We start from the raw sequence: 54,262 nt of genomic DNA on the forward strand, positions 1-54,262 counted from the left end.
GCCGCATTCTTCGCGCGGACGTATCCCTCCCGAAGTGGAGGGCGCCCTGGCGCCCGTGAACGCGTCCGCGCGAAGAATGCGGCAGGGCGCGGCCCAGTTCACCGTCCTCTTCGTCGGCACCCTCAAGCCCTGGCACGGGCTCGACGTGCTGATCGACGCGTTCGCCGGTGTCCGGAGCAGAGTCCCCGAGGCGAGGCTGCTGCTCGTCGGCGACGGCCCCGAGCGCGAGGCGGTGCTCGCCCGGGCGGACGCGCTCGGGATCGCGGATGCCGTGGAGCACGCGGGCGCCGTCGCGCCGTCGGAGGTCCCCGCGCTGCTGCACCGGGCCGACGTCGCCGTAGCGCCGTACCCGCCGCTCGACGGCTTCTACTTCTCGCCGCTCAAGGTCTACGAGTACCTGGCCGCCGGGCTGCCGGTCGTGGCCAGCGCGGTGGGCGAGCTGCCCGGCGTGCTGGAGCACGGCCGTGTCGGCGTGCTCGTGCCCCCCGGCGACGCCGCCGCGCTCGCGGACACGCTCGTCGCCCTCGCGCGCGACGACGACCGCCGCGCCGCGCTCGGCGCACGCGCGCGGGAGGTCGCCGTGGAGCGGCACGACTGGTCCGTCGTCGTGCGGCGCGCCCTCGGGTTCGCCGGGGTGCGCCTGCCCGAGCACGCGGGGGCCCGCCGTGGCTGACACCACCGCCGGCGTCGGCGCCACGCACCGGTACACGCCGCGCTCGATGCGGGAGGCTGGCCGCTCGTTCCGTCGCTTCTGGCCGCACCTGCGCCACCACGTGCGCCCGGAGCGCCGGCTGTTCGTGCTGGGCGGCCTGGCGATGCTCGCCGAGGTGGGGATGCGGCTGCTGGAGCCGTGGCCGCTGAAGTACGTGGTGGACGGCATCGTCGCGGCCACGGGCTCGACGGCGGCGGGGCCGGAGCCGGCGAACCTCCCCGCGCTGATCCTGCTCGCGGCGGGGTCGCTGCTCGTGATCGTGCTGCTGCGCGCCGGCGCGGCGTACGCGTCGACCGTCTGCTTCTCCCTGGCGGGCAACCGCGTGCTCACGGGGGTGCGCGCCGACGTGTTCGCGCACCTGCAGCGGCTGTCCCTGCGGTTCCACGACGGGTCGACGACGGGCGACCTCGTCACGCGCCTGACCAGCGACGTCACCCGCCTCAAAGAGGTGTCGGTGACGGCGATGCTGCCGATGGTCGGCAACGTCGTGACGCTCGTCGGCATGGTCGTGGTGGTCGCGGTGCTCGACCCGCTGCTGGCGCTCGTGATGGTGGTGGTGCTGCCCGTCTTCCTGCTCACCAGCTCGCGCCTGTCCCGCACCATCCGGAAGGTCTCGCGCGACCAGCGCAAGGCGGAGGGCCAGCTCGCGTCGCTCGCCACGGAGACGCTGGGCGCGGTCAAGGTCGTGCAGGCGTACGCGCTCGAGGACCGGATGGGCGGGCGATTCGCCCGCTCCAACTCCTCGTCGCTGCGCGAGGGGGTGCGCGCCAAGCGGCTGTCGGCCGGGCTGGAGCGCTCCACCGACGTCCTCGTGGGCGTCGCGACCGCCGTCGTGCTGTTCGTCGGCGCGCAGCGGGTGCTCGACGGCGCGCTGACGCCGGGCGAGCTGACCGTGTTCCTCACCTACCTCAAGGCGGCGTTCAAGCCGATGCGCGACATCGCGAAGTACACCGGCCGCATCGCGCAGGCCGGGGCGTCGGGGGAGCGCGTCGTCGAGGTGCTCGAGAGCCGGCCCGAGGTGGCCGACGCGAGCTGGGCGCGGCCGATCGGGCGGGCGCTGGGCGACGTGCGGTTCGAGGGCGTGTGGTTCTCCTACGTGCCCGGCCACCCGGTGCTGCGGGGGCTGGACCTGGCCGTGCGGCCGGGGGAGCGGGTCGCGGTCGTGGGCGCGTCGGGGGCCGGGAAGTCGAGCCTGGTCTCGCTGATCTCCCGCCTGCGCGACCCCGACGCGGGCGTGGTACGGATCGACGGCCACGACCTGCGCAACCTCACGCTCGACAGCGTGCGGCGCTCGGTCGCCGTCGTGCTCCAGGAGAGCGTCCTGTTCCACGGCACCGTCCGCGAGAACATCACCGCGGCCGTGCCCGACGCCACCGACGAGCAGGTGGAGCGCGCCGCGCGCGTGGCGGGCGCGCACGACTTCGTCCTCGCGCTGCCGGACGGCTACGAGACGGTCGTGGGGGAGCGGGGCGGCACGCTGTCCGGCGGGCAGCGCCAGCGCCTCGCCATCGCCCGCGCGGCGATGCTCGACGCCCCGGTCGTGGTGCTCGACGAGGCCCTCACCGGGCTGGACGAGCAGACCGAGCACGAGGTCGTCGACGCGCTCGGCCGCCTGACGCGGGGCCGCACCACGTTCGTCATCACGCACGACCTGGACGCCGCGCGCGACTGCGAGCGCGTGGTGCGGCTCGACGGCGGCCGCGTCGTGGCGTCCGGCCCGCCCGCCGACGTCCTCGGCGACGGCCCGGACCTGCCGGCGGCGCCCGCGCCGCGCACCCCGGAGGAGGTGGCGTCCCGTGGCGCCTGACCTGACGCTCGACCGCGCCCGCCCCGCGACCGTGCGAGAGGTCGCCGCCGCCGACCCCGCGATCCCCGCGCTCGGCGACGTCCTCGACCTCGACCGCCTGACGGCGCGCCTCACCGCCGTCTCGGGAGCGCCGGGGACGGTCTCGCGGCCGTACCTGCGGTACAAGCCGGGCACCAGCGTCGTGCTGGCGTGCCGGTGGACGGGCGCCGAGGGCTCGCGCGACGTCCTGGTGCGTGCGTACGCCGGCGGGTCGCGCGGCAAGCTCGACAAGGGTCTCGACCCGCGCCGGCCGGACGAGGTGCTGCTGCTCGACCGGACCGCCGGGCTGGTCGTCACCGACTGGTCGGCGGACCGGCAGCTCCCCGCGGCGCGCGACGTCGCGGCGGTCGCGGCCGACGCTGTCGGGCGGCCCGCGGACATGAGCCTGCTGCGGCACAACCCCGAGCGCCGGGCGGTGGTGCACGCCGACGGCCCGCGCGGCGAGGCGCTGGTCCGGCTGGTGCGGCCCGCCGCCGTCGTCCCCGCGGCCCAGGGGTACGGGCTGCTGGCCGCGGCGGCGGGCTCTGCCGGCGCGCCGCGGGCGCCGCGGCTCCGCTCCGTCGACACGGACCGGGGCGTCGTCGTCACCGACTGGGTGCCGGGCCGGTCGCTCGACCGGCTCGACGCGACCGGCACGCTGGGCGACGGCGCGCTCCGCGACGTCGGCGCGCTCGCCGCGGCGCTGCACGGCTCGCGGCCCGGCGGAGCCGGCCTGCCCCCGCGCCCGGACGGTGCCGTCCCGCTGCACGGCGACCTGTCCCTCGACCAGCTGGTGCGCTCGCCGGCCGGCGAGCTGTGGTTGGTCGACGCCGACGCCGCCCGCTGGGGGCGGCCGGCCGAGGACCTCGGATCCCTCGCCGCCGCGCTCGTGCGGGCGCACGGCGACGCCGACGCCGCGGCGGCGCGGCTCGTCGCGGTCCTCGACGGCTACGTCGCGGCGGGCGCGGGCCCGGTCGGGGAGCCGGAGCTGCGCGCCGCCGTCGCCGAGCACCTGCGACGTCGCGCCACCGAGCCGTTCCGGCGACTGGAGGACCGCTGGGCGGCGACGTCCGCCGCGCTCCGGGCGCTCGCCGACGACCTCGAGGACGGCCGCGGCGGCGCGCTGGGCGCCGCGATCACGACCGGGCGGTCGCGGGGATCGTCCGCCCGGCCGGACACCCCGGCCGCCGACGCCGTGCGGATCCGCACGGCGCCCGTCGCCGCGGCGCTGGCCGGCGCGCTCGCGGCGCAGGGGCACGCCCTGCGGGCGGTGCTCCCGCGCTCGGCGGAGCGGCTGCTCGTCGTCGGCACCGACCGCGACGGCGCCGTCCTGGCCGGGCGCTGGGACGCCGGGCCGGCCACCGCGCCCGGCCGCGGGGCGGGGGCACGCACCGACGGGGACCCCGCGGCAGCGCGCGGACCCGTGCCGGTCGCGGGCGGTGCCCTCGCGCTCCAGCCCGACGGCGCGGACCCGCGCCTGCCCGGCCTGGCCGCCCGCGTCCGCGGCGGGGCGACGCTCGTCGCGCACCGCTCCGGCCGACGCGGCGTGGTCCGCGACCCGTCCGGCACGTACACGAAGGTCACGCGCCCCGGCCGCGAGCCCGCCGACGTCTCCGTGCCCCCGGCGGCGTTCGCCACCCCGGAGGTCCTGGACCGCGGCGACGGGTTCGTCACCGCCGCCGCGCTGCCCGGGCGCACGCTCCACGAGCTGCTGCGCGACCCGGGCACGCCGGGCGGCGTGCTCGACGGGGCGGGGCGCGCCGTCGGGTGCGGGCTGCGACGGTTCCAGGACGCGCCGCCGCACGGCCTCGCGGGGCACGGCGCCGACGCCGAGCTCGCGGTCGTCGCCCGCTGGTGGGGGCTGGCCGCCGCCCACGGCGCGACGACGCCGGCGGACGCGGACGCCGTCGTCCGCCGGGTGCGGGCGGTGCTCGACGCCGCCCCCGCGGCTCGGCCCGTGCTCACGCACCGCGACCTGCACGACAAGCAGCTGCTCGTGCACGTCGACGACGACGCCGGGCCGGGCAAGGGCGTGCGCGTGGGCCTGCTCGACCTGGACCTCGCCGTCGTCGCGCACCCGATGCTCGACCTGGCCAACCTGCTCGTGCACCTCGAGCTGCGGGCCCACCAGGGCGTGTGCTCGCCCGCGCGCGCCGCCCGCACCGCCCGCGCCGTCCTGGACGGCTACGGCGCCACCCCCGACCCGGGTGCGCTGCGCGCGTGGGCCGTCTCCGCCCGCGCGCGCCTCGCCGCGGTCTACGCGTTCCGCCCGGCGCCCGGGGACGTGCCCGGCGCGCTCCTGACCGACCTCGAGCGGCCCCTGCCGTCCGAGCCCGCCCTGCTCACCCTGGAGGACCGATGACGCACGCCACCACGACCACCGGGCACGACGCGCCGGAGCCCACCCGTGTCACCGTGATCGGCACGGGCTACCTGGGCGCCACGCACGCCGCGTGCCTGGCCGAGCTGGGCTACGACGTGCTCGGACTGGACGCCGACCCGGCGAAGGTCGCCGACCTGGCCGCCGGGCGGCTGCCGTTCTACGAGCCAGGGCTGGCGGAGCTCGTCGAGCGGCACACCGCCACCGGGCGGCTGCGGTTCACGACCGACCCGGCGGAGGCGGCCGCGTTCGCCGACCTGCACTTCGTGTGCGTCGGGACGCCGCAGCGCCGGGACTCGATGGCCGCCGACACGAGCCACGTCGAGGCTGCCGTGTCCGCGCTGGTGCCGCACCTGCGCGGCGACGCGCTGCTCGTCGGCAAGTCCACCGTCCCCGTGGGCACGGCCGCCGGGCTGCAGGCCCTCGCCGACGGTCTCGCGCCCGCGGGCGTCGAGGTGGGCGTGGCGTGGAACCCGGAGTTCCTGCGCGAGGGCCGCGCCGTCGAGGACACGCTGCGCCCCGACCGGATCGTCGTCGGCGTCACCGACCCGCGGCACGAGAAGGCCCTGCGCGAGCTGTACGCGCCGGTGGTCGACACGGGTGTGCCGTTCCTCGTCACCGACCTCGCCACGTCCGAGCTGGTCAAGGTGGCCGCGAACGCGTTCCTCGCCACGAAGATCTCGTTCGCCAACGCGATCGCCGAGCTGTGCGACGCGGCCGGGGGCGACGTCGTCGCGCTCACCGACGCGATCGGGCACGACGCCCGGATCGGGCACCAGTTCCTGTCGGCGGGGCTCGGGTTCGGTGGCGGCTGCCTGCCCAAGGACATCCGTGCGCTCATGGCGCGGGCCGGCGAGCTCGGCGTCGACCAGGCGCTGACGTTCCTGCGCGAGGTCGACGCCATCAACATGCGCCGCCGGTCGCGCACGGTCGCGCTGGCGGTCGCGGAGTGCGGCGGCAGCGTGCTCGGGCGGCGCGTCGCCGTCCTGGGGGCGGCGTTCAAGCCCGGCACCGACGACGTGCGCGACTCGCCCGCGCTCAACGTCGCCGCCCAGCTGCAGCTGCAGGGCGCGCACGTGCGCGTGCACGACCCGCGCGCCAACGCCACCGCGGCCCGCACGTTCCCCACCCTCGGCTACGCGGACACCGTCGAGGACGCCGTCACCGGCGCCGACCTCGTGCTGCACCTCACCGAGTGGCAGGAGTTCCGCGACCTCGACCCGGCCTCCCTCGAGCCCGCCCGCCGGGTCGTCGTGGACGGTCGCAACGCGCTCGACGCCGACCGCTGGGCCGCCGCCGGGTGGCGGGTGCGCGCCCTCGGCCGCCCCGCCGTCGGCCCGGCGCCGGTCAGCCCGTGAACGCCTCCAGCTCGGCGCGGGGGACCTGCCGGCGGGAGCGGATCAGCTCCTCGACGTCGTCCATGCGGTCCCACACGTTGACGGCCATGCCCGCCTGCACCTCGCCGTCGCGCAGCCAGAACGCGACGAGCTCGCGGTCGTCGGTGGAGCCGCTGATCACCACCTCGGTGTCGCCGGCGCGCGGGTCGACGAACCCCTTGTACTCCATCCCGACGTCGTACTGGTCGCTGAAGAAGTAGGGGAGGACGTCGTAGACGGCGTCGTCGCCGAGCATCGCGCGGCCGGCGTGCGCGCCGGTGTCCTGCGCCACGGCCCAGTGCTCCACGCGCAGCGGGCGGCCGTAGTGCGGCGACGGGACGGAGGCGATGTCGCCCGCGGCGTAGACGTCGGGGGCGGAGGTGCGCAGGGTGCCGTCCACGACGATCCCGCCGCCGAGGTCGCGCGAGCGCAGCTCGATCCCTGCGGCCGACGCGATGCCCACGTTGGGGGTCACGCCCACGCCCATCACCACGAGGTCGGCCTCCAGGTGGGTGCCGTCGGCGAGCTCGACGCCCTTCACCCGGCCGGACTCCCCGGTGAACGCGACCACGTCGCCGCGGTGCCGCTGCACGCCGCGCTCGTCGTGCAGCTTCCCGTACAGGGCGCCGAGCTCGGGGCCGAGCGGCGCCTCCAGCGGGTGCTCCAGCTGCCCGACGAGGCACACGTCCAGGCCGAGCATCCGCGCGGACGCGGCGACCTCGGTGCCGATCCAGCCGTCCCCGACGACGACGACCTTGCCCTCGCCCTCGAGCGACGCGGGCAGCAGGAGCCCGGCGAGCAGGTCCGCGTCGTCGACGGTCCGCAGGGTGTGCACGCCGATGAAGCTCCGGCCCGGCACCTGGAGCGCGCGCGGCGTCGAGCCGGTCGCGAGCAGCAGCTTCGAGTAGCCGAGCGTGGAGCCGTCGGCGAACGTCACCTCGTGGTCGGCCGGGGCGAGGTCGACGACGGTCGTGAGCGTGCGCAGGTCGATGGCGTGGTCGTCCCACCAGCCCGCCTTGAGCGGGTAGATGACGTCGGGCTCCGCCTGCCCCCGCAGGTAGTCCTTCGACAGCGGCGGGCGCTCGTAGGGGCGGTGCCCCTCGGAGGTGACGACGACGAGGTGGACGTCGGGGTCCTGCTCACGGACGGCCTCCACGGCCCGGGCGGCGGCGAGGCCACCTCCGACGACGACGACGGGTGCGGTGGACGGCGCGGGCATGGTGGACTCCTGACCAGCGGGGAAGAGGGCTGCCGAGGCCGACGGTGCCACAGTTCCGCGATGCTGGCGACCCTCCGCCCGCTCCGTCAGCGGCGCCCGACGGCGTCGTCGATCGCGGGCCCCATGTCGGGCCAGACGAAGTCGAAGCCGGCCGCGCTCAGCGTCTCCGGCAGCACCCAGCGGCTCTTGAGCACCAGCTCGGACTCGTTGCGCAGCGCCCACAGCGCGGGCTCGAGCAGCCAGCGCGGCGTGGGGATCCCCACCGGCGTGCCGACGGCGCGGCGCAGCTCGGCCATGAGGGTGCGGTTGTCGCTCGGGTGCGGCGCGGACAGGTTGACCGGCCCGGTGAGCTCGTCGTGGGCGTCGAGGAACCGGATCGCGGCGAGCACGTCGTCGACGTGGATCCAGGAGAACCGCTGCCGGCCGCCCGAACGGTGGATCGGCACCGGGCCGCCCGTCGGCTCGTCGCCGATGCCGCGGTAGCGGCGGTGCTGGAACCACCAGCCGTCGTGCTGCGGACCGCCCACGCCGAGCCGGGCGATCCGGGCCAGCAGGTCGGACGCCGGCCCGCCGAGCACGATCGCCATGCGCAGCGCGACCCGCCGGGTGCCGGGCAGGTCGCCGGCGAACAGCTCGCGCTCCCAGCTGCGGGCGACGTCCACCGAGAAGCCCGTGCCCAGCTCGCCGTCGGACTCGGTCTGCGGGCGGTCCGTCGCGTACCGGTAGATGGTGGCGGTGCTGGCGTTGAGCCACAGCCGTGGCGGTGTCGCGGCCGCCTCGATCGACGCGCGCAGCGCGCGCGTGGTGGCGACGCGCGAGCGCAGGATCTCGTCGCGGTTCGCCTCGGTGTACCGGCAGCCGACGCTCTTGCCCGCCAGGTTCACCACCAGGTCGGCGTCGTCGACGGCGCGGGCCAGCGCGGAGGGGTCGTCCCAGCGCGCGTCGGGGCCCGTGCGACCGACGCGCACGACGTCGTACCCGCGCTCCGACAGGTCGGCCACCAGCCGGTGCCCGATGAACCCGTTCCAGCCCGCGACCACAGCGCGTCGACGCATCGTCATCCCTTCCGTGCCTGCCTGAGGAGAGCCCTGGCGGCCGCCGGCCAGACCCGCGACCTCTGGTCGCGGGCGGCCAGGAGGAGCAGCGCGACCTGGTCGAGCACGCCGTCGACGTCGGGCTCGCCGTAGTGGGCCTGCATGGCGACGCCGTCGCCGATGGAGATCAGCACCTCGGCCATCGCGCGCGGCCGGACCCAGGCCTGGATGTAGCCGTCGTCCTGCATCTGTGCCATGAGCGTGGCGAGGTAGTCGACGAGCTCCGCGTGCAGGTCGCGCAGCGCGCCGGCCAGGGTCGGGTTGGACGACGACGCCGCGACCGCGCTCGCGTAGGCGGCCAGGTCGTCGCGGGCCACGGCGAACGTCCCGCCGATGGTGCGGAGCGCGGCGAACAGCCGCTCCGCCGGGTCGCCGTCGGTGTCGAGGGCCGCGCGCACGGGCGCGATCCGCTCGGTCACGAGCCCGGTCAGGGCCTGCGCGACCAGCTCGTCCTTGGACCCGAAGTGGTAGGTGATGGCCTGCAGGTTCACCCCGGCGGCGCGGGTGATCTCCCGCGAGGTCAGCCCGGCGGTCCCGTGGACGCGCAGCGCGGCGACGGTGGCGTCGAGCAGGCGCCTGCGGGTGGCCTCGGCGCGGTCCTGGGTCACGCCCGTCAGGGTAGACCAGTTGCCAGTCATACGTGTGTATGGTTCATTGGCGGTTCGTCGACGGAGCCGCGAGGGGACCATGAGCCGGACCACGTGGTGGAGCACGAAGCGGGTGTGGCAGGTCGTCGCGCTCGGGCTGGTCGTGGCGGCCGCCGTCTTCCTGCTCACCGCGCCGATCTACCAGTCCGAGTCCGTGTGTTCCGGGGGAGCGACGTACTCGTCGACGGGCGAGCTCGTCTCGGAGTGGGAGACCTGCGAGCCGGCGACGTCGATGCTTGCCACCGGGGCGTGGTCGTACGTCACGGGGGTGGTCGCCCCGGTCCTGCTCGCCGCGCTGCCGCTGGCGGCCCGCGGCCGGGCGTGGACCGTGCTGTCGATCGTGTCGGCGGTCTGCCTCGTGGTCTATGTCCTGCTCGGCGGGTTCTCCGTCGGCCTGTTCTTCGTCCCCGGCGCGCTGTGCGCGGTGGTCGGCGCGGTCCTTCGCCGCCCACGACCGGGCACGGGCTTCCAGGCAGAGCAAGAGGCCCCCTGATCAGCGTTTCCGCTGTTCAGAGGGCCTCTCGGCTGGTCGGGGTGACAGGATTTGAACCTGCGACCTCTTCGTCCCGAACGAAGCGCGCTACCAAGCTGCGCCACACCCCGAAGGACTTGCTCCCACGCCCCATGACCTACGTCCTCGTGCGGAAGCCTGCTCAGAATAGCCGACGATCCGGTCTGGACGAAAACGAGATCCGGCTACCGGGCGGTGAACGTGAGCAACGTCGCCTCCGGGCGGCACGCGAAGCGCACCGGGGCGTACGGCGAGGTGCCCGCGCCGGCCGACACGTGCAGCCACGCGGAGCCTGCGCCACCGGTCTCGTCGGGCCGCGGACCCGGCCAGCCGTGCAGCCCGCTGGCCCGCCGCCGGTCGATGTCGCAGTTGGTGACGAGCGCGCCGACGCCCGGCAGACGCAGCTGCCCGCCGTGCGTGTGGCCGGCGAGGACGACGTTCGTACCGTCGGCGTGCATCCGGTCCAGCACGCGCCGGTACGGGGCGTGCGTGACGCCGAGGTGCAGCACCGCGTCGTCGGGCCCCGCGCCGGACGGAGCCGACGACGGGGGGAAGTCGTCGCGGTCCAGGTGCGGGTCGTCCACGCCCACCAGGGACAGGAGGCGGCCGTCGGCCTCGACCGTGTCGCGCCGGTTGGTGAGATCGCGCCACCCGGCGGCGACCATCGCGCCGGCCAGCTCGTCGGACGGCAGCTCGGCCGGGCGGGTGTGCACGATGCGGGTGTCGCGCCGCAGGTACCGCGCCGGGTTCTTCGGCACCGGTGCGTAGTAGTCGTTCGACCCCATGACGAACGCACCGGGCGCGGTCGTGAGGAGCGGCGTGAGCGCCTCCAGCAGCGGCCCGAGCGCGTCGCGGTGGGCCAGGTTGTCGCCCGTGTTCACCACCAGGTGCGGCTCGTACTCCGCCAGCGACTGCACCCAGGCGATCTTGCGGCTCTGCGACGGCGTGAGGTGCAGGTCGGACACGTGCAGCACGCGCAGGTCGGGCTCGCCCGGGGGCAGCACCGGCACCGTGGCCCGACGCACCGTGAAGAGCTTGGTCTCCAGGTGGGCGTAGCCGAGGCCCGCGACGCCGGCGGCGACGAGCCCGCCCGCGACCTGCCAGCCGGGGGTCAGTTGTCGCCCCACGCGTCGCCGAGCGACTCCCAGTCACCGTTCTGGACGGCGTCCCAGGCGGCCTCCGCGTTGGCGCGTCCGTTGCCGTTGCCGTTCCCGTTGCCGCCGCGGTCGTTGCCCTCGTCGCCCTTGGGCTCCTTGCCCTTGTCGCCGCCGTCGTCGTTCGAGCCGCCGCCGTCGTCGTTCGTCGACGGGGGCGGTGCCGTGACGCCCACCATCTTCGGGTCCGGGGCGCCGAAGTCCTTGACGGGCAGGTCGGAGACGGCCTGGTCCATGTACTCCTTCCACGCCGGAGCAGCCACGGTCGAGCCGTAGAGGACACGGACCCACTTGCCGTTCACCCACATGCCGTTGGTGTGGTCCTCGTTGGGGCGGTCGGCGTTGCCGACCCACACGGACGTGGACAGGTTGGGCGTGAAGCCCGTGAACCACGTCTGCGCCGACAGCTGCGACGTACCGGTCTTGCCGGCCACCGGGCGGCCGTCCGCGAGGCCGCCGAGCTGGCGGGCCGTACCCGTGCCGGAGAAGACCTTCTCCATCGCGAACACCACGGTGTTGGCCACGTTCTCCGGGAGCGCGTCCTTCTTGCACTTCGCGTCCGGGACGTCGTAGTCCTTGCCGCCCGGGCCGGTGATGCTCGTGATGGCGATCGGGGAGCAGTAGGTGCCGCCGCTGGCCAGCGTCGCGTAGGCGGCCGCCTGGTACAGCGGCGTCGACTCCTGGGTACCGATGATCATCGGCGCCTGGATGTCGATGTCCGACTCCTTCGGGTCGGTCACGACCCGCCCGCCGTCCTGGACGGAGCGCGTGGGGCGGAAGCCGATGTCCCAGGCGGTGCTGCGCAGGTCGCAGAGGTTGAGCTGGTACCCCATGGCCGCGTAGGCGGTGTTGACCGACTCGTACGTCGCCTCGAGCGCGGAGATGTACCCGACCTCGACGCCCTCGGAGTTCGCCGGCGCCCACGGTTCGGCGGCGGCCAGGTTGCCCACGCACGGCGTCTGGAAGTTCTGCGGCCAGCGCGCCTGCTTCGTCGCGTTCACACGCTCGCTCAGGGTGTGCCCCTCCTTAAGCCACTCGGCGAGGACGAACGGCTTGAAGTTCGAGCCCACCTGGAAGCCACCGGAGGCGCCGTGCGTCGGGTCGGCCGCGTAGTTCACGCGAGTGGTCCCCTTGCCGCCCTCGGACGGCGTGTAGGGGATGTTCTGGGCCATCGCGAGGACCTTGCCCGTGCCGGGCTCGACGGACGCGATCGCCGACTGCAGACCGCTCGAGTCGCCGGCGGGGACGGCGTTCTTGACCGCCTTCGCGGCCGCCTTCTGCTTCTTCGGGTCCAGCGTGGTGTGGATCTCGAGACCGCCGCGGTACAGCAGCTGCTGACGCTCGGACTTCGTCTCGCCGAACACCGGGTTGGTGACGATCTCCTTGGTGACGTAGTCGCAGAAGAACGCGGAGTCACCGGCGGCGGCGCAGCCGATCTCCGTGGGGTTGACGTCGAGCGTCTTCTTGATCGACGCCGCCTTCGCCTCGTCGCGCTCCTCCGTGGAGATGTAGCCCAGCTTCCACATGTTCTGCAGCACCAGGTCGCGACGCTCCTTCGCCTCCTTCGGGTTCACCGTGGGGTCGAAGCGGCTCGGCGACTTCGTGATGCCGGCGATGGTCGCGGCCTCGACGACGCTCAGCTTGGAGGCGTGCTTGTCGAAGTAGTAGCGGGCCGCGGCCTCCACGCCGTAGATGCTGCGCGAACCGAACTGCGCGGCGTTGAGGTAGCCCTGCAGCACCTCGTCCTTCGACATCGTCTTCTCGAGGGAGATGGCCATCTTCGCCTCGGTGAGCTTGCGCGAGATCGAGTCCTCGCTCGCCTTGATGACGCCGAACTGGTCGCCGTCCTGCAGCGCCTGGTCGATGAGCATGTTCTTCACGTACTGCTGCGTCAGCGTGGACGCGCCCTGCGTGGCGTGGCCGGCCACGTTGTTGGCCAGCGCGCGCGTCATGCCCTGCACGTCGATGCCGCCGTGCTCGTAGAAGCGCTCGTCCTCGATGGCGATCACCGCGTGCTGCATCGGCTCGGAGATCTCGTCCAGCGGCACCACGATGCGGTTCTGCGCGTAGAACGTGGCGAGCAGCTTGCCGTCCGCGGCGTAGATGCGCGACTGCTGCGACATCGGCCGCGGCTCCAGCTCCGCCGGCACCTCGTCGTAGATCGCGACCGTGCTGTCGGCCGCGGCGTTGGCGCCCGCCACCATCGGGATGACCAGCCCGGCGGCGAGGACGCCGCCCACCCCGGCCGCGAGGACGAACGCGAGCAGCAGGGCGACGAGCTGGGTCGCCGGCATCGTGCGCGTGATGCGGCGAGGGTCGGATTTGGCCATGCCCACCAGGGTACGGGCTGTGCCCGAGGCAGCACGGCCGCGACGCCGGTGCCGCTGTGCAGATCGTGTGGACCGGTCGTGGGAGCGGCGGGACGACAGCGGTCGGAGCGGTCGCTGGTTACGATCGCGGCATGGCTACCACGTGGGAGTACGCGACCATCCCCCTGCTGATCCACAACACCAAGGCGATCCTCGACCAATGGGGGGCCGACGGGTGGGAGCTCGTCCAGGTCGTCCCCGGCCCCGACAGCACCAACCTGGTCGCCTACCTCAAGCGCCCCTCCGGCGGGCAGTGATGAGCGCCTCGCCCGAGGCCCGCCTCGCCGAGCTCGGCATCACCCTGCCCGACGTCGCCGCGCCCGTCGCGGCGTACGTCCCCGCCGTCCGCTCCGGCAGCTACGTCTACACGGCCGGCCAGCTGCCGTTCGTCGACGGCGCGCTGCCGCTGACCGGCAAGGTCGGTGCGGGGGTCTCCCCGGAGGAGGCCGCCGACCTGGCGCGCACCTGCGCCCTCAACGGGCTCGCCGCCGTCCGCTCCCTCGTGGGCACGCTCGACGGCGCGAGGATCGTCAAGGTGACGGGCTTCGTCGCCTCCGACCCGTCCTTCACCGGCCAGCCGGGCGTCATCAACGGCGCGTCGAACGTGCTCGGCGAGATCTTCGGCGACGCAGGCGTGCACGCGCGCTCCGCGGTAGGGGTGGCGGTTCTTCCGCTCGACGCTCCCGTCGAGGTCGAGCTTCTGGTGGAGCTCGCCTGAGCGGTTGGTTGCGGCCGTAGCCTCCGGTTGCGGCCACGGGTGGGGACGAGGTCCTTCGCCAGGTCGCGTTCACGGGCCCCAGGGGGCCCTCCACTTCGGGACTTCTACGACCTGGCGAAGGACCTCGTCCCCACCCGCTCCTGCACCGTCTCGCGCTCCGCTTCCTCAATCGCGCGCTCGACGACGTGGGGACGGCGCGCAGCGCGGCGTACGGTCCCTGGGTTGCCAGGGCGACGGCGACAGCTGGCGACAGGGGCAGCTCCCAGCTCGGGTTACAGCACCGGCAATTCCCCCACCACGAGCGAGCGCGCCCCTCCCGCGGCCGCGCGACGGCGCGAACCGTGAGGCGCAACGTCGGGGTGACGCTGCGGCCGTCGTCGAGCATCCAAGGCCGCAAGGTGACAGCAGAGCAGGCGGGAGGGGCGTTCTTCGCCGGGTCGTAGAAGTCCCGAAGTGGAGGGCCCCCTGGGGCCCGTGAACGCGACCCGGCGAAGAACGCCCCTCCCGCCTGCGGCAGCATGGTGGTGACGGCAGCGAGAAAGGCAACGGCCGCAACCAAGGCGGCCCAAGACTAGCGAGCCCGCCGCTCCAGACGGTCGATGTCGAGCAGCACGACCGCGCGACCCTCACGACGCACCCAACCGCGCGTCGCGAAGTCCGCCAGGGCCTTGTTGACGGTCTCGCGGGAGGCGCCGACGAGCTGGGCGAGCTCCTCCTGCGTGAGGTCGTGGGCGACCCGGATGCCGTCGTCGTTCGGCTCGCCGAAGCGGGCGGACAGGTCGAGGAGGGCCTTGGCGACGCGGCCGGGGACGTCGGAGAAGACCAGGTCGGCCAGGGTCTCGTTGGTGCGGCGCAGGCGGCGCGCCAGGGCGCCGAGCAGGGTGGTGGCGACGCTGGGGTGCGCGGCGATCCACTGCACGAGGGCCTGGTGGCGCAGCTCGTAGACGAGCGCGTCGGAGACGGACGAGGCGGTCGCCGTGCGGGGGCCCGGGTCGAACAGGGACAGCTCGCCGAACATCTCGCCGGGGCCGAGGATCGACAGCAGGTTCTCCCGGCCGTCGCTCGACCGCCGGCCGAGCTTGATCTTGCCCTGCGCGATGACGTACAGCCGGTCGCCGGGCTCGCCCTCGCGGAAGAGGACGTCCCCGCGGGTCAGCTCGACCGGGACCATGGACTCGAAGAGCGCCTTCGTCTCCTCGGATTCCATGTCCGCGAAGAGAGGGGCGGAGAGCACGACGGTGTCGTCCACAGGATTCCTCACGTGGTTCGGGGGCGGCCGTCCCGGGTCGGGTGCGGTCGTCCGGGGGTTGTCAAGAGGGTGTGTTCCGGTTCTCAGTCTGCCTCACCGCACCAAATCGCGGCACGACGAAGCGCCGGGAAGCCCGGGGAGAGCCCCGAGACGGCGTCACCGGAGCCGGCGCGGGCGGGCTGTCGGAGTGGATGGCTACGCTCGGACCGTGCCGACGAAGCCCGCCTCCTCGACCGCCCTCCCGTCCGACGCGACGCCCACGGGCGAGTCGCGGGTCGCGCTGGTGCGGCGCGCGCGCCGCATCGACCGCGAGCTGGCGGTGACGTACCCGGACGCGCGCGCGGAGCTGGACTTCACGACGCCGCTGGAGCTGCTGGTGGCGACGGTGCTGTCGGCGCAGACCACGGACGTGCGGGTCAACGCGACGACGCCGGCGATCTTCGCCCGTTATCCGGACGCCGCCGCGTACGCGGGCGCGGACCCGGCGGAGATGGAGGAGCTGTTCAAGCCGCTCGGCTTCTTCCGCGCCAAGACGCGCTCGATCATCGGGCTGGGGCAGGCGCTGGTCGAGCGGTTCGACGGCGAGGTCCCGGCCCGCCTGGACGACCTGGTGACGTTGCCGGGGGTGGGGCGCAAGACGGCGAACGTGGTGCTGGGCAACGCGTTCGGCGTCCCTGGCATCACGGTGGACACGCACTTCGGGCGCCTGGCGCGCCGCTTCGGCTGGACGGACCAGGAGGACCCGGTCAAGGTCGAGCACGAGGTCGGGGCGCTGTTCCCGAAGAAGGACTGGACGATGCTGAGCCATCACCTCGTGTGGCACGGGCGACGGCGGTGCCACGCGCGGCGGCCGGCGTGCGGGGCGTGCCCGGTGGCGCGCTGGTGCCCGTCGTTCGGGATCGGGGAGACGGACCCGGTCGCGGCGGCGAAGCTCGTCAAGCCGGGGCCTCGGGGCTGACCCGGCCCTGACGGGGTGTCAGCGGGCGGCGAGGGCGTGCTCGAGCCAGTCGACGAGCAGCTTGCCGACCTCGTCGGGGGCCTCCTCGGGCAGGAAGTGCCCGGCGCCGTCGACGGTCTCGTAGCGGAAGTCGCGGGCGAGCGCCGCGCCGTCGACGGGAGCGTTGCGGGGGTCGACGAAGCCGTCCAGCTCGCCCTGCACCTGCAGCACCGGGACGTCGACGGGCTCGCGCAGCGCGGCGAGGTAGCGGCGGCCGTCGGGGCGCGGGGTCGAGCGGACCATCCAGCGCAGCGACTCCATCACGGTGTGCGCCGCGAACGGGATCCGCATCACGGTGCGGTACAGCTCGTAGGCGTCGGTGCCGAGGGGGCGCGCGGCGCCGTCGCGCAGCACGCGTGCCACCTGGTCGCCGTCGGTGAGCCGGCGCTCGGGCAGCGTGGGCAGCTGGTAGGCGGCGAGCTGGCGGCGGGCCAGCGGGGTGAGCAGCTGGCGGCCCGAGACGTGCAGGCGGGCCGGGTGCGGCGCGGAGACGGCGGCCACGGCCGCGGTCACGGCGGGCTGCAGCCGCGCCATCGACCACGCGGTGACACCACCCGTGCCGTGCCCGACGACGACGGCCCGGTCGTGGCCGAGGGAGCGCACCACGCCCGCCACGTCCTGCGTGCCGGTGGGGACGTCGTACCCGGACGGGGGCTTGTCGGAGGCGCCCACGCCCCGCAGGTCCATCGCCGCCACCCGGTACCCGGCGTCGGCGAGCTGCTCCATCTGGTGCCGCCACGCCCACCAGAACTGCGGGAAGCCGTGCAGCAGCACGACGAGCGGGCTGCGGCCGCCGTTCGTCCGGTCGGGCCCGGCGAGCGCGACATGGAAGCGCGCGCCGTTCGCGGGCACGAGCTCGTGCCGCCAGGGTCCGTCGACCAGGGCGCTGGAGAAGTCGCTGGAGTCCGACATCGCGGTCACCGGTCGAACCTACCTGGTGCGGTGCGCCGGGGCCCGTGCGGGCGCGCGGGTTCAGCGGGTGGGGGCCGCCCGCCCGGCCGCGCCCGTGCCGTCCGACGTCGTGGCGTCGTCCGCGTCGGCGCCCTCCACCGGCCGGGGTTCCTTGGGCGGGTCGAACCGGTAGCCGACGTTGCGGACGGTGCCGATGAGCTGCTCGTGCTCGGGGCCGAGCTTGGCGCGCAGGCGCCGCACGTGCACGTCCACGGTGCGGGTGCCGCCGTAGTAGTCGTAGCCCCAGACCTCCTGCAGCAGCTGCGCCCGCGTGAACACGCGGCCCGGGTGCTGCACCAGGTACTTGAGGAGCTCGAACTCCTTGTACGTGAGGTCGATGGGGCGGCCGCGCAGCCTCGCGGTGTAGCCGCCGGCATCGATCGCGAGGTCGCCGGCGGCGATCTCCTGGGGGCCGTCGTCGACGGGGCCGCGCTCGGACCGCTCGATCACGAGGCGCAGGCGCGCCTCCACCTCGGCGGGCGAGGCGGCCTCGAGCAGCAGGTCGTCGGCACCCCACTCGTGCGTGACGACGGTGAGCCCGCCCTCCGTGAGCACGAGCACGAGCGGCACGGTGAGGCCGGTGGCGTGCAGGAGCCGGCACGTGGTGCGGGCGGCGACGAGGTCACGACGCGCGTCGAGCAGCACGACGTCGGAGTCCGGGGCGTCCACCAGGGCGGACGGCTCCATGGGCAGCACCCGGATCCGGTGGTTCAGCAGGCCCAGGGCGGGCAGCACCTCGACCGACCCGCCGGACGCGGGCGTGAGGATCAGCAGCTCGGCCACCGGCACCTCCTCCCGGTCGTCGGACGGTCCGTTCGACAGCGTCCGACAGGTGCGTCCGCCAACGTACCGCGGTGCGGCGTGGATCACACCGCACCCGTCCCGGTCGTGTGACCGGTTCCCGCAGTGTGCCCCGAACCGTGTTGCGGGCGCGTTTCCGATCGGCGACCGGACTGTGACGGACGTGGCCGCGGCGTGGCGGCGGTGGGTCGCGGACGGGTCGCGGCACGGTCGTGGCACGGCTCGTGGCCCCGGGTCGTGGACGGCGGGGACGCCGCCCGCCGTCTGCGACACTCGTCGTCGTGACCGTGACCACCCGCGCCGTCTGGACGGCCGTCCTCTCCGCCGTCGTCGCGGCGGCCGCCGCCCTCGACGACTACGGGATCCTGCCCCTGACGGCGGTGGCCGGGGGGCTCGTGCTGCTCCTCGCGGCCGGCTGGGGCCCGTTGCTGCGGCTGCCGGCCCAGGGCGGGACGACGGTCGTCGTGGCGGTCGCCGGGCTCGGCGCGGTCGCCGTGGCGTGGGCCACCCAGGGCGAGCCGGTGCTGCGCAACGTGCCTCTGGTGCTCGCGATGGCGCTGGTGCTGGCGTTCGTCGCGGAGATGCTGCGCCGCGGCGGGCGGCCCCGGCTCGTGGAGTCCGTGAGCGGCACGGTGACCGGCGCCGTGGTCGCGGTGTGCTGCTCCGGCTGGGTGGCCGCGGGTCGCTCGGAGGCGGGCGCGGCGCTCGTGGTCGTGAGCGCGCTCGGCCTCGCGGTCGCCGCGGCGGTGTCGGCGACGCCGGTCGCGCGCGGCTGGGCGGGCTCGCTCGTGGGGGTGGCGCTGGGCGCCGTCGCCGCGGGCGGGGTGGCGACGCTCCTGCCGGCGATCGACCCGGTGAGCGGCCTGGTGGCGGGCGCCGTGACCGGCCTGGTGGTCGCGGTGCTGCGCCTGCTGTTCGAGCGTCAGCCTGCGCTGACGGGGCGCCGGGCGGTGCTGGCCGCGGTCACGGCGCCGGTCGCCGTGAGCGGCATCCTGGTGTTCGTCGTGGGGCGGCTCGTCGTCGCCTGAGCAGGGTCGCCGCCTCGCGGCGGCGGGCCCGGGGCGGGCGTCACGCCGGGCGCTCGACCACGCCCGCCAGGTTGATCGCCTCGCCGGCCAGCTCGATGCGCACCTTCTTGCTCACGAGCACGCCGCCGGCCTCGAGCGGGACGTTCCACACCAGCCCGTACTTCTCGCGCTCGAAGTCGGCCGCCGCGCTGAAACCGAAGATGTCGCGGCCGTACGGGTCCCGACCGGCCCCGCCGAACTCGGCGTCGAGCGCGATGGGGTGGGCGATGCCGCGGATCGTCAGGTTGCCGTGGAGCACGAACTTCGCGGACGTCTTCAGCGTGCTGGGGGCGGTGTCGGCGCGACCCGGCGTGCGGCCCTTGAGGCGGGCCCACGAGAAGATCGGGTCGACCTCGGTGCGCCACTCGATGCCCGTGCTGCGGAACTCGATCGTCGGGAAGTTCTCCACGTCGAGGAAGTCGGGGCTGCGCAGGTGCGCGTCGCGGTCCGGCAGGTGGGTGCTGATGGTCGCGGCATCCAGCGTCGCGGTCACCGACGACTGCAACGGGTCCTCGGCCACGCGGATGGTCGCGCTCCCCGACGAGAACTCGCCGCGCACCGGGCTCACCATCATGTGCATCGCGAGGAAGCCGAGCCGTCGGTGCTCCTTGTCGAGCACGTAGTCGCCGGCGGCGGGGATGACGAGGTCGTTCCAGGTCCTGGTGGACGAGGTCATGGATGGTTCTCCGTGGTCGCGACGTCGGCCGGCGCCGTGCGGGGCGGGCCTCTGGGGCACGTGCGCCCGCCGGCCGGCTCGACGGCAGGGCGTCACTGGATGCTTCAACGTTCAATCTACGGCACGGGGGGTGCCCGGCGGGAGTGCGTCCGGGGGCCGGGTGGTGTGCCTCACACCGGGTGCGCGGCGTCAGTAGACGAGCGCCTGGGCGCCCGGGCGCAGCACCTCCTCGGCGAACACGGCGGCCCCGGCGATGCGCACGCCGGGCAGGACGTCGTCGGGCCCGAGGCCGCGGCGGGCGGCGCACTGCGTGCAGAGGGTGACCGTGCCGGCGGCGAGGACGGCGTCGAGCAGGTCGCCGGCGGGCGCGGCGTGCTCGAGCGAGAGCTCCGCGACCCGGCCGGGGACGGCGAACCGCGCCGCCTCCCCGGTGAGCCACAGGCTCACCTCCGCGCCGGCGGCGACGGCCGCGGCCGCGACGGTGAGCGCCTGGTTGGCGGCCTCCGGCCGGTCCGTCCCCGACGTGGTCTTGATCACGAGCGAGCGCGCGGGCGTCGCAGCGGTGGGGGTGCTCATGGGCGGCGACCTTACTCACGCTGACCGATGCCGGGACGGCTGGGTAGGATCGCGGCATGTCGATCCACGCTCTCGAGGCAGTGTTCACCGGTCTGCTGGTCGTCGTGTCGGTCACGATCCTCTGGTTCGCCGGCTACGTCGTCTACAAGCTGTTCCAGGGCCAGCGCTGATGCCCTTCGCCTTCCCCGAGGGCCTCGCGCCCGAGGTCTACCCGCTCGCGTGGCTCGTGGGCCGCTGGCGGGGCGAGGGCGTGATCGAGTACACCGGCATCGACGAGACGCCGTTCGTGCACGACCTCGTCTTCGACCACGACGGCGGGCCCTACCTGCGCTTCGAGTCCACGCTGCGCGTGCGCTCCGCTGCGGCGGCCGACGGCGAGGGCACGCCCGGCGACGACGAGCCCGACACGGTCTGGTCGACGGAGACCGGCTACTGGCGCGTGTCGACCGACCGCCCGGAGGGGCTGGAGGACGACCGGCACGCGCTCGAGGTGCTCGTCACCGACGCGTCGGGCCGGCTCGCCCTGTTCCTCGGCGTCGCGGGCAACGGCCGCATCGACCTCGCCACGGACTTCGTGGCCCGCACCTCGACCGCCGCGGAGGTCACCGCGGCGAAGCGCCTGTACGGCCTGGTCGAGGGGCGCCTGATGTGGGTCGAGGAGCTCGCCGCGTTCGGGCACCCGCTCGGCTCGTACGCCTCCGCCCAGCTCGACCGCGTCGAGAACGACTGAGAGGGCGTCCGATGGACTCGCCGCTCCTGGCCCGACAGGGCGCCGTGGCTGCCACGGGTGCCGACGAGGGCGTGGCCTGGCACTACGGCGACCCGGTCGCCGAGCAGCGTGCGCTCGCCCGCGGCGGGGCCGTGGTCGACCAGTCGCACCTGGGCGTCGTGCGCGTCGCCGGCCCCGACCGCCTGTCGTGGCTGCACTCGATCACGTCGCAGGACGTGCAGGGTCTCGCGCCGCGCACCTCCACCGAGCTGTTCGTGCTGTCCCCGCAGGGCCACGTCGAGCACGCCGCGGGCGTCGTCGACGACGGCGAGGCCACCTGGCTGGTCACCGAGGGCGACCACGCAGCGCCGCTCGCCGCCTGGCTCGAGCGCATGAAGTTCATGATGCGGGTCGAGATCGACGACCTCTCCGCCGAGTACGCGGCGCTGGGGGAGCCGGTCGCCGCCGAGGGCGTCGAGGGCGAGCCCGTGACCTGGTGGGACACCTGGCCGCGCGTCGCCCAGGGCGGCACCCGGTACGGCCCGCCCGAGACGGAGCACCCGGGCCTCGACCGTCCGTGGCGGCTCGTCCTCGTGCCGCGCGCCGACCTGGAGGCCGCCGTCGCCGAGCGTGAGGCCGCCGGATGGCGCCTGGCCGGCACGTGGGCCACCGAGGCGCTGCGCGTCGAGGCGTGGCGCCCGCGGCTGGCGCACGAGGTCGACCACCGCAGCGTGCCGCACGAGCTCGACTGGCTGCGCACCGCCGTCCACCTGCACAAGGGCTGCTACCGCGGTCAGGAGACGATCGCGCGCGTGCACAACCTGGGCCGCCCGCCGCGGCGGCTGGTGCTGCTGCACCTGGACGGCTCCCAGCACGTGGTGCCCGAGGCGGGCGCGGAGGTCTTCGTGGGCGGGCCGGAGGGGCGTGCCGTCGGCACCGTGACCACGGTGGCGCGGCACCACGAGCTCGGGCCGGTCGCCCTCGCCGTGATCAAGCGGTCCGCCCCCGAGGACGCCGAGCTCACCGTGGTGGGCGACGTCGGCGGGCAGGAGCTGCAGGTCGCGGCCGCGCAGGAGGTCGTGGTGCCGGGCGACGGCGTCTCGGCCGACCGACCCGAGGCGCACGGGCCGCTGACGCGCGGCCTCACCCCGCGCGGGCCCGACGCCCCGCAGAGCCTGCTGTGAGGGGCCTGCTGTGAGCGGGCGCCCGTGAGCGACGAGCCGGCGGCCCGTCCCGCGGGCGACATGTCGCGGCGTGCGGGCGCCGCCGCGCGCGCGGCCCTGCGGACCCTGCCCCGGCGCATCCGGCTGCGGCAGGGCATCTCCCGGGTGCGCGTCGCGTTCTGGCCCATCGTCCAGGCGGCGCTGGCCGCGGGCGTCGCGTACGGGATCGCGACCGTCGTGCTGGGGCACACGCAGCCGTTCTTCGCCGCCATCGCGGCGTGGGTGTGCCTCGGGTTCAGCTTCGACCGCGAGCTGCGCAAGGTGGCCGAGGTCGCGGCGGGCGTAGCGCTCGGCGTCGCGCTGGGCGACGTCATGGTCCACCTCATCGGGTCCGGCTGGTGGCAGATCGCGCTGGTGATGGGGATCTCGGCCCTCATCGCCCGGTTCGTCGACCGCGGCCCGCTGGTGACCATCCAGGCGGGCGTCCAGGCGGGCGTCGTCGTGGGCCTGCCGGCCTCGGTGGCGACCAACGGCGCGTTCGGCCGCTGGACGGACGCCCTGGTCGGGGGCGGGGTGGCGCTGCTCGTCGCGCTCCTCACACCCGGCGACCCGCGGCGGCGCATCCGCGACCTGGCGCAGAGCGCGACCCGCGAGCTGGCCCTCACGCTGGAGTCCGTGGCGCTCGGCCTGCGCGACGGCGACCCCGACGAGCTCGCCGCGGCGCTGGTGCGCGGTCGGGCCGCCGAGAAGTCGCTCGAGGAGTGGCACGACGTCGCGACCAAGTCGGACGAGATCGCCCGGGTGAGCGTCAACCGCGTGCTCCGGGCGGAGATCACGCGGCTCACCGGCCAGGCGGTGCTGGTCGACCGGGCCATGCGCAGCGTGCGCGTGCTCGCCCGGCGCGCCCCGGCGACGCTCCGCTCGCTGGGGCAGCTGGGGGACGAGGGGAGCCACCGGGTGACGGCGGCGCCGCTGGCGGGCGGGCTCCCCCCGCCGCCGGAGGTCGACCCGACCGCCGACCCGGTGGCGGACCTGGTCGTGCGCCTCGCGCACGGCGTGCGGCTGCTCGCCGCCGCCCTCGGCTCGGGCACGGGCCTGGGGCAGGCGCGCGACGCGCTGCTCGACGTCGCGCGCGACGTCGACCCGCGCACCGTGGGCGAGGGGCACTGGCAGGTGCAGTCGCTGGTGCTGCTGCTGCGCTCGCCCGTCGTGGACCTGCTCGAGGCGGCGGGCCTGCCGCCCGAGGAGGCCCGGGACGCCCTCCCGGAGATGTGACGGCCCGCGGGCGGTCGGTCAGCGGTGCTCGACGACGTCCGTGTCGTCGGCGAGGAGCTGGTGGGTGAGCTGCTCCACGAGCTGGTCGACCTCGGGCTCGTCCCCACCGGGCCACTCGGCGACGTACCGACGCAGCCGCTGCCGCTCGGCCTCGCGGATCGACTCGGCGACGACGTCGCCGTCGGGGGTGACGAGGACGGCGTCGCCGTCCACCTCGACGAGTCCGCGCGCCGCCAGCGCCTGGGCGATGCGCCGCACCGTCTCGGGCGACACCTCCGTGCGCTCGGCCATGAGCTGCACGGACCGCTTCCGCTTGAGGGAGACGCGCGTGACCATCCACGCCTCCTCGGCGGTGAGGTCGTCGTCGCGCGCGATCGTCTCGTACACCTTGAGCGGGTCCAGCTTGCCGACGCGGCGCCACAGGATGAGGCGCAGCTCGTCGAGGGACGTCCGGGCGGAGCCGAGCGCGAACGACTCGCCCGCCGCCTGCCCGGCGGTGGTGGCGGCGTCGCCGCGCGTCGCGGTGCGCAGCTCGACCTCCGGCAGCAGCCACGTGAGGGCGAAGGCGAGCACGGCGATCGGCACCGCCCACAGGAAGACGACGTGCAGGGCGCCCGCGTACGCGTCCAGGAACCAGTCCTGCACCTCGGGCTGGCACTGCGCGAGGTTCTGGGTGGACGCGGCCAGCGCCGCGGGCCCGCACGGGCCCTGCGCCGTCGCCGGGACACCGGTGACGAGCGCGTCGGTGAGCCGGTTCGCGAAGATCGTGCCGAAGACCGCGACCCCGACCGACGACCCGATGGTGCGGAAGTACGTGGCGCCGGAGGTCGCGGTGCCGAGGTCCTTGTAGCTGACCGCGTTCTGCACGGCGATCACGAGCACCTGCGTGACCATGCCCAGCCCGGCGCCGAGGACGAACATGCTCAGCCCGGCCTGGAGCGTGGTGGTGTCGCGGCCCATGAGGGAGAGCAGGAAGAGCCCGCCCGCCGTGATCGCGGTGCCGACGATCGGGTAGACCTTGTACCGCCCGGTGCGGGAGATGAGCTGTCCCGACCCGATGGACGTGAGCAGCATGCCGAGCATCATCGGCGTCATCTCGAGGCCGGACTCGGTGGGCGTGGACCCCTTGACCGTCTGCAGGTACAGCGGCAGGTAGGTGATCGCGCCGAACATGGCGAAGCCGACGACGAACCCGACCACCGCGGACACGGAGAACACCTTGCTGCGGAACAGGTGCAGGGGGAGCACGGGCTCGGGGGCGCGCTGCTCGACGACGACGAACGCGACCAGCGACGCGACGGCGAGCGCGACCATCCCGTAGACCGGCCAGGACGCCCACTCCCAGGTGGTGCCGCCCAGGCTGGTGACCAGCACGACGGACGTGGAGATCAGGCCCAGCAGGATGATGCCGGCGTAGTCGATGCGGGGCTTCTTGCCGGCCTCGATGTGCGGCAGCACGGACGCGACGACGAGCAGCGCGACGATCCCGATGGGGATGTTGATGTAGAAGACCCAGCGCCAGTCGAGGTTGTCCACGAAGAAGCCGCCGAGCAGGGGGCCGGCGACGGACGAGACGCCGAACACGGCGCCGAAGAAGCCCTGGTACTTGCCGCGCTCCCGCGGGGGGACGACGTCGCCGATGATCGCCTGCGACAGCACCATCAGCCCGCCGCCGCCCACGCCCTGCACGGCGCGCCATGCGATGAGCTGGCCCATCGTCTGGGACGTGCCGGAGAGGATCGACCCGACGAGGAAGATGACGATGCAGGCGATGAACAGGGCCTTGCGCCCGTAGAGGTCGCCGAGCTTGCCCCACAGCACCGTGGTGGCCGTGCTCGCGAGCATGTACGCCGTCACGACCCAGGACAGGTGCTCCGCGCCGCCGAGGTCGGAGACGATGGTGGGCAGCGCGGTCGCGACGATCGTCTGGTCGAGCGCCGCGAGCAGCATCGCGAGCATGAGCCCGCCGAAGACGGCCAGCACCCTGCGCTGCGGCAGGGCCTCCGGCTCGGCGGGTGGTGCGCTCGGTGCGGCGGCCATCGCGTGCCCTTCCTGTCGGGCGGACGACGGCGTCCGCGCGATGAGCAGGTGTCCCGCTTGGCAGGCTCGCACGGTCTTCGGCGGAGGGCGCGGCGAACCGTCTCGGCACGATGTCGTGCACGTGCAGCACCTGTTGTCGTCGAGTAGTTGATGAGATACAGTACTTGTCGTGATGCAGCGAGCTGAACCTTCGACGGCGGACGACGCGTTCTCCGCCGACCTGCTGCGTGGCCACACCGACACGATCGTGCTCGCGACGCTGCGTCGCGGGGACCGCTACGGCTTCGAGATCTACAAGACGATCCGCGACGCCACGGGCGGGGCGCACGAGATCAAGGAGGCCACGCTCTACGCGACGTACCGCCGTCTCACCAAGGACGGCCTGGTCGAGGCCTACTGGGGCGACGAGTCCCAGGGCGGGCGCCGCAAGTACTACCGGATCACGGACGCCGGCCGCGCCGTCTACCGGCGCAACGTCGCCGCCTGGGTCGCCACCCGCGACGTCATCGACTCCCTCCTGCGCACGGACCCGCGCGCGGACTCGAGCACAGACAAGGACTCCTCCCGATGACCACCGTCCACCGCCTCCTCGACGACGCGTTCGCGGGCGTCGAGCCGTCCCCCGAGGTCCAGGACCTCAAGGAGGAGATCCGGGCGAACCTCGAGGCCCGGGCCGCCGAGCTGCAGGCCGAGGGAGCGTCGCCCGACGACGCCGCCCGCCGTGCCTTCGACGAGCTCGGCGACGTCCGCGCGATCGTCGCCGACGCGCAGGCGGACGTCGCGGCCCAGACCGGGGGCACGCCTCGCACCCCGCTCCAGGAGGCGTTCGCCGTCGCCCGGCAGCAGCGCGTGCGCCCGAAGCCCCGGTTCGTGCTGGGCGTCGTGCTCGCGTCGCTGGTGCTCGTGGCCCTCGTCGCCCTCTGCGTGCTGGCGGCCCTCGACGTCCTCGCCCTGCCGGGCCTCGTCGTCGCCGCCCTCCTGCTCACCGCGTCCAGCGCCGCCGGCTTCGTGGTCGGGTCGTCCCTCTCGCAGGAGACGACGACGAACCACCCGGTGCCGTCGCGACGCGCCGGCGGCTACTACCTGGCCACGGGCCTCGCGGTCTTCGGCCTGCTCCTCGCCGGGCTCACCCTGCTCGGCGAGTTCGAGGCGTGGGTGTACGTCGTCGCGGCGGCGTTGCTCGTCGTGGGCGGCGTGCTGTTCACGATGCTCGGCGTCACGCAGACCAACCGGAAGAAGGCGTGGGTGCGGGACGTCGCGCGTGCCCACGCGACCGGCCACGACTTCGACCGCTTCGAGCGGGACCCGGCCGCCGCCGCGCGGTTCGGCGTCTACACGCTCGTCATCTGGCTGACGGCGTTCGCCGTGTTCGTCGTCCTCGGCCTCACCGTCGGCTGGGCCTGGTCCTGGCTGACTTTCGTCGTCGCCCTCGCGGTGATGATGCTCGTCCTCGCCCGGATGCTCTTCAGGTCGACGGGCGAGCAGCACGAGCAGTGACAAGAACGGTCCCGGGCGACTGCCATCGCCCGGGACCGGTGGCTCGGGTCCGGTGCACGACCGCACCACGAGACGCACTCCCACCCTAGGGCGTGCGCCGGACCCTCCGACCGCTGGTCCACCCAGCAAGGAGGAGACATGTCCGCACGACCGACCTCGCCCGACGTCGCCATCGACGTCGCCGGCCTGACCAAGACCTACCGCTCCGGTCGCGGCGCACGCCCTGTGCGCGCGCTCGACGGCCTCGACCTGTCCGCCGCGCCGGGCAGCGTGCTCGGCCTGCTCGGCCCCAACGGCGCCGGCAAGTCCACCACCGTGAAGATCCTCGCGACGCTGTCGCGGCCCGACGCGGGCACCGCCCGCGTCGCGGGCCACGACGTGGTGCGCGACCCGGCCGCCGTCCGGCGCGCCATCGGCTACGTGGCGCAGCGCCCCGTGACCGACCCGATGGGCACCGGGCGCGAGAACCTCGTGCTCGCCGGGCGGCTGCAGGGGCTTGGCGCCCGCGACTCCCGGGCGCGGGCGGACGAGCTGCTCGAGCGCTTCGGCGTCGCGCACGCCGCCGACCGCCTGGTGAAGACCTGGTCCGGCGGGATGGCGCGCAAGCTCGACGTCGCCGTCGGCCTGGTGCACCGGCCGCAGGTGCTGTTCCTCGACGAGCCCACCACCGGCCTCGACCCCGAGGCGCGCGCCGCGATGTGGGCCGAGATCGAGCGCATGGCGGCCGGCGACGGCATGACGATCCTGCTCACCACGCACTACCTCGACGAGGCCGACCGTCTCGCCGACCAGGTGGTCATCGTGGACGCGGGCCGGGTCGTCACCGCGGGCACCCCCGACGCGCTGAAGGACGAGCTGCGCGGCGACGGCGTCACGGTCGAGCTCGACGACGAGGCCGCCGCGGCGGCGGCCGCACCGGTGGCCGCGCGCGTGCCCGGCGTCGTCGACGTCGCCGCGGAGGGGCGCGCGCTGCGGGCGCGCGCCGACGCGGGGGCCACCGCGCTCCCGGCGCTGCTCGCGGCGCTCGACGCCGCGGGCCTGGGCGTGCGGGCGGCCGGGCTGTCCCGGCCCACGCTCGACGACGTCTATCTGCGGCACACCGGCCGCAGCCTGGAGGCGGCCCACCGCTCGACGGCGGGCGCCGGGGTCGAGGGGGTGGCGGCATGAGCGCCCTGACGCAGGCCGCGCTCCTCACCGGCCGGCAGGCCCGGCAGGGCGTGCGCATCCCCGTGTTCATGGTGATGAACCTGCTGCAGCCGATGATCTGGCTGCTGCTGTTCGGGCAGCTGTTCCGGTCCGTCATCGAGATCCCCGGCTTCGCGGGCGGCGCCGACGTGACCTACCTCGAGTACCTCACGCCCGGCGTCGTCATGATGACGGCGATGGGCGGCGCGGCCTGGGCGGGCACGACGTTCGTGCAGGACATGGACCGCGGCGTGATGGATCGCTTCCTCGCCTCCCCGACCAGCCGCGGCGCGCTGCTGGCCGCCTCGATGGCCTGGTACGCGCTGCTCGGCTGCGCGCAGGCGCTGGTGGTCGTGGGCGTCGCGTGGCTCGGCGGGGCGCGGTTCCCCGGCGGCGGGGCCGGCATCCTGGTCATGCTGGTCGCCGCGGCGCTGCTGAGCTGCCTGTTCGCCGCGCTGTCGGGCGCCGTCGCGCTGCTCACGCGGCAGCAGGAGGCGCTCATCGGCGTCTCGCAGCTGCTCACGATCCCGCTGATGTTCCTCTCGTCGGCGGTGATGGACCCGGCCCTCGCGCCGGACTGGATCGCCACGGCCGCGCGGTACAACCCGTTCGACTGGGCGGTCGTCGTGGCCCGCGACGCCCTCCAGGGCTTCGCCGACCCCGGCACGGTGTGGCTGCACCTGGGGCTGCTCTCCGCCGCCGTCGCCCTGCTGGGCGCGCTCGCGTCGTCGGCGTTCCGCGCCTACCGCCGCGCCATCTGACGCCGAGGTGGCCCCGGAAGCGCCGAGGTAGCCCGAACCCTGCCGAGGTAGTTCGTGACACTGTGTCACGAACTACCTCGGCGCTTCTCGGACCACCTCGGCAGAGCTGCTGTTCGGCACCGGGCTGCGGACGGTACGGTCGTCGGTCATGGAGGTCTCCGTCAGCGCGCTGCGCGCCGAGCTCAAGTCGTGGATCGAGAAGGCGCGGGCGGGCGAGGAGGTCGTCATCACCGAGCGGGGGGTGCCGGTCGCCCGCCTGTCGGGGGTGCAGACGGCGGACCTCGTCGCCGGGCTGGTGCGCGACGGCCTGCTCACGCCCGCCGCCACCGAGCGGCCGGTGCACGCGGTGCCCGACGACGACGCGGCGGCCGCCCGGTCCGCCCCGCGCCCCGCCGCGCGGCCGGCGTCGCGCATGTCCGACCTGGTGCGGCGCATCCGCCGCTGACGACGGTCTCGGCAGCCCGACCGGCGGAACGAAGAACGGAGCACGATGGCCCTCGTCTACTTCGACGCGAGCGCGCTGGTGAAGCTGTGCGTGCGCGAGCCCGGCTCGGCGCTCGCGAGCGCGCTGTGGAACCGCGCCGACGTCGTCGTCTCGTCGCGGATCGCCGACGCCGAGGTGCGGGCGGCGCTCGCGGCCGGGGAGCGGGCCGGGGTGCTCGACCCGCTCGCGCGCCGTCGCGGCACCGCGATCTGGGACGAGCTGAGCGCCGGGCTGCACACCCTCGAGGTGACGCCCGAGGTCTCCGAGCGCGCCGCCGAGCTGGTCGCGTCGTGCCCCGTGCCGCTGCGCGGCGCCGACGCCCTGCACGTGGCCAGCGCGCTCGCCGTCGCGCACGAGGACAGCGTCGTCGCCGCGTGGGACGAGCACGTCGCGGGCGCCGCGCGCTCCCGCAGGCTCCGCGTGCTCCCGTAGGCTCGGCGGGTGATCTCCGCCGCCTTCGGATCCTTCCAGTACATCCTGCTCGTCGTGCTCGCGGTCGTGGTGTTCGTCGTGCAGCTCGTCGCGTTCCTCGATGCCGCCCGCCGGCCCGCGAACGCCTACGTGTCCGAGGGGAAGCTGAAGAAGAACATCTGGCTGATCATCCTCGGCATCGCCGCCCTCATCGGGCTGTTCGGCCTGCCGCCGATGCTCATGACCGCCGGGTCGTTCTTCAACGTCATCGCCGTGACGCCCGCGATCATCTACTGGGTGGACGTGCGCCCGCGGATCCAGCCGTACGGCACCGGCGGGGGGCGTCGCCCGCAGGGCCCGACGGGCGGCTGGTGACGTGGGCGAGGTGACGACGACGGGCTCGCCCGCGCCCGTCGCGCCCGTGGTGCGCGGCGCGGCCCCGCTGGCCGAGGTGGTGCGCGGCGACCTCGTGGAGTCGGTGCACCTGGGGCACCTCGTGGTGCTCGGGCCCGACGGCGGGGTCCGGCTCGCCCTGGGCGACCCGACGACGACGATCTGGCCGCGCTCGTCGGTGAAGCCGCTCCAGGCCGTGGCCATGCTGCGCTCCGGCCTCGACCTGCCCGGCCGGCTCCTGGCGCTCGGGGCCGCCAGCCACAGCGGCGCCCCCGAGCACCTGGCCGGGGTCCGCGAGCTCCTCGCCGGCGCGGGGCTGGACGAGTCCGCCCTGCGCAACACGCCCGACCTGCCGCTCGGCCGCGCCGAGGCGCTCGCCTGGCAGGAGGCCGGCCACGGGCCGGAGCGGGTCGCGCAGAACTGCTCGGGCAAGCACGCCGCGATGCTCGCGACCTGCGTCGCGGCCGGCTGGGACACCGCGTCCTACCTCGACCTCGACCACCCGCTCCAGCGCGCGGTGCGCGACGCCGTCGTCGAGCTGACGGGCGACGCGGACCCTCACGTCACCGTGGACGGCTGCGGCGCGCCCCTGTTCTCCACCACCGTGCTCGGCCTGGCGCGGTCGTTTGGGCGGCTGGCGTCCGCCGGCGCCGCCGGCACCACCGACGAGGGCGGCCGCGTCGCGCGCGCGATGGCCGGCCACCCGGAGATGGTGGCGGGCCGCGGCCGCGAGGACACGCTCGTCATGACCGCGGTGCCCGGGTCGATCGCCAAGATCGGCGCCGACGGCGTGTGCGCGGCGGGCCTGCCCGACGGGTCGGCGGTGGCGTTCAAGATCCTCGACGGCGGCGACCGGCCCCGCCCGGCGATCCTCGCCGCGGCGATGCGCGCGGCGGGGGCGGCCGGCGTCGCGGGCGCGGACGCCGCCGCGCTGGACGCCGTCGGCGTCACGCCGGTGCTGGGTGGCGGGGCGCCGGTCGGCGCGGTGCGCCCGGCCTTCGCGGCGGACGTCGCATGAGGGCCGTGCTGCAGCGCGTGTCGAGCGCGTCCGTCACGGTCGACGGCGAGGTGGTGGGGGCGATCGACCGGCCCGGCCTGCTCGCGCTCGTCGGCGTGACGCACGCCGACGGCCCCGCCGAGGTGGCGACCGTCGCCCGCAAGATCGCGGAGCTGCGCATCCTGCGCGACGAGCGCTCGGTGACCGACGCGGGCGCCCCGGTGCTGGTGGTCAGCCAGTTCACGCTGTACGGGGACGCGCGCAAGGGTCGCCGGCCCACCTGGAACGCGGCCGCGCCCGGCCCGGTGGCGGAGCCGCTGGTGGACGAGGTCGTGGCAGACCTGCGGGCGCGGGGGCTCGAGGTGGCCACCGGGAGGTTCGGGGCGGACATGTCCGTCGAGCTCGTGAACGACGGCCCCGTGACGATATTGGTGGAGACCTGACAAATCGCTGACCTGCGTCTTCGCGCAATTTTCGGGCTGATGCGGCAGAGTGGTGCCGCCGAGCACCGAGGCCCGGCACGAGACGGGAGGCCGACGATGACCTCGATCCGCGACAGCGCCGCGCCCTGGCAGTCCCCGCCGGGGGTCCGTGCGCGACCGGTCGCGCCGCAGGTCGTGCGACGGGTCTCGGAGCTCGTGGGCGCCGACCCCGAGGCCCTCGCCCAGACGCTCGGGCTGCTCACCCCCCACCAGCTCGCCGGCGTCGCCGCGCTGCCCGACCCGCTCCCCGTGACGGCCGCGGTGCGGGCGGCGGCCCTGGACGGGACCGCCGGCGCGCTCGACCCCGAGGACCGGCGCGTGCTCCTGGCCGCCGGGGTGCTCGTCCTGGACCGCGTCGACGTCCTGCTCGGCGCGACCGGCGCTTCCGTCGAGCGACTGCTCGCGCCGCCCCTGGCCGGGCACCTCCAGCTCGCCGACGGCCGGTTCCGAGTCGCGGACCCGCGGCTGCGCGCCGTCGTGCACGAGGACGCCGACCTCACCGAGCGCACGGCCGTGCACGCCGCGCTGGCGACCGAGCTGGAGCGCGCGGGGGAGCCCGGGGCGGCGCGGTGGCACGCCGCGCTCGCCACGCTCGCCGGCGACCCGGCCCTGGCCGACGGTCTGGTTCGCCTCGCCCGGCAGCGGCTGGGTCAGGGGTGCGCGGTCGCGGCGCACGCGGTCGCGCGGGAGGCGGCCAGCCACGGCACCGGCGACGTGCGGGCGAGGGCGTTCCTCGTCGCGGGGCGCGCCGCGCTGCTCGGGGGGCACCTGCACGACGCCGCCGGATGGCTCGAGCGGGTCGCGAGCACCGGCGTCGCGACGGTCCAGGACGATGCCGAGCGAGCCCGTGACGCGGTGCTCGCGCTGGTCGACGCCCGGCACCTGGACCGGCCCGGGACCGGGTCGGGGGCACCGTGCCCCGGCCCAGGTGCGGCCGGGCCGCTGCCGCCCGACGACGAGGACCCGCCGGGCGTCCGGCTCGCGCGCCTCGTCGTGCCGGTCGCGCGCGCCACGGTGTCCCCGGCGGACCGCGCCGCCCTGGCCGCCGTGGTCGAGGCGCTGGCCCGCCTCGACCGCTACCCCCGGGAGGCCGACGAGGTGCTGGCCCGGGCCGTCGTCACCGCCGCGCCGTACCGGGAGACCGTCGCCTGGGTAGGGGCGGACGGGCTCTCCCCGCTGGCGGAGGCGCACCTGCGGGTGGTGCAGGCGCTCGTCCTCCTGCGCGGCGGCGACGCCGAGCAGGCCGCCCGGGTGCTCGACGACGCCGCGGCGCGCCTGCCGGTGTCGCACGTCGTCGGCGGGCTCGCGGCCGAGGTGGCGCGCCGCACCGGCGGCTCGGACACCCTCGCCGCCGGGCTGCGTGCCGTCGGCCCGGACCCGGTCCCCGCGGCCGTCGCCGTCTGTCGCGACCTCGGGTACCCGCGCCCGGCCACCGTGCCGTCGCTCGTGGTGAGCGCGGTGCGCACCTGCCGGGGCGGCCGGGACGGGCTCGCGGACGTGTGGGCGCGCTGGGCGGACGTGCTCACGGCGCGGGAGCTCGACGTCGCGCGCCTCGTCGCGGACGGCCTGGCGAACAAGCAGGTGGCCGACCGGCTGTGCGTGTCGGTGCGCACCGTCGAGGTGCACCTGGGGCGCGTCTTCCGGAAGGTCGGCGTGAGCTCGCGCGCCGAGCTCACGGTCGTCGCGCTGCGGCCCGCGTCGTGACGCCGGCCTGACCCGGCCTCACAGCCGTGTCAGTGGTCGGTGCGACGCCGACGTGCGAGGCCGACGGCGAGGCCGCCCGCAGTCACGAGCGCCGCGGCCGCGGCGACCAGCCCGGCGACGCCCGCGCCCGTCTGCGGCAGGAAGCCCGACGCGGGCGGTGCGGCCGCGGGGGGAGCCCCGTCCGCGGGCACGGCGGCGGGGACCGTCGTGCCGGGCGTCGGGTCACCGGGTTCGCCCGGCTCGTCGGGCGGCACGGTGCCGGGCGGGTTGGTCGCGCAGCTCGGGGACGACGGCGGGTAGGCGGCGGTCATGGTGAGCTCGGGGTTCACCTCGAGCTTCACGTCCACGGACGGGCGCACCCAGTCGAACTCGTCGCCCTCCACCCAGACGCCGTTCTCGAGGCGCCAGCCGGGCCAGTCGAGCGGCGCGCCCGACGAGTCCACCACGGCGCCCGGCCACAGGACCCGGCCGCTCATCGGGAGGTCGGCCTGCACGACGTCGTCGCCGCCCGGGTTGAGCCACGTGATGGTCACGGTGGTGTTCTCGGTGCCCGTGGCGGTGACGGCGTAGCGGAGGTACGGCACGTCGCCGTCGCACTCCGGCTGGAAGATCTGCGCGGTGAGCGTCGGCTCCTCGGGCGGCGGGTAGTCGGTGCTGCTCGGGCTGCTGCTCGGGCTGGGCACCGTCGCGGCGAGGGCCGGTGCGGCGGCGACCGCGATCGCGCCGCTCAGGGCCAGGCCGGCGGCGGCGCGTACGGCGGTGCGTGCGTGGGCCATCTCGACTCCTCCGGGGGCGATGCTCTCCGTGCTCCTGGGTGCTGCCTGGGGCCCTCACGCTAGCCGCGCACCTCGATCGGCGACCCCGTCTCACCCGGGTGAAACCGCAGGCAGGACGCGTCTTCACCCGCAGGTCGGCACCTCGACGTCGAGCAGCCCGCCCGCCGTCGTCGTCGGGGTCGACCAGACCTCCAGGCGGCCGGGCGGCGTGCCACCCTCCTCGCCCGCCGGCGCGCCCGGCACGGCGAACCGCAGCGTGGCGCTCTCGCCCGGGGCGAGAACCACGGTGACGGACTGGGTGGGGCGTCCGTGCGTGGTGCGGGCCTCGCCGCCGACCGCGGCCCCGTCCCGTTCGACGCGCGGCGCCTCCCCGTCGCGGGGCCCCGCCACGGTCACGCCGAGGCTCAGGGTGCCCGGCGGGTGCGTGCCGCCCGGAACGCCGGCCACGTACGACGGCAGCACCGCGGCGGCGTCGTCGGGGGCCGTCGAGGCCAGCGTCAGCTCGAGCGTGTCCACCCGGCCGGCGTCGGTGCACTCCGAGCCGACGACGTGCAGCGACGAGTCCAGGTACGCCGACATCTTCCCGGCCACGTGGTCGGTGAGGAACACGCCGACGGCGTCGGCGGCGCGCGGGGCGGCGGCGTACGACCCGGCGACCAGCGTGCCCTCCAGCCGCGCCTCCTCGGCGGGGTCGGCCGACCACACCCGCACCCGGTGCTCCCCGGCCGCGCGCTGCAGGCCGGCGAGCAGCGTCGCCGGTGGGACGTCGTCGGACATGGACCGCGCGAGCACCGCGGCGGCGGCCTCCGCGAAGAACTGGTCGGCCGCCTCGGGGTCGAGGACGTCGTAGACGCGCCGCAGCAGCACGTCGACGGCGTTCTCGGCCGTCAGCTCCACGGTGTTGCGGCCGAGCGCGGTGGCGACGGGGCCCGACACCGGCACCCGCACGGGGCCCGTCTCGGCGAGCAGCTGGGAGAGCGCGACCGGGTCGGTGGCCAGGACGCCGTCGACCTGCTCGCCCTGGGCGCGCGCCCACATCTCGGCGGCCAGTGCGGCGGACGTCGGGAAGTCGGGGGTGGCCGTGACGTCCTGCACGAACATGCCGAGCCGGGCCGTGTACGCCTCGTCGTCGTCGGCGGACAGGGGGAGCACGGGGGAGCGGAACGGACCGACGGCAGAGGCCGCGACCTGGCGCACCACCTCGACGCGCCCGTCGTCCACCCGCAGCAGGACGAGCGCGCCCGGGATGCCGCCGCCCTGCCGCAGCTCGCCGGTGCTCATGCCCAGCAGGAGGTACGTGCGCGGTCCGTCCGCGCCGAGCATCGCCGGGCCGAGCGCGGCCGCGCGGTCTCCGGTCGCGACGGCGCCGGCCAGCTCGTCGACCCGGTCGCGCAGCGTCGCCACGGGGTCGGCGAGCTGCGGCAGCAGGGCGTCGGGGTCGACGGCGTCGAGGCGCGCCCGCGACGCGTCGACCGACGCCCGCGCCATCGCCATCCCGGGTGCGGCCGCCTGCAGCGGCGCGAGGTCGAGCCCGCCGTCCGGGGTGCGATCGGTGGCGGCCACGGCGTCGGCCAGGTCGGCCAAGGGGGGCAGCACCTCGTCGGTCACGTCGTCGAGCACGACGGCGACGTCGACGGCCGCCCCCGCCGACGGGCCGACCACGGGCAGTCGGGCGGCGAGCCACCACAGCGGGCCGTCGGTCGCCTCGCGCGCGATCGTGGTCTGCGCCCGCAGCTCCGCCAGGGCGGGGGAGGAGGCGAGCGTCGCGGGGGTGTCGCCGTCCGCCTCCGACCGGGCCCCGGCGCGCAGCTCCTCCGCCACCGCGGGCACCTGCACCGCGGCGCGGGTGAGGGCGCCGCGCGCGGCGAGCGCGTCGCGGACCAGGAGCACCGCGCACACGGCGACGACCAGCAGGGCCGCGACCGTGCCGAGCAGCACCCAGCGCACGGCGCGCCGTCGGCGGGGTGTCGGCGCCGTGGGCTCCGTGCTGGCGGGCGCCGCGCCCGTGTCGACGGTCATCCCCGCACCGTAGGTCCGCGCGGCGCGGTCGGAGGGATGAATCTGCGGGTGATGTCGGCGCGCGCGGGTGCAAGACCAGGGGGTACGGCGACACAGTCGCGTCGAGGGGTGGCGCGCGCCCTCGCGCGCCCAGGACCGCAGGAGGCCCGGTGGACCCGGACGAGACGGCGCGTGTCGACGACGGCGACGACGACCGCGACGACCGCCGCGACCGCGACGACGGCGACGACACGGCGTGGTTCGACGCCCTCTTCGCCGCGCACGCGGGCGCGGTGCACCGCTACCTCGTGCGGCGCCTGCCCGCGGGCGGCGCGGACGCGGAGGACCTGGCCGCGGACGTGCTGGCCACCGCCTGGCGTCGTCGGGCGGACGTGCCGCGCGGCGCGGAGCTCCCGTGGCTCTACCGCACCGCCGGCTTCGTGCTGGCCAACCACCGCCGTAAGGCCCGGCCGACGCCCGTCGCCGTCGTGCCCGAGGTGCCCGACGACGTCGACCCGGCGGCGCTCGCCGTCGACGACGACCGCGTGCGTGCGGTCCTCGCCCGCCTCTCGCCGCGCGACCGGCAGGTGCTCCTCCTCGTCGCGTGGGACGGCGTCGGGGGCGACGGGCTGGCGCAGGTGCTCGGCGTCTCGCGCGGGGGAGCCGACGCCGCGCTGTCCCGCGCCCGGGCGCGGCTGCGCGCCGCGTGGGACGCCGAGACCCAGGACGGCGAGACCCAGGACGGCGACGGTGCGGCCGAGGGCGACGCCGCGGCGCAAGCCGGCGCGCGATGACGACACAGACGGGGTGCGAGACGCCCGCCGGACCGGCGGGCCGTGGGGCCGGGAGGACAGGATGAGCCGGGACGAGGGCCGGGACGAGACGCGCGGTGACGTACCCCAGGGGGAGTCCGCGGCTCCGGACGTGCCGCGCGACGACCGTGACGACCGTGACGACGTGGCGTTCGCGCGCCTGCGGGCGGCGGACCCGGCCGCAGGGGTCGAGCCGGCGGGTGCGGGGCTGCGGGCGAAGGTCGACACCCGGCTGGCCGCGGACGGTGACGCGACCGTGGCCGAGGGGGCGGGGGGCGCCGACGACGGGGAGCGCGACGGCGACGAGCTCGCCGCCCGCCGTGGGTGGCGCCGCACGCCGTGGCTGGCCGCCGCGGGCGTCGTGGTGCTCGCGGCCGTGGGCGTGGGCGGGTACGCCCTCGGCGGCGCTGCCGCGCCCGGCGCCTCCGAGGCCGCCGACGCCCCGGTCGTGCTGAACGGCGGCGGCCGGGGCGCCGGGTCGGCCGGCGACGACGCCGCGGCCGGCGGAGCGGCGATGGGTGCCGCGGAGGACTCGGCGGGGGACGGCGCGTCCGGCGCGGCGTCGTCGGCCGCGGCGGGTGATGCCACCCTGCCGAGCTGGTACTCGTCCGGTCGCGCGCTGTTCCACGGCGACGGCCTGTCCACCGCGGGCGGCACGGCGTCGGCCTACGCCCTCGACGCGACGGACGTCGCCACCCGTGAGGGGGCCGCCCGGCTCGCGGAGGCGCTCGGTGTCGAGGGGAAGCCACGGTGGGAGTACGGCTGGTCCGTGGGCCCCCAGGACGGCAGCGGACCGCACGTCTGGCTGTCCGCCGACGGTAGCGCGACGTTCGGCTACAACGACCCCGGCGCCGACCCGTGGCGGTGCGAGGACGCCGTCGCGCGCAGCGACGGAGGAGACGACGGGGAGGACACCGAGCCCGCGTGCGACGAGCCGGCGACGTCGTCCGTCGGGGACCGGGAGGCGCGCGACGCACTCACCGACGCCATGCGGAGCCTCGGCGTCGACCCCGACGCGTTCGAGATCGAGGTGGGCGAGAAGACCGACGGCGACCCCGGCCGGTGGGTCACCGCCTCCCAGGTGGTGGACGGCACGCGCACCGGGGCGCAGTGGAGCGCGACCGTCGGGGAGGAGGGCATCGCCTGGCTCGACGGCTTCCTCGCCACGACGGCCGACCTCGGCGAGTACCCCGTGATCAGCCCGGCCGAGGCGGTGGAGCGGCTCGGCGACCCGCGGTTCTCCGGCTCCGCCTGGCCGGTCGTGCTCGCCGACGAGGAGGCCATGTGGGCCGAGACCGAGGAGGACGGGACCGAGCCGTCCGCGCCCCCGGCTCCCCCCGCGGCCGGCGACCCGGTCGACTGGCCGGTGTCCGACGTCGAGATCACCGACGCCAGGCTCGGCCTGGCGCAGCAGACGCAGGACGACGGGTCCGTCGTCCTCGTCCCCGCGTACGAGCTGTCCGACGCCGACGGCAACGCGTGGTCCGTCGTCGCCGTCGCCGACGACGCGATGGACTTCTCGGCGCCCCGTTGAGCGCTGTCGAGCGCCGCGCCCGACGGCGCCGCCCCGGACGTGACGGCCACCACGCGGGCGGTCCCTGACGCGGAGCGCGGGTGCGGGTTACGGTCGTCGTGACCTGTCCCGGAGCACGAAGGAGAACTCCTATGTCCACCCGCACCGCACGCACCGCCTGGAACGGCGACATCCAGCAGGGCTCCGGCCGGGTCGAGCTCGCCAGCTCGGGCGTCGGGACGTTCGACGTCTCGTTCCCCCGCCGGACGGCGGACGCCGCGGAGGGTGTCACCAGCCCGGAGGAGCTCATCGCGGCCGCGCACTCGTCGTGCTACGCGATGGCGTTCTCGCTCGAGGTGGCGAACGCCGGCGGCACGCCGGGCAAGACCGACGTGACCGCCGACGTCACCCTGACCCCGGCCGCGGGCGGCGGTCTCGAGATCTCGAAGATCGCGCTGACCGTCGTCGGCTCCGCCGCCGGGATCGACGCGGACGCGTACCGCGCCGCCGCCGAGGCCGCGAAGGCCGGCTGCCCGGTCTCCAAGGCGCTGGCGGGCGTCGGCGAGATCACGCTGGACGTGACCTTCGAGGGCTGACCGCGAGGTAGTCCGCACGACGGCGAGGTAGTCCGCACGACGGCGAGGTAGTCCGTGCGCGGACTACCTCGCCGTCTGTCGTACTACCTCGCGGTGCTTCGAACTACCTCGCGGTGCTTCGAACTACCTCGCGGAGTTTCGTACTACCTCGCGTGGAGGGGAACTCCCTCGCGGGGATCGGGACTACCTCGGCGTCAGCGGGCGGCGAGGGCCTTGCCGGCCGCGACGGCGTCCTCCTCGGCCTGCTTGGCCATCACGGCGGCGAGGTCGGTGAACTGGTCGAGGGCGGGGTTGACGCCCACCAGCGTGAACTCGCGCTCGACGACGGTGAGGTCGGCCTGCCAGAGGTCGGCGAGGATGCGCCGCAGGTAGTCGGTGTTGTGGTCCCAGCCGGCGCGGGGGCTGCCCTCGCCGTAGGAACCGCCGCGGGTGGTGACGAGCACGGTGGGCTTGCCCTCGAGCACGGGCACGCCCGCGCCCGCGCCGGTCGTGACGAGGTCGATCCAGGTCTTCGCGTGCTGCGAGACGCCGTAGTTGTACAGCGGCAGGGCGAGGACGAGGGCGTCGGCGGCGCGGACCTCGTCGGCCAGGGCCGCGGCGAGGTCGAGGGCGGCACGCTGCTGCGGGGTGCGCTCGGCCTCCGCGACGAACCCGCCCGAGGTGGCCTGGGCCCAGGCGTCCGCGGGCAGCGGGTCCTGGCCCAGGTGCCGGGAGACGACGGCGGTGCCGGGGCGGGCGGCCGTGACCTCGGCGACCACGGCGTCGGCGAGGGCCGAGCTCGCGGACAGGTCGCCCTGGATGCTGGCGTCGAGGCGAAGAAGCGTCATGAGGTGGTTCCTCCGGTGCGGGGGTCGCCGGCGGGCGGGCGACGGGCGGGAGAGGGCGTCCGGGAGGACGTCGTCTTGAACGTTCAACACGAACGTACCCGCGACGGTGTTGATCGTTCAAGTCGGCCTAGGATGGAGTATGCCGTCCGCACCGACCGACGCCCCGGTGTGGCTCGACGAGGACCAGCAGCGGAGCTGGTCGTCGGTAGCCGCGCTCCTCATGACCCTGCCCGCCACGCTCGACGCGCAGCTGCGCGCCGACGCGGGGCTCAACCTCTTCGAGTACCACGTGCTCTCCGCCCTCGGGGAGGCTCCTGACCGCACCCTCGGCATGTCCGACCTCGCGGCACTGTCCCGCGGCTCGCTGTCGCGCCTGTCGCACGCCGTGGGTCGCCTCGAGCGTTCCGGCCTGGTCGAGCGCACCGCGTGCTCGGACGGGCGGCGGCGGATGGAGGCGCGGCTCACGGAGGCGGGCTGGCGCAAGCTCGAGGCGGCCGCCCCGGGGCACGTCCGGGAGGTGCGCCGCCTCGTGGTGGACGCCCTCGGCGAGGACCAGCTCGCGGCGCTCGGCGCGGCCGCCGACGTCGTCGTGCGCACGATCGACCCGGCGCTGGCGTGCGCCGAGCGCGCCCGCGGCATCGGCTGCGGGCCGCTGCCCGCGGAGTCAGCCGAGCAGGGGCGGTGAGCCGGCGCCCGTGCCGGCGATGACGCCCTCGACGGTCTCGCGCAGCACGTCGCGCGGGTCGTGGGTGGGTTCCCAGCGCAGCAGCTCGCGGGCGCGCGTCGCGTCCAGGACGACGTCGGCACGGGCCATGTCGAACCAGCCCACGTCGATGGGGGCGAGGCGCAGCCGGGAGGCGACCGACAGCCCGGTCCGCGCGACGTCGGGCGAGACCTCGACGCTGCGGCCCGCCGAGAGCGTGTCGGCGAGGTCGGCCGACGTGAGCCAGCCCTCGGGGGCGAGGTTGAACGCCCCGGGGTGGCGGCCGACGACGACGGCGCGGTACGCGTCGGCGGCGTCGTCGACGTGCATCACCTGCAGGCGCAGGCCTGCGAGCGCGGGCACCGCGGGCAGCAGCGCTCCCTCGGGGGCGCGCTTGGCGGCGAGCCGCAGCGCGCGGGTGCCGAGCGGCCCCAGGAAGTAGCGCCCGAGCTCGGCGCCCGCCTCGCGCTGCAGCATGAGCGCGGGCCGCACCCGCGTCACGACCAGCCGCGGGTGCCGCGCGGCGACGTCGTCGAGCATCCGCTCGACGGCGGCCTTCTGCACGGAGTAGGACGACGTGCGTACGCCGCGCCGCGGCCAGTCCTCGCGCACGAGGCCGCCGTCGTCCGGGCCGGGGGAGTAGACGCCGGAGGTCGAGCCGAACACGAGGTGCGGGACGCCGCCGCGCACGACGGCGTCGGCGACGGCCCGCGAGCCGTCGAGGTTGAGGCGCCGGGCCTGCCCGGAGTCGCGGGCGGACGGCGGCGCCCAGGCGAGGTGGACGACGGCGTCGGCGCCGAGGAAGGCCTGGTCGAGGCCGCGCACGACGGCGTCGGCGGTGTCGGTGAGGTCGACGCGGACCCACTCGGCGGCGGAGTGCGGGTAGGCGACCGTGCTGCTGCCGTCGGCACGGGGCACCCGCCGGGCGACGCCGACGACCGAGGTCACGGCGGGTTCGCGGGCCAGGGCGCCCAGCACGGCGGTCCCGACGTTCCCGCTTGCTCCCACGACGACGACGCGCACGGTCCGACCGTAGCCGCGGCGGCGTCGCGGCGCGCGTGCAGCGCTCGCGTGTACCGCCCACACGGGGTGTATGGCCAACACCGTGTGTATGCCGTACGCTCGTGTACGTCATACACAGACCGACCGGAGAGGAACGGCCATGAACGACCCGATGATCGCGGTGCGGGGGCTGCGCAAGTCCTACGGACGCACCGCCGTCCTGCGCGGCGTCGACCTCACCGTCCGACGCGGCGAGATCTTCGCGCTGCTCGGACCGAACGGCGCGGGCAAGACGACCACCGTCAACATCCTCACCACGCTGGTGCAGCCGGACGGGGGCACGGCGACCATCGCGGGCGCCGACGTCGTGAAGCAGCCCGCCGCGGTGCGGCGCAGCATCGCGCTGACCGGCCAGTACGCGAGCGTCGACGAGTTCCAGACGGGCGAGGAGAACCTCGTCATGATGGCCGACCTCGCGCACCTGCCGAAGCGCGTCGTGCGGCGTCGCGCCCACGAGCTCCTGGAGCGCTTCGACCTGACCGCAGCGGCCCGTCGCCGGGTCGGCACCTACTCGGGCGGCATGCGCCGTCGGCTCGACCTGGCGATCAGCCTCGTCGCCGACCCGGCGGTGCTCGTGCTCGACGAGCCCACCACCGGCCTCGACCCGGCGTCGCGCTCCCAGCTGTGGGAGGTCGTGCGCGGGCTCGCGGACGACGGCACCACCATCCTCCTCACCACCCAGTACCTCGAGGAGGCCGACCGGCTGGCCGACACGATCGCCGTCCTCGCCGAGGGCACCATCGCCGCGCGCGGCACGGCCGAGGAGCTCAAGGCCCTCGTCGCGGGGGACCACGTGCGCGTGACGTTCGACGACGCCGCGAGCCTCGCCACCGCGCGCGAGCTCGGCGTCGCCGGCCTCGACGCCGCGGAGGAGGACCTCAGGGCGCTCGCGCTCACGTTCCCGAGCGCCGAGCCCGTCCGGGCCATCCGCGACGTCCTCGACCGGGCCGAGTCCCGAGGCCTCGCCGTCGCGGGCGTGAGCGTGGTCAAGCCCACCCTCGACGACGTCTTCCTGGCGCTCACCGGCAGCGCCGCCACCGACCGCACGACCCGCACCACCGACCAGACCGCCCCCGAGGAGGCCCTGCGATGACCACCACCCTGGCCCCGCCCGCGCGCACCGCGCACGGCGCGGTCCGTCCGGCGTCCGTGCACGCGCCCCTGCGCGACGTCGCCACCATGACCCGGCGCGAGGCGCGCCGCTCCCTGCGCTCGGTCGACGGGCTCATCACCGCGTTCGCGCTGCCCGTGCTCATCATGTCGGCGTTCGTGATCGTCTTCGGCGGCGCCATCTCCGGCGGCACCGGGGGCGAGTACATCGACTACGTCGTGCCCGGCGTGCTCGTCATGTGCCTGGGCATGAACTCGGCCACGGCCGCCACGGGCGTCGCCCAGGACATGACCACGGGCACGATCGACCGCTTCAAGACGCTGCCCATCTTTTCCTCGTCGGCGCTGTGGGGGCACGTCATCGCGAGCGTCGTGCGCAACCTCGCGTCCGTGGTCGTGGTGCTGCTGGTGTCGCTCGCGTACGGGTTCCGGCCCGACGCCGACCTCGGCCAGTGGCTCGGCTTCGTGGGGTTCACGGTGCTCGCCGTCGTCACGTTCACCTGGCTCTGCGTCGTGTTCGGGCTGGTCCTGAGCGTCGAGGCGTCCATGTCCGTGAGCATGATCTTCCTCTTCGTGCCGTACCTCAGCTCGGGCTTCGTGCCGGTCGACACCATGCCGGACTGGCTGCACGGCTTCGCCGAGCACCAGCCGTTCACCCCGATCATCGAGTCGGTGCGCGGCCTCCTCGCCGGGGCGCCCGACGCCGGCACGATCGTCACGGCGTGCGTGTGGCTGGTGGGCTTCCTGGTCGCGAGCGTCGTCGTCGGCGGCGTCCTGTACCGCCGTCGGACCGCCCGCTGACCAGCGGTCGTCGTCGGTCGAGCCTGTCGAGGCCCCGGTGCGGTCCCGACAGGCTCGGTCGCGAGGAGGTTCATGGATGATGAGCGCATGACGGACACGCCGGAGACGGACCTGCCCGAGTCGGCCCTGCCGGGTGCGGAGCTGCCTGACCTGCCGCCGCGTCTCGCGCTGGCCTGGGGCGTGGCCGAGCGGCCGGAGCGCGTGCCCCGCCGCGAGCTGAGCATCGAGCGCATCGTCGAGGCCGCCGTCGAGATCGCCGATGCGGAGGGCCTCGCCGGCGTCTCCATGGCGCGGGTGGCCAAGAGCCTCGGCTTCACCACGATGTCGCTGTACCGGTACGTCACCAGCAAGGACGACCTGCTGCTGCTCATGCAGGAGGTCGTGCTCGACCTGGAGTTTCCGCCGCCGCACGAGCCGGCGGACTGGCGGGCCGAGCTGCGCGAGTGGGCCCTGTTCACCTTCGAGCTGTTCCGCCGGCACTCCTGGGTCCTCGACGTCCCCGTCACCGGCGCGCCGATCACCCCGGCGAGCCTGCGCGCCCTCGACGCCGGCCTGCGCGCGCTGCGCTCGACGCCGCTCGACGACGGCGACAAGATCGCGACCATCCTGCTGCTCAACGGCTTCACCCGGAACGCAGCGCTGCTCGACCGCGACCTCCGGCAGGCCAACACGGCCGGCACCGACGCGGCCGCGGCCGTGGGCCCCGAGCTCGCGGACACGCTGCGCGCCCTCGTCGACGAGGTCCGGTTCCCGTACCTGCGCCCCATCGTCGAGCGCGGCTCCTACGCCGCGTACGGGACGAGCACGTTCGACGACGAGGAGGACGTCGGATGGGGGCTCGAGCGCACCCTCGACGGCGTCGCGGCGTACGTGGCCGCGCGGGCGGCGGCCGGCGGGCCCGACCCGGAGACCCCGCCCGGCAGCGTCCCGCAGGACGAGGGCGTCGCCGAGGCACTCGCCGTCGCGCAGCGCTACGCCTCCGACCCCAAGGTCAAGAAGGCGGCGGCGAAACGCAAGGACGTCGAGCGCCGGCTCCGCGAGGAGCAGAAGAAGGTGCGCGAGCGGGAGAAGGCGCTGCGCGAGGCGCGCAAGGCGGAGGCCGAGGCCGTGCGGGCCGCGCAGGAGAAGGCCGACCGCGGCTGACCTTCGAGCAAGCGGTCCGTCGCGGGAAGACGTCGGTTCCCGCGACGGACCGCCTGCTCGAAGGCGGGACCGATCGGGTGCCGTGCCGTGGACGCGGCGGCGCCCCCGGGGGACGAATGGCAGAATCGGCGCGTGCCAGCCCAGACACCGACGACCCCGACCCCGGACGGTGACGTGGACCTCGCGCCCACCCGTGACGAGGCGGAGAGCGCGGCCAGGCGCGCGGCCGACGAGGCCCGCGCGGCCGTCGTCTCCGCGCTGCGGACGGTGATCGCGGGCGACGTCGACTCCTCCACCCGGCGGCGCGCGGAGTACTCCACCGACGCCTCGAACTACCGCGTCGTGCCCGACGTCGTGGCCTTCCCGCGCAGCTCGCGCGACGTGGTCCGCGGCCTGGAGGTGCTGCGCGAGCTGAAGATTCCCGTGACGGCACGGGGCGCCGGCACCTCCGTGGCCGGCAACGCGGTCGGCACGGGCGCGGTGCTCGACTTCTCCCGGCACCTGAACCAGGTGGTCTCGGTCGACCCGGAGGCGGGGACCGCCGTCGTCGAGCCCGGCACCGTGATGTCGAGCCTGCAGCGCGCGGGCGCCGCCCACGGCCTGCGGTTCGGCCCGGACCCGTCCACGCAGAACCGCGCGACGCTCGGCGGGATGATCGGCAACAACGCGTGCGGCCCGCACGCCGTGGCCTACGGCCGCACGGCCGACAACGTGGTGGAGCTCGACGTCGTCGACGGGCGCGGGCGCCGCTTCACCGCGGGCCGGGGCGACGCGACGTTCGCCGCCGTGCCGGGCCTGGCGGAGCTGGTGCGCGAGAACCTCGCGCTGATCCGCACGCAGTTCGGCCGGTTCGGGCGCCAGGTGTCGGGCTACTCGCTGGAGCACCTGCTGCCGGAGAACGGCTCCGACCTCGCCAAGGCGCTGGTGGGCACCGAGGGCACGCTGGTGACGGTGCTCGGCGCCACGCTGCGGATGGTGCCCGTGCCGTCGGCGCCGACGCTCGTCGTGCTCGGCTACCCGGACATGCCGGCGGCGGCCGACGACGTCCCGCACCTGCTCGGCCACAAGCCGCTCGCGATCGAGGGGCTCGACGCGCGCCTGGTCGACGTCGTGCGCAAGGCGAAGGGCGAGGCCTCCGTGCCGGCCCTGCCCGAGGGCGCGGGCTGGCTGATGATCGAGGTCGGCGGCGCGAGCCAGGACGAGGCGAGCGCCCGGGCGGAGGCTGTCGTGACGTCGTCGTCGGCCCTGTCCTCGCTGGTGCTGCCCGCCGGGCCGGACGCCACCAAGATGTGGCAGATCCGCGCCGACGGCGCGGGGCTCGCGGGCCGCACGCCCGCGGGCGAGCAGGCGTGGCCGGGCTGGGAGGACTCCGCCGTCCCGCCCGAGCGGCTGGGCGCGTACCTGCGCGACCTCGAGGACCTCATGGAGCGCTACGGCGTCGACGGGCTGCCCTACGGGCACTTCGGCGACGGCTGCGTGCACCTGCGCATCGACATCCCCCTGGAGACGTCGGGGTCGGTGCTGCGCACGTTCATGACCGACGCCGCGCGGCTGGTGGCGTACCACGGGGGCTCGCTGTCGGGGGAGCACGGCGACGGCCGCGCCCGCTCCGAGCTGCTGCCGCTGATGTACACGCCGGAGGCGATCCGGCTCATGGAGCGGTTCAAGGCCCTGTTCGACCCCGACGACCTGCTCAACCCGGGCGTCGTCGTGCGGCCCGCGGCCGTCGACGCCGACCTGCGCCGGCCCGCGGCGAAGCAAGTGCTCTCGACGCTGCCCGTGGGGGACCGGGGGATGGCGGGCTCGGGTCCGCTGCACGGCATCGCGAAGCGGGCGGGCCACACCGGCTTCTCGTTCGCGCACGATCACGGCGACCTCACGACCGCCGTGCACCGCTGCGTCGGCGTGGGCAAGTGCCGGGCCGACAACCACGCCTCGGGCGGGTTCATGTGCCCCAGCTATCAGGCCACGAAGGACGAGAAGGACGTGACCCGCGGGCGGGCGCGCGTGCTGCAGGAGGCCGTCAACGGCACCCTCGTGGGCGGGCTCACCGCGCCGGAGGTGCGCGAGTCCCTGGACCTCTGCCTGAGCTGCAAGGCGTGCTCGTCCGACTGCCCGGCGGGCGTCGACATGGCGCAGTACAAGTCCGAGGTGCTGCACCGTACCTACAAGGGGAAGCTGCGCCCCGTCGACCACTACGCCCTCGGCTGGCTGCCCCGCTGGGCGCGGCTCGCGGGCGGGATGCCGCGGTTCGTCAACAAGGTGCTCGGCGTGCCGTGGATCGCCAAGGCGGTGCTGTGGGCGGGCGGCATGGACACGCGACGGCAGGTGCCGCAGTTCGCGGAGATCCCGTTCCGGACCTGGTGGAGCCGGGGCTGGGCGTCGCACGGAGTGCCCGGGCTGGGCGCCGGCAAGACCCCGCACGACCGTCCTTCGGGCGCGCGCCCGAAGGTCGTGCTCTGGGCGGACTCGTTCAGCGACGCGCTCGCGCCGTCCGTGCCGCAGGCCGCGGTGAAGGTGCTGACCGCGGCCGGGTACGACGTCGTCGTACCCGACCAGCAGGCGTGCTGCGGCCTGACCTGGATCTCGACCGGTCAGCTCGACGGCGCCCGCCGTCGGCTGTCGTCGCTGCTGTCCGTGCTCGGGCCGTACGCGGTGAACGGCATCCCGATCCTCGGGCTGGAGCCCTCGTGCACCGCCGTGCTGCGCTCGGACCTGCTGGACCTGTTCCCCGACGACCCGCGCGCCCAGGCCGTCGCCGACGCCACGCGCACCCTGGCGGAGCTGCTCACGTCGCCGGAGACCGCGCCGGCCGCCGGGGCCGGCTGGGAGATGCCCGACCTGTCCGACCTCACCGCGGTCGTGCAGCCGCACTGCCACCAGCACTCGGTGATGGGTTTCGACGCCGACGAGGCGCTGCTGCGCGCCGCGGGCGCGGACATCAAGGTCCTCGCCGGGTGCTGCGGGCTGGCCGGCAACTTCGGCATGCAGAAGGGCCACTACGACGTGTCCGTCGCCGTCGCCGAGAACGCGCTGCTGCCCGCGCTGCGCGAGCGCGCCGAGGGCACCGAGTTCGTCGCCGACGGCTTCTCCTGCCGCACGCAGGCCGTCCAGCTCGAGGGCACGCAGGGCAAGGCGCTGGTGGAGGTCATCGCCGAGCGGCTCGACCCCGCGAGGTAGTCCCGAATCTGCCGAGGTAGTTCGAGATCTCGTGAGGTAGCCGACTACCTCACCGAGCTTCGAACTACCTCGGCAGATTCGGGACTACCTCGCGGAGCGGCGGACGATCGCGAGGACGCCGGCGCGCGCGGGCTCGGGGAGCTCCGGCACGAGGACGACGAGCGACTCGAGCAGCAGCCGCTCGAGCTCGTCGCGCGCGATGCCGCTGCCGCCCAGCCACGCGGCGGTGACGTTCTCGACCAGGGCCACCCAGCCGCGGGCCAGGAGCTGGAGCCGGTTGCTGGGCGTGAATCCGATGACGCCGGCCGTGGTCGTCATGCGCTCGACGAGCGCGGTGCGGACGCGCTGCAGCGCGTCCTCGGTGGCGTCGTCGCCGGCCAGCGCGCCCCGCCAGATGTCCTCCCAGACGCGCCGGTGCGCGGTAACCGAGCCCAGGAACAGCGTCATCGCGTGCGCCGGACGGTCGGCGAGGGGACGATCGTCGGGTGCCAGCAGCGTCTGCTCCAGGTCGGACACCGCCTCGAGCGCGACCGTGCGGCGCAACGCCGTCGTGGACCCGAAGTAGTGGAAGACGAGCGCCTTGGACGCCCCTGCGCGGGCGGCGGCGGTCGCGGGCGTCAGCACGTCCAGCCCCGCCGCCTCCGCCTCGGCGACGGCCGCCTCGAGGAGCTGGCGGCGCCGGTCCGACGGCTCGTGGCGCGTGCGGGGGCGCGGGGCGGAAGAGGTCATGGCCACAGTTGTACGACGCTATTGACCGCCAGTCAACACCGGTCGTAGAGTTGTTGATCGCAAGTCAACAGTGTGTCGGGGGACGGGGAGCAGGGTGCAGATCACGCTGAGCGGGGTACGGGTCGAGGGGCGTCGGGACCCGATGCTGGAGGCCATGGACCTCGCCTGGTCGACGGGGGAGTGCCTGCTCGTCGCGGGCGAGCCCGGCCACGGGCACACCGCCCTCGCGCTCGTCGCGACCGGGAGGTTCGTGCCGTCGTCCGGCACCGTGCGCCTCGACGGCGCCGCCGTGCCGCCGTCCGCGCTGCGTGCCCGCACCGCCGTCGTCGACGTGCCCGGCATCAGCGAGCCCGACGACGCGCTGTCCCTCGCCGACGTCGTGGCCGAGGGCCTGGCCCTCGCCGGTCGCCGGTCGCTGCCGCGGGACGTGTCGCGGTGGCTCGAGGAGCGCGCCCTCACGGAGGACCGCGGGCGCCGGGTGGACCAGCTGCCCGGCGTCGTGCGCACCGCCGTGCTCGCGGCGCTCGCCACCGAGAACCCCGACGTCAGGTTCGTCGTGCTGACGCTGCCCGACCGGCACGGCGGCGAGCCGGCCGGCTGGTGGGAGACGGCGCGCACGCTCGCCGCGTCCGGGCTCGGCGTGCTCGTGCAGTGCACGCGGTCGTCCGCCCGCGACCTGGGCGTCGACCTGCCGCCCGCGCGCGGCGCCACGCTGCACGAGCCGCCGCGGGTCGTGCTGCGCGAGGTGCCGGGCGCACCCGTCGAGGAGCCCGCCGCGACCGCCGTCCTCCCGGTGGCCGGACCGGACGCCGAGCCCGCCGTCGAGCCTGAGCCCGCCACGGAGCCCGAGCCCGCCGCCGAGGCCGAGGTCGAGGACGAGCTGGAGCCGTCCCCCGATCCCGACGCCCGCGCCGAGGAGGAGCTCGACGACCCGCTCGACGGTGCGCCCCCCGGGGACACCCCGATCCACGACACCCTGGCCGCGACACCGGCCGACGACGCGCAGGAGGAGGCCCGATGACCGCGGTCCGGCTCGCTCTCTCAGAGCTCCGGCGGCTCGCCGCCGGGCGCCTGCCGAAGCTCGCCATCCTCGCGATGGCGCTGATCCCCACGCTGTACGCGGGCCTGTACCTGTTCGCCAACCACGACCCGTACGGGCAGCTCGACAACGTGCCGGCCGCCGTCGTCGTGCAGGACGAGGGCACCACGACGACCGACGCGGAGACGGGCGAGACGACCGAGCGCGACTTCGGCCGCGACGTGGCGGACCAGCTGCTGGAGGACGGCGGGTTCGGCTGGGTCGAGACGTCCCAGGCGGACGCCGAGGCGGGCGTGCGCTCCGGCCGCTACGACGCCGCGCTGATCATCGGCCCGACGTTCTCCGCGGACCTGGCGTCGGCGGGGGAGTTCGAGCCGCAGCAGGCGAGCCTCACGCTCATCACGAACGACGCGAACAACTACCTCGCGGGCACCATCTCGGACACGATCGTGGGCAAGGTGCGCGACTCCATCGCGGAGGAGGTCGGCACGGAGGCCGCGGACACGTTCCTACGCGGGTTCGCGTCGATCCACACGAACCTCGCCGACGCGGTGGACGGCGCGAAGAAGCTGCTCACCGGTGCGACGACGCTGGACGACGGGCTCGCGGACGCGGACGACGGCGCGCACACCCTCGCCGACGGCGCGGCGCAGGCGGCCGACGGTGCCGCCACCCTGGACGGCAAGGTCGGCACCCTGGCGTCGGCGGTGGGCCGGCTCGACGACGGCGCGGGGCAGCTCGCGTCCGGCCTCGGGACGCTGCAGGACAAGACGGCGGACCTGCCCGCCCAGACGAAGAAGCTCGCCGACGGCGCGGCGCAGGTCGCCGACGGCAACGCGCAGGTGGCGCAGTACGGGCAGGAGGCCGCCGACGCGGCTGGGCAGGTGCTGCCGACCCTCGACAGCGCGCGCTCCGACGCGGCGGACGCCCTCGACCAGGGCCGGGCGGACCTGGACCAGCAGCTCTCCGACCTCTGCGCCCAGGTGCCGGCCGACGCCGGCGATCTCGCGGCGCAGTGCGACGACCTGCGCACCCAGGCGCTCGACCGCCTCGACGCCACGCGCTCCGACGTCGACGGCGCCCTCGACGCCCAGCGCAAGGACGTCCGGTCGGCGGTGACGACGGTCGAGGGCGCGTCGGAGAAGCTCGACCAGCTCGCCGACGGCTCCCGGCAGGTGGCCGACGGGGCCGCCACGCTCGCGGGCGCGACGCCGCAGCTCACCGCCGGCATCGCGTCGGCGGCGGACGGCGCGGACCGGCTCGCCGACGGCACCGGGCAGCTCGCCGCCGCCACGCCCGCGCTCGTCGACGGCGTGCACCGGCTCGCGGACGGCACGGGCCAGGTCTCCGACGGTGCCGCCGAGCTCGCCTCCGGCACCACAAAGCTCGCGGACGGCTCCGGGGAGCTGAAGAGCGGCATCGCCGAGCTGCGCGACGGGCTCGCCGAGGGCCTCGGCCAGATCCCCGACCTGGACGACCAGACGCGCGACGACACGGCGTCGACCATCGGCAACCCCCTGGAGGTGCGCAACGACGCCCTGTCGTCGGCGGGCACCTACGGCGCCGGGCTCGCACCGTTCTTCCTGTCGCTGGCCACGTGGATCGGCGCGTACGTGCTGTTCCTGCTGGTGCGGCCGCTGTCCACGCGGGCGCTCGCCGCGGGCAGGTCGGGGCTCGCGACGGCGCTGGGCGGCTGGGCGACGCCCGCCGCGATCGGCGTCGTGCAGGTGGCGGCGATGTTCGCGGTGACGAAGTTCGCGCTGGACATCCAACCCTCCTACGGGCTGTTCACGGCGCTGTTCCTCGTGCTGGTGTCGGGCACGTTCGTCGCGATCCTCCAGGCGCTGAACGTCTGGCTGGGCGCGGCGGGCCAGTTCCTGGGGCTGGTGCTGATGCTGGTGCAGCTCGTCACCGCGGGCGGCACGTTCCCCTGGCAGACCATCCCGCAACCGCTCAAGGCGATGCACCAGTTCATGCCGATGACCTACGCCGTCGAGGGCCTGCGCCAGCTGCTCTACGGCGGCAACCTCGCCACCGTCACGCGCGACGTCATGGTGCTCCTCGGCGTGCTCGTCGTCGCGCTGGCCCTCACGACCCTCGCCGCCCGCAGGCAGCGCGTGTGGACCGTGACCAAGCTGCAGCCCGAGCTCGTCCTCTGACCTCCCGCCTGTTCGGCAAGGGGCAGGATGGGCCCGTGGAGTTCCAGGACGTGGTGCGCAGACGGCGGATGGTGCGGCGGTTCACGGACGAGCCCGTGCCGCCCGAGACGGTGGACCGGCTGGTGCGCAACGCCGTGCGCGCCCCCAGCGCGGGGTTCTCGCAGGGCTGGTCGTTCCTCGTCCTGACGGAGCCGGAGGACCGCGAGCGGTTCTGGACGGCGGCCACCCCGGCGGACTCCGAGCGCGACATGTCCACCTGGCTCGCGGGCATGCGCACCGCCCCGGTGCTCGTCGTCGCGCTGTGCTCGAAGGACGCGTACCTCGGCCGGTACGCCGAGGCGGACAAGGGCTGGACCGACCGCGACGACGCGCGCTGGCCGGTGCCGTACTGGCACGTCGACGCGGGCATGGCGTCGCTGCTCATGCTCCAGACGGCGGTCGACGAGGGCCTCGGGGCCTGCTTCTTCGGCGTCGGCGCGGGCGAGATGCCGGCGTTCCGCGAGGCGTTCGGCATCCCCGACGCGTGGGTCCAGACCGGCGTCGTCGCGGTGGGCCACCCGGCCGACCCGGGTGCGGGCGCGACCGCCAAGGGCTCCCCGACGCGCCGGCGCCGCAAGCCGCTGGAGGACGTCGTGCACCGCGGGCGGTGGTGACGGCCCGTCAGCCCGCCGTGGAGCGGATCGCCGCCGCGAGGCCGGCCACCGCCTCGCCGACCCGCGCGTCGGCGAGGTTGCCGTACCCGACGACGAGCGCCTCGGCGCCGGGGTCCGCGGCCGAGACGCGGTAGCGGCGCAGGTCGGTGACGCCGACGTCGCGCGCGGCGGCGGCGCGGACGACCGCGGCGGCGGGGACGCCGTCGGGCAGCCCGACCACGACGTGCAGGCCCGCCGCGAGGCCGCTCACGGGCAGGCCGGGCAGCGCGGCGTCGAGCGCGGCGAGCAGGGCCGCCCGGCGGCGACGGAACCGGCCGCGCGCGGCCCGCAGGTGCCGCTCGTAGCCGCCGTCCGTGAGGAACCGGGCGAGCGCGAGCTGGTCGAGGGTCGACGGTGCGGGGCCGCCCGCGTCGCCGCCCAGCCGCTCCCGCCAGCGCGGCGGCAGCACCAGCCAGCCCAGCCCGAACGCCGGGGAGACCGTCTTGCTGAGCGACCCGAGCAGTGCGACGCGCCCCGGGTCGTGGCCCTGCAGCGCGGCGACGGGCCGGCGGTCGTAGCGGAACTCGGCGTCGTAGTCGTCCTCGACCACCAGGCCGTCGACGGCGCGCGCCCACGACACGAGCGCGTCGCGCCGCTCCGGCGCGAGGGCGACGCCGGTGGGGAACTGGTGCGCCGGCGCGACCAGCGCGGCGCGGGCGCCGGTCCGCGCGGCGGCCACGGCGAGCGCGTCGACGTCCACCCCGCGGTCGTCGACGGGCACCGGCACGGGGACCAGGCCGGCGCCGCGCGCGACGTCGCGCAGCCGGCCCCAGCTCGGGTCCTCGACCAGGACGGCGCGGTGCCCGGCGGCGCGCAGCGCGCGGGCGAGGCGGGTCATGCCGTCGGTGGCGCCGTGCGTCACCAGGACGTCGTCGGGTCCGGCGCAGGTGGAGCGGGCACGCGCCAGGTACTCGACGACGGCGCCACGGGTGGCCGGGTGGCCGGCGGGGTGCGGGGCGCCGAGGTCGGCGTCGGGGGTGTCGGCCAGGGCGTCGCGCAGCGCCCGCAGCCAGGCCGCCCGGGGCACGTGCCGCAGGTCCGGGACGCCGGGCGCGAGGTCCAGGCGGGCACGGCGCACGGGGGCGGCGTCGGTCGACGTCGGGTGCGCCGTCGCGTGCTTCGGCGTGGCGTGCGCGGCCGCCCCGGCCGCGATCCGCGTGGCCGACCCGACGCGGGCCTCGCAGAACCCCTCCGCGACGAGCTGGCCGTACACCTCCGTCACGACCCACCGCGACACGCCCAGGGTCTCCGCGAGGGCGCGCGACGGCGGCAGCGCCGCCCCTCCCGGGACCCGGCCCGCGTGCACGGCGTCCCGCACGGCGCGCTCGAGGCGCGCGACCAGCGGGGCGTCGTCGTCCCCGAGGTCGAGCACGGTGTCCCACGCGAGCACAGGATTGGTCTGGGCCATTGCCATGGAATTGGACGGTACACCCGTGCCGATTCGTTCGTAGCGTCGTGGGTGTCGGCCGGCGGACGGTCCGCCGGCCCCCACGACCCACACCCTGACAGGAGCACCCATGCGCTACCGCACGATCGGCGACGGCACCACGTCCTTCGAGGTCAGCACGCTGTGCCTCGGCACCATGTGGTTCGGCACCCGGACGGACGAGGAGACGTCCTTCGCGATCCTCGACCGCTATGTGGAGGCCGGCGGCACCTTCCTCGACACCGCCAACAACTACAACGGCTGGGGCGGAGG

At 75.4% G+C, this 54,262-nt stretch carries 51 protein-coding genes and 1 tRNA gene (1 of these 52 cut by a window edge); 34 read left to right on the top strand and 18 right to left on the bottom strand.

Annotated elements, in window-relative coordinates:
* Positions 1–34: 34 nt before the first annotated feature.
* From ACFQ8Y_RS19660 to ACFQ8Y_RS19675, 4 genes are read left to right on the top strand one after another with little or no spacing between them, the layout of a single operon-like run.
* A complete protein-coding gene (locus ACFQ8Y_RS19660; RefSeq protein ID WP_430586494.1) occupies positions 35–673 on the top strand; it encodes a glycosyltransferase in 639 nt (212 codons plus the stop codon).
* Entirely contained in the window at positions 666–2,519 is a 1,854-nt protein-coding gene (locus ACFQ8Y_RS19665) for an ABC transporter ATP-binding protein (protein ID WP_430565086.1), read from the top strand. The genes ACFQ8Y_RS19660 and ACFQ8Y_RS19665 overlap by 8 nt, the downstream gene beginning before the upstream one ends.
* The gene (locus tag ACFQ8Y_RS19670; protein ID WP_430586495.1) at positions 2,509–4,899 is read left to right on the top strand and encodes a phosphotransferase; all 2,391 of its coding nucleotides are present in this window, start codon (positions 2,509–2,511) and stop codon (positions 4,897–4,899) included. The genes ACFQ8Y_RS19665 and ACFQ8Y_RS19670 overlap by 11 nt, the downstream gene beginning before the upstream one ends.
* Positions 4,896–6,275 (top strand): UDP-glucose dehydrogenase family protein, encoded by a 1,380-nt coding sequence (locus ACFQ8Y_RS19675; RefSeq protein ID WP_430586496.1) that lies wholly within the window; start codon positions 4,896–4,898, stop codon positions 6,273–6,275. Before ACFQ8Y_RS19670 ends, ACFQ8Y_RS19675 begins: the two co-directional genes overlap by 4 nt.
* On the opposite strand, the gene ACFQ8Y_RS19680 is transcribed toward ACFQ8Y_RS19675, so the two are convergent.
* The 3 genes from ACFQ8Y_RS19680 to ACFQ8Y_RS19690 all read right to left on the bottom strand — a co-directional run bounded on the left by ACFQ8Y_RS19680 (position 6,265) and on the right by ACFQ8Y_RS19690 (position 9,214).
* The gene (locus ACFQ8Y_RS19680; protein ID WP_430548523.1) at positions 6,265–7,512 is read right to left on the bottom strand and encodes an NAD(P)/FAD-dependent oxidoreductase; all 1,248 of its coding nucleotides are present in this window, start codon (positions 7,510–7,512) and stop codon (positions 6,265–6,267) included. The two genes, ACFQ8Y_RS19675 and ACFQ8Y_RS19680, sit on opposite strands and share 11 nt — an antisense overlap.
* Before the next feature lie 86 nt (positions 7,513–7,598).
* Positions 7,599–8,567 (bottom strand): epimerase, encoded by a 969-nt coding sequence (locus ACFQ8Y_RS19685; RefSeq protein ID WP_430586497.1) that lies wholly within the window; start codon positions 8,565–8,567, stop codon positions 7,599–7,601.
* Between the two features lie 2 nt (positions 8,568–8,569).
* Positions 8,570–9,214 carry a TetR/AcrR family transcriptional regulator gene (locus ACFQ8Y_RS19690; RefSeq protein WP_430586498.1) on the bottom strand — a complete coding sequence of 215 codons (645 nt, stop codon included), beginning with the start codon at positions 9,212–9,214 and terminating at the stop codon, positions 8,570–8,572.
* A 79-nt stretch (positions 9,215–9,293) separates the two neighbouring features.
* On the opposite strand from ACFQ8Y_RS19690, the gene ACFQ8Y_RS19695 reads away from it, so the two are divergent.
* Positions 9,294–9,746, top strand: coding sequence for a hypothetical protein (locus ACFQ8Y_RS19695; RefSeq protein ID WP_430586499.1), 453 nt, complete (start codon positions 9,294–9,296; stop codon positions 9,744–9,746).
* Positions 9,747–9,779: 33 nt separating this feature from the next.
* Here ACFQ8Y_RS19695 and ACFQ8Y_RS19700 read toward each other — a convergent pair.
* The 3 genes from ACFQ8Y_RS19700 to ACFQ8Y_RS19710 form a co-directional block, all read right to left on the bottom strand.
* Positions 9,780–9,856: transfer RNA gene (locus tag ACFQ8Y_RS19700), tRNA-Pro, on the bottom strand.
* A gap of 93 nt (positions 9,857–9,949) precedes the next feature.
* Positions 9,950–10,891: a metallophosphoesterase gene (locus tag ACFQ8Y_RS19705; protein WP_430586500.1), complete on the bottom strand. Its 942-nt coding sequence runs from the start codon at positions 10,889–10,891 to the stop codon at positions 9,950–9,952.
* Positions 10,876–13,248 (bottom strand): transglycosylase domain-containing protein, encoded by a 2,373-nt coding sequence (locus tag ACFQ8Y_RS19710; RefSeq protein ID WP_430586501.1) that lies wholly within the window; start codon positions 13,246–13,248, stop codon positions 10,876–10,878. The genes ACFQ8Y_RS19705 and ACFQ8Y_RS19710 overlap by 16 nt, the downstream gene beginning before the upstream one ends.
* A gap of 131 nt (positions 13,249–13,379) precedes the next feature.
* Here ACFQ8Y_RS19710 and ACFQ8Y_RS19715 point away from each other — a divergent pair, with 131 nt between their 5' ends.
* Positions 13,380–13,544 carry a DUF4177 domain-containing protein gene (locus ACFQ8Y_RS19715; RefSeq protein ID WP_139820690.1) on the top strand — a complete coding sequence of 55 codons (165 nt, stop codon included), beginning with the start codon at positions 13,380–13,382 and terminating at the stop codon, positions 13,542–13,544.
* Positions 13,544–14,005 carry a RidA family protein gene (locus ACFQ8Y_RS19720; RefSeq protein WP_430586502.1) on the top strand — a complete coding sequence of 154 codons (462 nt, stop codon included), beginning with the start codon at positions 13,544–13,546 and terminating at the stop codon, positions 14,003–14,005. The genes ACFQ8Y_RS19715 and ACFQ8Y_RS19720 overlap by 1 nt, the downstream gene beginning before the upstream one ends.
* A gap of 571 nt (positions 14,006–14,576) precedes the next feature.
* Here the strand turns inward: ACFQ8Y_RS19720 and ACFQ8Y_RS19725 are convergent.
* Positions 14,577–15,254 (bottom strand): Crp/Fnr family transcriptional regulator, encoded by a 678-nt coding sequence (locus ACFQ8Y_RS19725; RefSeq protein WP_416345052.1) that lies wholly within the window; start codon positions 15,252–15,254, stop codon positions 14,577–14,579.
* Positions 15,255–15,462: 208 nt separating this feature from the next.
* Between ACFQ8Y_RS19725 and nth the strand changes: the two genes are divergently transcribed.
* A complete protein-coding gene (gene nth / locus ACFQ8Y_RS19730; RefSeq protein ID WP_430548530.1) occupies positions 15,463–16,212 on the top strand; it encodes an endonuclease III in 750 nt (249 codons plus the stop codon).
* An 18-nt stretch (positions 16,213–16,230) separates the two neighbouring features.
* On the opposite strand, the gene ACFQ8Y_RS19735 is transcribed toward nth, so the two are convergent.
* Positions 16,231–17,163: an alpha/beta fold hydrolase gene (locus tag ACFQ8Y_RS19735; protein ID WP_430586535.1), complete on the bottom strand. Its 933-nt coding sequence runs from the start codon at positions 17,161–17,163 to the stop codon at positions 16,231–16,233.
* A gap of 60 nt (positions 17,164–17,223) precedes the next feature.
* Positions 17,224–17,985 (bottom strand): winged-helix domain-containing protein, encoded by a 762-nt coding sequence (locus ACFQ8Y_RS19740; protein WP_430548531.1) that lies wholly within the window; start codon positions 17,983–17,985, stop codon positions 17,224–17,226.
* 299 nt (positions 17,986–18,284) lie between these two features.
* Between ACFQ8Y_RS19740 and ACFQ8Y_RS19745 the strand changes: the two genes are divergently transcribed.
* A complete protein-coding gene (locus ACFQ8Y_RS19745; RefSeq protein ID WP_430564499.1) occupies positions 18,285–19,031 on the top strand; it encodes a hypothetical protein in 747 nt (248 codons plus the stop codon).
* A 40-nt stretch (positions 19,032–19,071) separates the two neighbouring features.
* Here the strand turns inward: ACFQ8Y_RS19745 and ACFQ8Y_RS19750 are convergent, their stop codons facing one another.
* Positions 19,072–19,746, bottom strand: coding sequence for a YceI family protein (locus ACFQ8Y_RS19750; protein WP_430548533.1), 675 nt, complete (start codon positions 19,744–19,746; stop codon positions 19,072–19,074).
* 189 nt (positions 19,747–19,935) lie between these two features.
* Entirely contained in the window at positions 19,936–20,322 is a 387-nt protein-coding gene (locus tag ACFQ8Y_RS19755) for a DsrE family protein (RefSeq protein ID WP_430586503.1), read from the bottom strand.
* A 169-nt stretch (positions 20,323–20,491) separates the two neighbouring features.
* Here ACFQ8Y_RS19755 and ACFQ8Y_RS19760 point away from each other — a divergent pair, with 169 nt between their 5' ends.
* The 3 genes from ACFQ8Y_RS19760 to ACFQ8Y_RS19770 are packed head-to-tail and all read left to right on the top strand — an operon-like array spanning position 20,492 to position 23,469.
* Entirely contained in the window at positions 20,492–21,052 is a 561-nt protein-coding gene (locus tag ACFQ8Y_RS19760; RefSeq protein ID WP_430586504.1) for an FABP family protein, read from the top strand.
* Between the two features lie 11 nt (positions 21,053–21,063).
* On the top strand, positions 21,064–22,215 hold the full coding sequence (locus tag ACFQ8Y_RS19765; protein WP_430548536.1) for a YgfZ/GcvT domain-containing protein: 1,152 nt from the start codon (positions 21,064–21,066) through the stop codon (positions 22,213–22,215).
* A gap of 24 nt (positions 22,216–22,239) precedes the next feature.
* Entirely contained in the window at positions 22,240–23,469 is a 1,230-nt protein-coding gene (locus tag ACFQ8Y_RS19770; protein WP_430548537.1) for an aromatic acid exporter family protein, read from the top strand.
* A gap of 18 nt (positions 23,470–23,487) precedes the next feature.
* Here the strand turns inward: ACFQ8Y_RS19770 and ACFQ8Y_RS19775 are convergent, their stop codons facing one another.
* On the bottom strand, positions 23,488–25,509 hold the full coding sequence (locus ACFQ8Y_RS19775) for a DHA2 family efflux MFS transporter permease subunit (RefSeq protein WP_430586505.1): 2,022 nt from the start codon (positions 25,507–25,509) through the stop codon (positions 23,488–23,490).
* A gap of 172 nt (positions 25,510–25,681) precedes the next feature.
* On the opposite strand from ACFQ8Y_RS19775, the gene ACFQ8Y_RS19780 reads away from it, so the two are divergent.
* The 10 genes from ACFQ8Y_RS19780 to ACFQ8Y_RS19825 all read left to right on the top strand — a co-directional run bounded on the left by ACFQ8Y_RS19780 (position 25,682) and on the right by ACFQ8Y_RS19825 (position 33,423).
* Positions 25,682–26,080, top strand: a complete 399-nt coding sequence (locus ACFQ8Y_RS19780; protein WP_430549022.1) for a PadR family transcriptional regulator — start codon at positions 25,682–25,684, stop codon at positions 26,078–26,080.
* Positions 26,077–27,006: a permease prefix domain 1-containing protein gene (locus ACFQ8Y_RS19785; RefSeq protein WP_430586506.1), complete on the top strand. Its 930-nt coding sequence runs from the start codon at positions 26,077–26,079 to the stop codon at positions 27,004–27,006. The genes ACFQ8Y_RS19780 and ACFQ8Y_RS19785 overlap by 4 nt, the downstream gene beginning before the upstream one ends.
* A 138-nt stretch (positions 27,007–27,144) precedes the next feature.
* Positions 27,145–28,173, top strand: a complete 1,029-nt coding sequence (locus ACFQ8Y_RS19790; protein ID WP_430586507.1) for an ABC transporter ATP-binding protein — start codon at positions 27,145–27,147, stop codon at positions 28,171–28,173.
* Complete coding sequence (locus ACFQ8Y_RS19795; RefSeq protein ID WP_430586508.1) at positions 28,170–28,952, top strand: ABC transporter permease; 783 nt, start codon at positions 28,170–28,172, stop codon at positions 28,950–28,952. Before ACFQ8Y_RS19790 ends, ACFQ8Y_RS19795 begins: the two co-directional genes overlap by 4 nt.
* A 148-nt stretch (positions 28,953–29,100) precedes the next feature.
* Positions 29,101–29,397, top strand: coding sequence for a type II toxin-antitoxin system Phd/YefM family antitoxin (locus tag ACFQ8Y_RS19800; protein WP_430564506.1), 297 nt, complete (start codon positions 29,101–29,103; stop codon positions 29,395–29,397).
* Between the two features lie 45 nt (positions 29,398–29,442).
* On the top strand, positions 29,443–29,868 hold the full coding sequence (locus ACFQ8Y_RS19805) for a type II toxin-antitoxin system VapC family toxin (RefSeq protein WP_430548543.1): 426 nt from the start codon (positions 29,443–29,445) through the stop codon (positions 29,866–29,868).
* A 9-nt stretch (positions 29,869–29,877) separates the two neighbouring features.
* Positions 29,878–30,222, top strand: a complete 345-nt coding sequence (locus ACFQ8Y_RS19810; RefSeq protein ID WP_429733949.1) for a DUF2516 family protein — start codon at positions 29,878–29,880, stop codon at positions 30,220–30,222.
* Positions 30,223–30,232: 10 nt separating this feature from the next.
* Positions 30,233–31,258 carry an asparaginase gene (locus ACFQ8Y_RS19815; RefSeq protein ID WP_430586509.1) on the top strand — a complete coding sequence of 342 codons (1,026 nt, stop codon included), beginning with the start codon at positions 30,233–30,235 and terminating at the stop codon, positions 31,256–31,258.
* Positions 31,255–31,680, top strand: coding sequence for a D-aminoacyl-tRNA deacylase (gene dtd, locus ACFQ8Y_RS19820; protein ID WP_430548545.1), 426 nt, complete (start codon positions 31,255–31,257; stop codon positions 31,678–31,680). Before ACFQ8Y_RS19815 ends, dtd begins: the two co-directional genes overlap by 4 nt.
* 96 nt (positions 31,681–31,776) lie before the next feature.
* Positions 31,777–33,423, top strand: a complete 1,647-nt coding sequence (locus ACFQ8Y_RS19825) for a LuxR C-terminal-related transcriptional regulator (RefSeq protein WP_430586510.1) — start codon at positions 31,777–31,779, stop codon at positions 33,421–33,423.
* 29 nt (positions 33,424–33,452) lie between these two features.
* On the opposite strand, the gene ACFQ8Y_RS19830 is transcribed toward ACFQ8Y_RS19825, so the two are convergent.
* Both ACFQ8Y_RS19830 and ACFQ8Y_RS19835 read right to left on the bottom strand, forming a co-directional pair.
* Complete coding sequence (locus ACFQ8Y_RS19830; RefSeq protein WP_430586511.1) at positions 33,453–34,199, bottom strand: LPXTG cell wall anchor domain-containing protein; 747 nt, start codon at positions 34,197–34,199, stop codon at positions 33,453–33,455.
* A gap of 123 nt (positions 34,200–34,322) precedes the next feature.
* Positions 34,323–36,218: a DUF4012 domain-containing protein gene (locus tag ACFQ8Y_RS19835; RefSeq protein WP_430586512.1), complete on the bottom strand. Its 1,896-nt coding sequence runs from the start codon at positions 36,216–36,218 to the stop codon at positions 34,323–34,325.
* 149 nt (positions 36,219–36,367) lie between these two features.
* Between ACFQ8Y_RS19835 and ACFQ8Y_RS19840 the strand changes: the two genes are divergently transcribed.
* From ACFQ8Y_RS19840 to ACFQ8Y_RS19850, 3 genes are all read left to right on the top strand, one after another.
* Positions 36,368–36,991, top strand: a complete 624-nt coding sequence (locus tag ACFQ8Y_RS19840; RefSeq protein WP_430586513.1) for an RNA polymerase sigma factor — start codon at positions 36,368–36,370, stop codon at positions 36,989–36,991.
* Between the two features lie 61 nt (positions 36,992–37,052).
* Positions 37,053–38,543, top strand: coding sequence for a hypothetical protein (locus ACFQ8Y_RS19845; protein WP_430586514.1), 1,491 nt, complete (start codon positions 37,053–37,055; stop codon positions 38,541–38,543).
* A 131-nt stretch (positions 38,544–38,674) separates the two neighbouring features.
* Entirely contained in the window at positions 38,675–39,118 is a 444-nt protein-coding gene (locus ACFQ8Y_RS19850) for an OsmC family peroxiredoxin (protein ID WP_430548551.1), read from the top strand.
* Positions 39,119–39,312: 194 nt separating this feature from the next.
* Here ACFQ8Y_RS19850 and ACFQ8Y_RS19855 read toward each other — a convergent pair whose 3' ends face one another.
* Positions 39,313–39,945, bottom strand: a complete 633-nt coding sequence (locus ACFQ8Y_RS19855; protein WP_430586515.1) for an FMN-dependent NADH-azoreductase — start codon at positions 39,943–39,945, stop codon at positions 39,313–39,315.
* Positions 39,946–40,084: 139 nt separating this feature from the next.
* Between ACFQ8Y_RS19855 and ACFQ8Y_RS19860 the strand changes: the two genes are divergently transcribed.
* Positions 40,085–40,630, top strand: a complete 546-nt coding sequence (locus ACFQ8Y_RS19860; protein WP_430586516.1) for a MarR family winged helix-turn-helix transcriptional regulator — start codon at positions 40,085–40,087, stop codon at positions 40,628–40,630.
* Here the strand turns inward: ACFQ8Y_RS19860 and ACFQ8Y_RS19865 are convergent.
* Positions 40,610–41,671: an NAD-dependent epimerase/dehydratase family protein gene (locus tag ACFQ8Y_RS19865; RefSeq protein WP_430586517.1), complete on the bottom strand. Its 1,062-nt coding sequence runs from the start codon at positions 41,669–41,671 to the stop codon at positions 40,610–40,612. The genes ACFQ8Y_RS19860 and ACFQ8Y_RS19865 overlap by 21 nt on opposite strands.
* A 139-nt stretch (positions 41,672–41,810) precedes the next feature.
* On the opposite strand from ACFQ8Y_RS19865, the gene ACFQ8Y_RS19870 reads away from it, so the two are divergent.
* The 4 genes from ACFQ8Y_RS19870 to ACFQ8Y_RS19885 all read left to right on the top strand — a co-directional run bounded on the left by ACFQ8Y_RS19870 (position 41,811) and on the right by ACFQ8Y_RS19885 (position 47,944).
* Entirely contained in the window at positions 41,811–42,803 is a 993-nt protein-coding gene (locus ACFQ8Y_RS19870) for an ATP-binding cassette domain-containing protein (protein WP_430548555.1), read from the top strand.
* Positions 42,800–43,621 (top strand): ABC transporter permease, encoded by an 822-nt coding sequence (locus tag ACFQ8Y_RS19875; protein WP_430548556.1) that lies wholly within the window; start codon positions 42,800–42,802, stop codon positions 43,619–43,621. Before ACFQ8Y_RS19870 ends, ACFQ8Y_RS19875 begins: the two co-directional genes overlap by 4 nt.
* Positions 43,622–43,708: 87 nt before the next feature.
* On the top strand, positions 43,709–44,764 hold the full coding sequence (locus tag ACFQ8Y_RS19880; RefSeq protein ID WP_430586518.1) for a TetR/AcrR family transcriptional regulator: 1,056 nt from the start codon (positions 43,709–43,711) through the stop codon (positions 44,762–44,764).
* Positions 44,765–44,896: 132 nt separating this feature from the next.
* A complete protein-coding gene (locus tag ACFQ8Y_RS19885; protein ID WP_430548558.1) occupies positions 44,897–47,944 on the top strand; it encodes an FAD-binding and (Fe-S)-binding domain-containing protein in 3,048 nt (1,015 codons plus the stop codon).
* A gap of 84 nt (positions 47,945–48,028) precedes the next feature.
* On the opposite strand, the gene ACFQ8Y_RS19890 is transcribed toward ACFQ8Y_RS19885, so the two are convergent.
* Positions 48,029–48,673, bottom strand: a complete 645-nt coding sequence (locus ACFQ8Y_RS19890) for a TetR family transcriptional regulator (protein ID WP_430564812.1) — start codon at positions 48,671–48,673, stop codon at positions 48,029–48,031.
* 94 nt (positions 48,674–48,767) lie between these two features.
* On the opposite strand from ACFQ8Y_RS19890, the gene ACFQ8Y_RS19895 reads away from it, so the two are divergent.
* Genes ACFQ8Y_RS19895 through ACFQ8Y_RS19905 form a run of 3 tightly spaced genes read left to right on the top strand, consistent with a single transcriptional unit; the run spans position 48,768 to position 52,524 of the window.
* Entirely contained in the window at positions 48,768–49,694 is a 927-nt protein-coding gene (locus tag ACFQ8Y_RS19895; RefSeq protein WP_430586519.1) for a hypothetical protein, read from the top strand.
* Complete coding sequence (locus ACFQ8Y_RS19900) at positions 49,691–51,871, top strand: YhgE/Pip family protein (RefSeq protein ID WP_430586520.1); 2,181 nt, start codon at positions 49,691–49,693, stop codon at positions 51,869–51,871. Before ACFQ8Y_RS19895 ends, ACFQ8Y_RS19900 begins: the two co-directional genes overlap by 4 nt.
* 35 nt (positions 51,872–51,906) lie before the next feature.
* The gene (locus tag ACFQ8Y_RS19905; RefSeq protein WP_430586521.1) at positions 51,907–52,524 is read left to right on the top strand and encodes a nitroreductase family protein; all 618 of its coding nucleotides are present in this window, start codon (positions 51,907–51,909) and stop codon (positions 52,522–52,524) included.
* 7 nt (positions 52,525–52,531) lie between these two features.
* Here the strand turns inward: ACFQ8Y_RS19905 and ACFQ8Y_RS19910 are convergent, their stop codons facing one another.
* Entirely contained in the window at positions 52,532–53,977 is a 1,446-nt protein-coding gene (locus ACFQ8Y_RS19910) for a PLP-dependent aminotransferase family protein (protein WP_430586522.1), read from the bottom strand.
* Positions 53,978–54,080: 103 nt separating this feature from the next.
* Between ACFQ8Y_RS19910 and ACFQ8Y_RS19915 the strand changes: the two genes are divergently transcribed.
* Positions 54,081–54,262, top strand: partial view of an aldo/keto reductase gene (locus ACFQ8Y_RS19915; protein WP_430564807.1) — the start only. 799 nt of this gene lie beyond the right edge of the window; the window shows 182 of its 981 coding nt (coding positions 1–182); the start codon lies at positions 54,081–54,083; its stop codon lies off the right edge, out of view.

Origin of the sequence: Isoptericola sp. NPDC056605 (genome assembly GCF_042792795.1) — a bacterium.
Taxonomy (GTDB): Bacteria; Actinomycetota; Actinomycetes; order Actinomycetales; family Cellulomonadaceae; genus Isoptericola.

Excerpts from the sequence above, each read along its gene's own strand:
- ACFQ8Y_RS19675 (WP_430586496.1), top strand. The coding sequence starts at position 4,896 with ATGACGCACGCCACCACGACCACCGGGCACGACGCGCCGGAGCCCACC.
- ACFQ8Y_RS19680 (WP_430548523.1), bottom strand. The coding sequence starts at position 7,512 with ATGCCCGCGCCGTCCACCGCACCCGTCGTCGTCGTCGGAGGTGGCCTC.
- ACFQ8Y_RS19685 (WP_430586497.1), bottom strand. The coding sequence starts at position 8,567 with ATGCGTCGACGCGCTGTGGTCGCGGGCTGGAACGGGTTCATCGGGCAC.
- ACFQ8Y_RS19695 (WP_430586499.1), top strand. The coding sequence starts at position 9,294 with ATGAGCCGGACCACGTGGTGGAGCACGAAGCGGGTGTGGCAGGTCGTC.
- ACFQ8Y_RS19710 (WP_430586501.1), bottom strand. The coding sequence starts at position 13,248 with ATGGCCAAATCCGACCCTCGCCGCATCACGCGCACGATGCCGGCGACC.
- ACFQ8Y_RS19715 (WP_139820690.1), top strand. The coding sequence starts at position 13,380 with ATGGCTACCACGTGGGAGTACGCGACCATCCCCCTGCTGATCCACAAC.
- ACFQ8Y_RS19720 (WP_430586502.1), top strand. The coding sequence starts at position 13,544 with ATGAGCGCCTCGCCCGAGGCCCGCCTCGCCGAGCTCGGCATCACCCTG.
- ACFQ8Y_RS19735 (WP_430586535.1), bottom strand. The coding sequence starts at position 17,163 with ATGTCGGACTCCAGCGACTTCTCCAGCGCCCTGGTCGACGGACCCTGG.
- ACFQ8Y_RS19750 (WP_430548533.1), bottom strand. The coding sequence starts at position 19,746 with ATGACCTCGTCCACCAGGACCTGGAACGACCTCGTCATCCCCGCCGCC.
- ACFQ8Y_RS19755 (WP_430586503.1), bottom strand. The coding sequence starts at position 20,322 with ATGAGCACCCCCACCGCTGCGACGCCCGCGCGCTCGCTCGTGATCAAG.
- ACFQ8Y_RS19760 (WP_430586504.1), top strand. The coding sequence starts at position 20,492 with ATGCCCTTCGCCTTCCCCGAGGGCCTCGCGCCCGAGGTCTACCCGCTC.
- ACFQ8Y_RS19765 (WP_430548536.1), top strand. The coding sequence starts at position 21,064 with ATGGACTCGCCGCTCCTGGCCCGACAGGGCGCCGTGGCTGCCACGGGT.
- ACFQ8Y_RS19775 (WP_430586505.1), bottom strand. The coding sequence starts at position 25,509 with ATGGCCGCCGCACCGAGCGCACCACCCGCCGAGCCGGAGGCCCTGCCG.
- ACFQ8Y_RS19780 (WP_430549022.1), top strand. The coding sequence starts at position 25,682 with ATGCAGCGAGCTGAACCTTCGACGGCGGACGACGCGTTCTCCGCCGAC.
- ACFQ8Y_RS19785 (WP_430586506.1), top strand. The coding sequence starts at position 26,077 with ATGACCACCGTCCACCGCCTCCTCGACGACGCGTTCGCGGGCGTCGAG.
- ACFQ8Y_RS19790 (WP_430586507.1), top strand. The coding sequence starts at position 27,145 with ATGTCCGCACGACCGACCTCGCCCGACGTCGCCATCGACGTCGCCGGC.
- ACFQ8Y_RS19795 (WP_430586508.1), top strand. The coding sequence starts at position 28,170 with ATGAGCGCCCTGACGCAGGCCGCGCTCCTCACCGGCCGGCAGGCCCGG.
- ACFQ8Y_RS19800 (WP_430564506.1), top strand. The coding sequence starts at position 29,101 with ATGGAGGTCTCCGTCAGCGCGCTGCGCGCCGAGCTCAAGTCGTGGATC.
- ACFQ8Y_RS19805 (WP_430548543.1), top strand. The coding sequence starts at position 29,443 with ATGGCCCTCGTCTACTTCGACGCGAGCGCGCTGGTGAAGCTGTGCGTG.
- dtd (WP_430548545.1), top strand. The coding sequence starts at position 31,255 with ATGAGGGCCGTGCTGCAGCGCGTGTCGAGCGCGTCCGTCACGGTCGAC.
- ACFQ8Y_RS19825 (WP_430586510.1), top strand. The coding sequence starts at position 31,777 with ATGACCTCGATCCGCGACAGCGCCGCGCCCTGGCAGTCCCCGCCGGGG.
- ACFQ8Y_RS19830 (WP_430586511.1), bottom strand. The coding sequence starts at position 34,199 with ATGGCCCACGCACGCACCGCCGTACGCGCCGCCGCCGGCCTGGCCCTG.
- ACFQ8Y_RS19835 (WP_430586512.1), bottom strand. The coding sequence starts at position 36,218 with ATGACCGTCGACACGGGCGCGGCGCCCGCCAGCACGGAGCCCACGGCG.
- ACFQ8Y_RS19845 (WP_430586514.1), top strand. The coding sequence starts at position 37,053 with ATGAGCCGGGACGAGGGCCGGGACGAGACGCGCGGTGACGTACCCCAG.
- ACFQ8Y_RS19850 (WP_430548551.1), top strand. The coding sequence starts at position 38,675 with ATGTCCACCCGCACCGCACGCACCGCCTGGAACGGCGACATCCAGCAG.
- ACFQ8Y_RS19855 (WP_430586515.1), bottom strand. The coding sequence starts at position 39,945 with ATGACGCTTCTTCGCCTCGACGCCAGCATCCAGGGCGACCTGTCCGCG.
- ACFQ8Y_RS19860 (WP_430586516.1), top strand. The coding sequence starts at position 40,085 with ATGCCGTCCGCACCGACCGACGCCCCGGTGTGGCTCGACGAGGACCAG.
- ACFQ8Y_RS19870 (WP_430548555.1), top strand. The coding sequence starts at position 41,811 with ATGAACGACCCGATGATCGCGGTGCGGGGGCTGCGCAAGTCCTACGGA.
- ACFQ8Y_RS19875 (WP_430548556.1), top strand. The coding sequence starts at position 42,800 with ATGACCACCACCCTGGCCCCGCCCGCGCGCACCGCGCACGGCGCGGTC.
- ACFQ8Y_RS19880 (WP_430586518.1), top strand. The coding sequence starts at position 43,709 with ATGACGGACACGCCGGAGACGGACCTGCCCGAGTCGGCCCTGCCGGGT.
- ACFQ8Y_RS19890 (WP_430564812.1), bottom strand. The coding sequence starts at position 48,673 with ATGACCTCTTCCGCCCCGCGCCCCCGCACGCGCCACGAGCCGTCGGAC.
- ACFQ8Y_RS19900 (WP_430586520.1), top strand. The coding sequence starts at position 49,691 with ATGACCGCGGTCCGGCTCGCTCTCTCAGAGCTCCGGCGGCTCGCCGCC.
- ACFQ8Y_RS19910 (WP_430586522.1), bottom strand. The coding sequence starts at position 53,977 with ATGGCAATGGCCCAGACCAATCCTGTGCTCGCGTGGGACACCGTGCTC.